The following is a 57,671-nucleotide window of genomic DNA, read 5'->3' as shown; positions in this document are numbered from 1 at the left end:
TGTATTGACAGTAGTAATTGTGACACCGAGAAATTCGCACTTGTCATGAATGAAGATGATTGGTGTGGTTACAATGATTGGCGATTGCCTACTCGTTTAGAGCTGCAAAGTATTATTAATTATTCGCAAGCATTACCTGCCATCGAAATGACATATTTTCCTTATACCCAAAATGAATATTACTGGACAGCTGATATTGATAGCGATGACTTAGGATCTGCTTGGATGATTAATTTTTTATATGGCAATATTCAAGGCAATCTGACCAGTATACCAAGAGCGCTGCGTTTAGTTCGAAGTAGTGAATAATGTTCGTTATTTTGTATTTGTAACATGACGATAAAGTGTTCATAAAAAAGGAATTAATGATGGTTTTTATTGTAATTCGACCTCTTTTTTACATAGCGAGCGTTATGTTATTACTTATTGTACCGATGAAAGTAAGTGGACTTGAGCAACGTTGTAACGATAAGGCCGAAACTTCGACACCAACGGAACGCTTCATTAAAAATAATGATGGTTTATTATTTGATAAGGCGACAAGATTAGAATGGCAAACTTGTGTTAGTGGACGGACCGGAATCCGATGCCAGTACGGTACTGTTCGCTACTTTACATGGTGGGAAGCTATGATGGAACCCTCCGAATTTAATACTAAAAATGATGGGTACTCGGATTGGAGACTACCTGACATTAAAGAACTTTATAGTATTATTGAAACAGCCTGTGAAGAACCGAGCTTAAACCAAACGATCTTTCCAAATCACCCTTTGTTACCAGCGGTCTCTAAGTCTTGGTCGAGTACGCCAAGCCGTAGTAATATGGGGCGAGCTTGGCAGATCGAGTTCCAGAATGGATTATTATATAGTCTTGGTAATAATGAGCGTTTAACTGTGCGTTTAGTCCGAACTTGTGATGATATATGCCAGCAGGCGTATGATTAATCAGTGCTCATTCATCCCTGGTTTTGTTTGACCGTATTAAAGGCGGCAGTAATGATCAAACCGTTTATCTGCAATAGCACTTTTAGTCTCCGTTAATCTACAGGCTTAGCTTTGTGGCTAAGACTGCTCACTGGTCGACTTATTATGTTTATGGGCAGCGGCTAAATTGCTCACTGTATTTTTATCTTCGTTGCTATGTGCTTGGGTTGACCAAGCATCATTGAGATTATCGTAATAAGTTAATGCATCTAACCCCAATAATTTTTTCAATATACGTCGTTCTGTCAGACTACGGTTAACAAACTCTGGTTCGTGTTCATGCATCTGCCTTGCCTCTTTATGTAATACCGCTTCGTCATGACGTCGGAAGACCTGGCCCGCACGATGAGCTTGATTGGCGCGCATTCCCAAGGCTTTTAATGTTTCAACACCCAGGCTGATACCAGAGTCAAGAGATTCTCTAAACACATGATCGGCGCCGAGGCGTATTAATTGCTGCGCATGGTTACGATCTGTGGCGCGTACTAATACGGTTAAGTGAGGAAAGTGTTTTTTTACTTTGATTAAAATACGCTTTGTTCGGCTCGCACTTTCGACTGCAATAATAAATAATTTCGCATTATCTGCACCGGCAGCATGTAATAAATTAAGCTGTTCGGCATCACCATAAAATACCTTGTATTTGAATTGCTGTAATAGCTCTATCTGACTTACATCGTTTTCTAAGATAGTGGTATTGATATGATAACCATGCAGTAATCGTCCAACAACCTGCCCGAAACCACCAAAACCCGCGATAATGACAGAACTGTCGGTATCTTCAGGGATTTGATGCTCTGGTGTGGCTTTATTGTCGGCATGCGGTACTTTTCGCTTGAATGTGGGTGCAATGATTTTATCGTTAATAATTAATAGTAGTGGTGTGAATACCATAGATAAGGTAACCACTAAAACCAGTAAACTGGCTATTTCGTTATCAAACACTTGACGTTGTAGTGCAAACGAGGTCAGTACAAAGGCAAATTCACCCCCTTGTGCAAGGGCACAAGAAAATAGCCAATTTTGACTTCGCTGGATCTTAAAGACGATGCCGGTGATAAATAACACCACAAATTTAATCACAATGAGCCCGGTGACGAGAAAGGCGATGAGTGCGGGTTGTTCGAATAATAAATTAAAGTCGATACTGGCGCCGACAGAGATAAAGAAAATACCTAATAATAAGCTTTTGAACGGTTCAATATCACTCTCAAGTTCGTGGCGGTATTCACTGTCTGCCAATACAACGCCGGCTAAGAACGTGCCCAGTGCGGCAGATAAGCCGACTGCTTCCATCGCTAACGCGATACCAACAACCAGTGCCAGTGCGGTGGCGATGAAAATTTCACGCGAGCGTGATCTGGCAATAATGCGTAACAGGGGGACCACGAGAAAGTGACCACCGATGATAATTCCGGCAATGACACCGGCAATCATTAATGCACTCTGCCAACTTGGTATTGTTGATTCGACAATGGCAGTGTCTTGTATTACCAATAGCGGTAGTAAAGAGAGAATTGGAATAACGGCAATATCTTGGAAAAGTAAAACGGCAAAGGCATTCTTACCTGCTTCAGTTTTCATTAACTCCCGTTCTTGTAGATTTTGCAATACAATTGCGGTCGATGACAGCGCTACGATTAAACCGATGGCGAGTGCTGTTTGCCAAGCAAGTCCACAGGCAAGTAGCAGTAAGAAGATGCACAAGGTTGTCGCACAAAGTTGCAAGCCACCTGTGCCTAAAATAGGCATTCTTAACTGCCATAACAAGGCCGGTTTTAATTCTAAGCCGACTAAAAAAAGCATCATGACTACGCCAAACTCGGCCACGTGCATAACATCTTCTTGATTGGAAATTAAGCTTAACGCATAAGGTCCAACAATTGCGCCAGCAATCAAATAACCCAGTACTGAACCGAGCCCTAGGCGCTTTGCGATAGGCACCGCCACGACACCCGCGGCAAGATAGATGAAAATATTAAATAATACGCCATGTTCCATGATTAACTGTTCTCCTGTGTTACAGCTACAGCGTCACTATGCTGTTGTAACGTTAATAATAGTTGGCGGTATTCTTTGGCTTTACGTGCAATTCGGGCTGGGTTGTGACGTTTATGAATGTCATGAACAACAAATGGAGTGAGGTATTCTAAATTACACAGTTTGCTCATTTGGCTAAATGGTAATAAAAATTGGCTAATATCATGTTCATTGTAGCCTGCGGTAGCGTAAGAATTCATACTCCCGCCAGTGGAGATGGCCAGCATTATTTTTTTGCCAACCAGTTTATCGCCATGTTCACCATAAGCAAAACCATGTTCGAGTACCAGGTCTTGCCACTCTTTTAATATTGCTGGGCATGAATACCAGTAAAGTGGAAATTGAAAGACGATGATGTCGTGATTAAGTAATAACGTTTGTTCGTGCTTTATATCGATAAACGAATCTGGGTAGGTATCGTAGAGGTCGTGACAAGTAATGCCTTCAATGTTTTGAATTTCATTGAATAATGATTTATGTGCAATTGATTTTTGTAATGCAGGATGGGCAAATAAAACGAGAATTTTGAGCATGTTTTTCAATCATCCTTTATTGAAATAGAACTTTATACTGGCATTCAATAGCTTAGTGCCTAAAGTCGGTATTACCTGAATTGTTATAATGTAAGCTTATAATATAAAACAAATTATTTCAGTGTTTTTTTAGTTGTACTGACTAAATTTAGTGATATATATATTATTTTAAAATCATTGAAGGGTCACTGATTGAAACCTTATTAACGCATTTTATCTTAGCACCATTGTGTTATTATCCCGTCAATAAATTGATGCTTATCAAGATTTAACGCTATTTTTGATGATGACTTAACCGTTGGAGTTACTTTCTATATGATTTCGAAAAATCATCGCTTACTTTCATTACCTTTATTATTCGCTAGCAGCTTGCTTGGTTTGGGTAGTGTAGCAATAGCAAAACCTCTGGCAAAGAGCCCTGGATTTTCTGGTACGATCGGTATTAATGCGGGGGGCAGCGATACGCAAAGTCAATTTAATATTGATGACGATAATGAACAGACCCAAAATGTAAATAACGCAGGAGAGGAAATTACAACTGCTGTGTTGTTTCCTTTTTTTCGTCTGGCTTATACAACAGATGATTTACAGACTCAGTATTTTCTTGGTCAAAGTCCTGAAAATATCTTAAATAGTGCCATACAGTACGAACTGGGTGTTACACATAAATTTGATAAGCGTCAGAGTATTACTTTTGCCTATATCCCTCACGTGCCATTTCTAAAAGAAACCTGGTCTGATCCGTTTTTAACCAATGCGCCAAGAGAGCAAACGGATATCGATTCGAGTGCCATGCGTGTGGCTTATAAATTTGCCCCTGTTCAGGTTGAATATGCTTACGCATCTTACTCGCTAGAAGATGAACAAAGCGGAAGTCAAAACGCTGTGTGTCATAACGTGGCTTGTACCGCAGAGCAGCAAGCGTTGCTTAAGCGCGACAGTGACTACCATCGACTTAGCTTGGAAAGCACGTTGCCTGTGTGGTTGGGTACATATGCTAAAGTGAATGTGTTTTATGGTAAACAAAATGCGGATGGTAAGAGCCAAAGCTTTGATGAATTTCATTATAGTCTCAGTATTATGACTAAATATGAACGGCATTTTATTTCAGTTCAAGCCGCGTTTAGTGATCGCGAGTACGATGCTGAGAATCCAATATTCGGTCAAGTGCAAGAGGACGATGTTGCCCGTTATTCATTCCTTTACTCTTATACGGAACCGTTCGATATAAAAGGCAGTAACCTTAATATCATTTATCAAAACAAAGAGACTGATGCTAATATTGAATTCTATGATAGCTCGACGAATTTTGTCTCCGTTGGTATGAGTTATAGCTTTTAATTAGAATTAGCAAGCACGTGAAGGGGGCGATACAGTGAGTATCGCCCCCTTTTCATTTATGAGTGAAGAAGATTAATAACGTAAGTTAATAACCTAAGCTAAGTGCACCTGGTCGGCGTGGGTCCGATGCCCCATAAACGCCTGCCTCTGTTAGCATTATGGTTTGGGTACTGCCCATAGCCGCTTTCACTTCAACCTCATGTCCCTTACTTTCTAATAAGTTAATCGTATCGACATTTAGCCCTTTCTCGATGCGGATCACGTCTGGTAACCACTGGTGGTGGAACCGTGGCGCGGCGCTGGCTTCGGCAATATTCATATTATGGTCAATGACATTCATGATCACTTGCAGCGTGGTGGTAATGATACGTGAACCGCCAGGACTACCTGTGACTAAATAAGGTTTGTTATCTTTTAATACGATGGTTGGCGTCATCGAGCTTAATGGCCGTTTTTGCGCGGCGACTGCATTGGCTTTGCCACCAATGAGGCCGTAAGCATTGGGGGTACCGGGCTTAGCCGAAAAATCATCCATTTCATTATTTAATAATACCCCGGTGCCATCAGCAACCAGTCCTGAACCATAACTGAAGTTGAGGGTATAAGTATTACTCACCGCATTACCAAACTTATCCACCACACTGTAATGGGTGGTTTGGTTACTTTCGTAAGGTAATAATGTACCAGGGGAAACTTCACTGCTTGGTGTTGCTTTGTTAAGGTTTATTTGACTCACTAATTGTTTTGCGTACTGTTTGTTGGTTAACTCCGCAACTGGCACGTTAACAAAATCAGGATCACCTAAGTATAAGCTACGATCGGCATAAGCCCGGCGCATTGATTCTGCCATTACATGAATGGTGGCAGCGCTATTATGACCCATTTTATCAATGGGGAACTCAGCGAGCATATTCAACATTTGCACTATATGTACGCCACCAGAAGACGGCGGTGGCATTGATATCACTTGGTAACCACGATAATCACCAGTGATAGGTTGGCGCTCTATGGCTTTATAACTGGCTAAATCTTGCATTGTCATTATGCCGCCAGCGTCACGTACCGAATCGCTAATCTGTTTGGCAATCGGGCCTTGGTAGAATGCAGGGCTGCCTTTTTTAGCAATGGCCAATAGCGTATTAGCCAGATCGGTTTGTTTTAATATTTCACCGGGTTGGTAGTTACTGCCATCGGCTTTATAGAAAATAGATTGGGTACTTGGCCATTGGCTTAAGTGCTTTTTCGTTGCTCTGAGTGAATTGGCTAAGTCAGGCGTCACCATAATACCGTCACGCGCTAATTTGATCGCGGGTGCCATGACTTGTGCTAATGACATACTGCCGTATTTATTTAATGCGAGTTCAAATCCTAATACTGTCCCTGGTACGCCGACGGCTAGACCATGAAAGCGAGACAGCAGACTGTCAGCATTGCCAGCATCATCTAAAAACATATCAGGGTAAGCTGCCTGTGGTGCAACTTCACGGTAATCAATTGCAATAGCGCGTTGTTCTTCGGCTAAATAAACCAGCATGAATCCACCGCCACCGAGATTACCAGCGCGGGGTAGGGTAACAGCTAATGCATAACCCACGGCGACAGCAGCATCAATAGCGTTACCACCTTGCTGCATGATATCGACACCGATTTGTGTGGCGAGCGCTTCTTGACTCGCCACCATGCCATTGGCAGCCCAAACGGGATGGTGGATCGCCATTTGACTATAAATAGCACTCGTGGATGGTTTAATGTTAGCGACTATGTCACTGCTGGTGATCTTGGCAAACGCTGTTGGTAACGTCAAGCTAATGCAGCCGATGAATCCAAAGGTAAGTGCTTTAGTAACGTGTGTCGTTGGCATGACTTTTCCCTATTCGATAGCGCGTGATGCTAAGCCGCGTTGTCTATTGGTTCGCTGGTGGTGAAGTTACGCTTGGCAATACCAAGATCTTTCCAGATTTGCATGTGCTCTGGTAATTGCTGTGGGCGTTGTTCAACAGGGATATAGGTCATTACTTTTTCAGGTGAAATGACTTTGCCTTTTTGTAAAAAAACCGCTTTTACTAAGCTGTAGTTACATAACTTACCATCGGCGACGCATTTCTGCTCGAGATAAAAATATTTATCATCCCAACCTAAGTAGGTGGTTTCGACATCGAATTTTTTAAATAAACGTATTTCACGAATATAGCCTACCTCAACACCTGCCACGATGAAGTTTAATTTATTCTTCAATAATGTATTAAATGTATTGGTCTGAATTGCATGGTCCCAACGCGATTTTTCCAGAAACATCAGGTATTTTGCATTGTTAATATGTAGGTTCAGATCGATATGACGAAAGCCGACTCGAAAAGAGCGGGTGATGGTATCGAAAAACCCTTTGGTATTAGTTTGCTTATTACGTAGATAAAAACAACGGATCAATTCACTGATCATAACGCCTCAATATTGTTTATAGATAAATAGAACAAAGATTCTACTCAGTTCCGCATGCTTGTCACGGTAATTGTAATGAAAATGTTAATCGTGGTGTGGGTCGCGTTTAAGAAGCGGACGCTGGTCAGGCAGTGTAGTTATCAGTAGATACTTAATAAGCGCTATTTTTACGATATTTCGCATTGTAAATTAAGTTAAATGAGCTTGATAAGTATATTACTCTGGTTTTAATGCTGATTATGTTTTTAAGCTGGTGTTTAACTCTGTTGGTGGTGCCCTTGTTTGAGTCTGAAGTCGTTAACTTGCTCACATTTTTCGTGACATGTATAAAAGTATATGGTGATTGGTTTTATTTGTTAATCACTTTGGTTCTTTAGTTGTAGTTTTTTCGGTGTTTTATTAATGCACTGATACTTAAGCTAAAAACAATATCTTCGAAAAGTTATAAATGTTAAATTGTTCACTTAGTGTTAATTTTTGATTTCACCTTAATTATCAGGGTAAAGTAAGTTGTGATTCAGGTCTATGAAACGATCCAACAGCATTATCGACTGCCTATAAGGTGTTATATTTGTTTCATCTTCTGACTACGACTGAGTCAGTGAAGCTGTTCACTTTAATTAGCAATTAAACATGATTTAAATTGCTTAGCTATAATCGAGGCTATAATGAAAAAACTTGCATTAACTCTTCTTTGCGCATCAATCGCGGCACCAGCATTCGCTGCTGGTTCATCTTACGTAACAGGTAATGTACAACTACATGACCGCACCGATTTCAACGGTTCTGATGTGACATCAACTCTTGAAGCAGGCCATACGTTTACAACTGGCACTACAGTTTTAGTGGAGTTTGATGGTATTCAACTTGGTAACACTGACTACGGCACAAATGGTGAGCAAGGTAGTTCAGCAGCTTCTGCTTACACTACGTTAGGTGTTGAACAATCATTCAGCATTAACGAGAAACTATGGGTAGCAGTTGGTTACCATCACTTATTACACGATGGTGAAGCGATTCAATACCGTCCATTAGTTAAAGTTGGTTACAACTTCGATAACGGTATTTCTATCTCTAACCGCACTCGTATGCAAATTCAAGCTAATGATGCTATTAATGCTGGTACTGGCGTAGATGAAACAAACGATCAAGTTCGTTTTGATAACAACATTGCTTATCAATTCCAAGATATGCCAGTGAATGTTAAATACAACAATGTTTATTACGTAAATGATGGTGTTACTAAGGATAACTCTATGGAACATGAATTACGTGCAACTTGGACACGTGCTGGTGTTCAGCCATATGTTGAGTACCGTAACCAAGAGTCTTCAAGCAAAATTAATCCTGGTCACAACAATAATGTGTTTGTAGTTGGTGCTTCTTACGGTTTTTAAGCCTTGAGCATATAGAACAATATTAAATCCTTTAGGTAAAATCCCACTTATTTGCAGTAAGCGGGATTTTTTATCGGTCACGTTTTTACGAAAAAAGATTATCTCGATGCTATGATGACATCGATATTTTTGGCTTCAATGGCACAGCGTTGCTCATCCGTAATATCAGCATCGGTAATGAGGGTGTGGATATTATCCCATGCAAGTTCGAGGTTAGGCATTTTACGACTGATCTTGTCTGACTCTACCATGACAACAACTTCTCTGGATACTTCTGCCATGACGCGACTCAGGCCAATTAACTCATTAAACGTTGTGCTGCCACGTTCTAAATCAATACCGTCGGCACCGATAAACAGCTGATCAAAGTCGTATGAGCGCAGTACTTGTTCGGCTATTTGACCTTGGAATGATTCAGAGTGCGGGTCCCAAGTGCCACCTGTCATTAATAACGTCGGTTCATTCTCTAAACCATTTAACGCATTAGCCACTTGTAGTGAATTGGTCATGGTGATCAAGCCTTTTTTATTGGCGAGCTGCTCGATTAAACTAGCCGTGGTGGTACCACTGTCGATAATAATCCGGTTGTGATCACGAATGCGTAATGCGGCCGCAATGGCAATTTCGATTTTGCACTGAGAGACTTTATCGGTTTCAACTTCAGGTAGAAATTCTTTCGGGATAGGTATTGCGCCACCATAACGACGTAATAATAATCCGTTTTGTTCTAACGCGGTGAGATCTTTACGGATGGTGACTTCTGATGTTTCAAAACGTTGGGCTAGTTCATCAACGCTGAGTGTACCCTGTTCTTCAAGTAACTTAATGATGGTATGACGACGTTGTTGAGTGTTGCGTTTTGACATAGTGTATGTGATTCATTTATTAAAGATAAGAGTGTAACAATATCATAGATTAACAGCAGCTGTTATCTATGATATTTGACAGTTCCTTAGTACTAGCTGGGGTAGTATAAATTGCTGCGCTGGACTAAATTAAACTTTTCGAGATGTTCAGGGGGGATATTATTATTGCTGATAGCTTTAGTTATCACGATATTTTCATCACCGCAATGACGTAAAAGTGGTTGTTTCTTTATCGGCTCAAGCTCATTAAAATCGACAATCAGCGGTTGTCGAAGACTATCTATAATATTCATCTGTACTAGGGCTTGGCTGTTATTATAACTCACGATAGTACCAACCGGGTATATGCCCATCATTTTAATAAATTGTTCGAGATAGGCTTTGTTGTAATGCTTATTGGCGACTTTAAACAGCAAGCCAATGGCTAGATGTGGTGAATAGCGGTGTTGAGGTAAGTTGGCGTTGCACATTTCATTATAGCGGGTGGTGATGGCCACTAATTGTGCGTACTTTGACATTTTATCTTGCTTGAAACCGCGTGGGTAACCGCTACCATCGAATTTTTCATTGATCTGTAAAATACTTTGAACGACAATATCAGGTAGTGCATCTATATCTTGTAATCTTTGCGCTGCATAAGCTGGATGTTGTTTGAGGTAATTAACTTCTGGTTTTGTAAGTTCAGATCTTTTATTACGAATTGAAGCGGGCACCCATAACATACCAAACTGACTGAGTAAGGCTGTCTGAGCCACGATTGCCACATCTTGTGCGTTAAAGGCTAGCTGCTGTGCTAAGCGTGTACTGAGTACGGCCACATTCATCGCGTTTTGATAAAGCGTATCACTTGATATCTCCTCATTGCATAACACGAAGCTAAAGTTATGCTGTTGTTCAGCTGCAATGGTTAATTCACCTGACAGTAATTCTAATCGTTCCATCGCTTTTTCAGGTTGCAAGCTAAATGTGCTGTAAATATCTTTGAGGGACGCGATCTTATTTTGATATTTTGAGCGAGTATGACGGATTTGTTTCCACCAGGCCTGCTGCTGTGTTAATTGTGTTTGCTGTTCTGTTTTTTCTTTGAGTACCGTTGGTTGGGCTATTGTCTCAGTATTTGTGAGTGGGTGCTCTGCCAATTGTTCAGCTAAAACCTGGCCATTTGCAACGGGTGTTGTTGATTGCTCTGCTTCTGATGCTTGCGTGATTTTACTGCGAGAGATATCGACAGAAATCGTGGCTAACCCCAAGTGTTGTACAATTTGTAATTGTCTTTCGTCCTTAATAATAAATGAGTTAAGAATGAAAGGGTGGGATGTCCAACCAATGGGAAGATTAATAAAATGACCCACTTTAAGGTCTTTAATCGTTAATGAGACATTTGCCATTACTTACCTGCCACTTATTTAAATCCATTTTGACTTCAGTGTTAGTGCTATCCTTATTAAATACAGCTATTTAGTCATTGAATAGAGTATTAAAAACACAGTCAAATAATTATAGGGGATAAGTTTAGGGTTATCAAAACTAAATATGGGAGATGTGGGCTAGTTATCTTTTCAACGATTTTATTTAAAATTGTGGCATAGTCGAAGGTATAAACAGGTATATTATTAATTATTCAATACATAATAAAAGGGTGTGAAATATGGATTAAAAAATCCACATTCCCCACCCTTTGTAGGTAACTGCTATCCGCTTATTGGACGATAGCAATAACCAATACTATTTAACCACCGCTACTTTTTTAGTCGGTTGTTTTTCTAGTTCATAGCTTTCTTTGTAATCAGTACCGTAGTAAGAAGCAAGTAATAGTGCTTTTAGCTCGCTAATTAGTGGGTAACGAGGGTTAGCACCAGTACATTGGTCATCGAATGCTTCAATCGCTAGTTGATCAACTTTAGCAAGGAAATCAGCTTCGTTTACGCCAGCTGCTTGAATTGATTTAGGAATATCTAAATCAGTTTTAAGTTCGTCTAACCAGTTTAGTAGTGCGTTAATTTTGTCAGCTGTTTTACCTTCACGGAAGCCTAAGTGCTCAGCAACTTCAGCATAACGAGCACGTGCTTTCGGACGGTCGTATTGTGAAAATGCAGCTTGTTTGGTTGGCATATCAGTGGCGTTATAACGAATAACGTTAGTGATAAGTAGTGCATTTGCTAAGCCGTGTGGAATATGGAATTCAGCACCTAGTTTGTGTGCCATTGAGTGACACACACCCAAGAAAGCATTGGCAAAGGCGATACCCGCAATAGTGGCACCGTTGTGTACTTTCTCACGTGCGACTGGGTCTTTAGCACCATTTTTGTAAGAACTTGGTAAATACTCTTTTAATAGTTTAAGCGCCTGTAGTGCTTGACCATCTGAGTATTCATTTTGTAAGACAGACACATAAGCTTCTAGCGCATGTGTTACCGCATCATAACCACCAAATCCAGTTAATGATTTTGGCATGTTCATCACCAAGTCAGCATCGATAACCGCCATATTTGGCGTTAGTTGGTAGTCAGCGATTGGGTATTTTTGACCCGTTACTTCATCTGTCACTACCGCAAATGGAGTTACTTCAGAACCAGTGCCTGATGTTGTCGTTACCGCAACCATCATGGCTTTTATGCCCATTTTAGGGAACTTGTAAATACGTTTACGGATATCCATAAAACGCATTGCAAGATCTTCGAAGTGTACATCTGGATGTTCGTACATTACCCACATAATCTTCGCTGCATCCATTGGTGAACCGCCACCAAAGGCAATGATCACATCCGGTTGGAAGCTGTTCATCACTGCAACACCTTTCTTCACGATTGCAAGTGTTGGATCTGCTTCTACGTCGTAGAATACTTCAGTATCGATGCCTTTTCTTTTTAGAATTGAAACTAAGTCATCAACATAACCGTTGTTGAATAGGAACTTATCAGTAACGATACAAGCACGTTTTTTGCCAACAAGGTCATCCATCGCAATGGGTAATGAACCACGGCGGAAGTAAATTGATTCAGGTAGTTTATGCCACAACATATTTTCAGCTCGCTTTGCAACAATTTTTTTATTGATAAGGTGCTTAGGACCCACGTTTTCTGAGATAGAGTTACCACCCCAAGAACCACAACCTAGCGTTAGAGATGGTGCTAAACCGAAGTTATATAAATCACCGATACCACCTTGTGAACTTGGTTGGTTAATCAGGATACGTGCCGTTTTCATTTTATCGCCGAAGTCTTTGATACGATCTTCGTTGGCATCTTGGTCTGTATAGAGTCCAGATGTATGACCTATACCGCCAATCTCAACCATAGTGATAGCTTGCTCTACAGCGTGATTGTAATCACGTGCGCGGAACATACCTAATGTTGGCGATAGTTTTTCGTGAGCGAATGCATCATCAATGTGTACTTCTGGACCTTCACCAATCAATACTTTTGTGAAAGGAGGCACTGTAACCCCCGCCATTTCTGCAATCTTAATTGCAGACTGACCAACAATCGCAGGATTCATGTTGCCATTGATTAGTACGATTTCACGTACTTTATCGGCTTCTTTCTTCGTTAAGATGTAACCGCCGTGCGTAATGAAACGTGCTTTTACCGCGTCATATACTTCGTCAACAACAATAACCGCTTGTTCCGAGGCACATACCACACCGTTATCGAATGTTTTTGACATTAAGATTGAAGACACGGCACGTTTAATGTCTGCTGTTTCATCAATCACAATCGGGGTATTACCTGCGCCAACACCAATGGCTGGTTTACCTGAAGAGTAAGCGGCTTTAACCATGCCCGGACCACCAGTGGCTAGAATAAGGTTAATGTCATTGTGATGCATCAATGAATGTGATAATTCAACCGATGGTTCATCAATCCAACCGATGATATGTTTTGGCGCTCCTGCTGCAACCGCGGCATCTAATACAATTTTAGCGGCTGTGTTGGTTGCATTTTTTGCACGTGGATGTGGCGAGAAGATAATACCATTACGTGTTTTAAGTGAAATTAACGCTTTAAAAATAGCCGTTGAAGTTGGGTTTGTTGTTGGTACGATACCGCAGATGATACCAACCGGCTCGGCAATGGTAATGGTGCCAAATTCGTTATCTTCTTCAATAATGCCGCACGTGAGGGAATCTTTATATTTGTTGTAGATGTATTCAGATGCAAAGTGGTTTTTAGTTACTTTATCTTCCAATACACCCATGCCTGATTCTTCAACAGCCATTTGTGCTAATGGGATACGTGCTGTAGATGCTGCAAGGGCTGCGGCGCGGAAAATCTTATCAACTTGTTGTTGATTGAAGGTGGCGAATTCTTGTTGCGCGGTTTTGACTTTTGCAACCATGGCATTGAGTGTTTCAATATTTTTGACCGTCATAATCTATCCTTAAAACTAATTTAAAATCTAAAAATTATTTACTAAGGGATACCTCTTAGTGAATAGCTTTGATTTGAAGTATAGATAATCTTAAGGATTAAAAATTGATCTAAATCAATTGTAGTAATATTACGTATTATATTTTCATAATAGTGTTAAGTCGGTCGTAAATCTGTGAAAATCACTTTATTTGTAATTTTATTTCAATGCGATCAAGACTCATTTATAGGGTCGTAACACGCTGAATTTAAAAAAAAAGACGTAAAATTAACAAAGTTATTGTTAATTTTAGAGGCATTAAGGTAGCATTGCCTGAACTGTTTACTATAGGACATTATACTATGCCAAAATTATCTAAGGTTATGGCGACAGCGCTTAACCAACAAATGACAAAAGAGTTTACTGCATCTCATCTTTACCGCAGCATGGCATCTTTTTGCTATGCATCAGATTTTATTGGCGCGGGTGATTTCTTTTATAAGCACGCAGCTGAAGAACAGGTACATGCTCAGTTATTATTCCGTTATATGATCGACCGCGGTATCCAGCCATTAATGGAAATGATTCCTGCGGCAGAATCTAAATTTGATGATTTATTAGATGTATTTCTTAAAGCGCTTGATCACGAAGTGATGATCACTGAATCTATTTCTGAAATTCTAGGTTTAGCACATGAACTAAGAGATTTCCAATCTGTGGCTCATCTAAATACCTTGATGGAAGAGCAAACAGAAGAAGAAGCATTATTTAATGGTATCGTGAGCCAAATCCGCCGTGTTGGTGTTGATAATGGTCACGGTCTATTCATTATGGATCAAGAATTAAAAGCAATGAGCAAAGCGCCAGCAGCACCGTCAATTGTGATTTAATCTACTTTAGCTAACAAATTTATATACGACTAAACAAGTCGATTATTTTAATATAAAAACCGCTTATGCCTTGGTGTAAGCGGTTTTTTATTTTTACAACTTATACTTTAGTGGTACTATTGTGGATGTTAATCGTGAATTTTAATCAATAGGTAGAATAATTATGTCGAATGATAACAATACTGATATTAAAGATTGCTGTGGTGCGTTTGCTGAAATTGGCAGCATTATTCACCCTGATGATACCGAACTCTCTTTCCCTATTCGCTTTGACTCGCAACTTGCAGTCGATGCAAAACGCAGTGAGCTTGAGGCTTATGTTGATGAACAATTCGATGAAGCAGTAACGATTAATTTTACCGCGCAAGATGAACATGCTTATCTAGTAACATTGAGCTTTACTTGTACTGCAGAAAAAATGATTTTTGAAATGAATTTACGCCATTTATTGGCTTAAATGATTTCTGTTTTTGAATAGTTCAATAGTTTTAAAGGCATACAAGATGAATCTGTATGCCTTTATATTTATGCTTTTATTTGTCTCACTTCTACAATATATTTAGCCGAAGTGTTGTTTACAATAAGCAAGACGCTGGTCTAGATCCATACTATCGGTATTCGCCGCTTCAATTTGTTGTAACCTTGGTAGCAACCCCATGCCATTGGCGATTTGAATAGCCAGCCCTGGACGTGCGTTAAGCTCTAATAGCATCGGACCATGATCGCGATCTAATACCACATCGGCACCTAAATAACCTAAGCCTGAAATATCATAACATTGCGCAGCTAATCGAATAACTTCTTCCCAATGCGGTACTTTTAACAGGGCTAATTCTGTTTGTGTATCTGGATGGTGGGTGACAACTTCATCATATTGCACGGCGTTGAGCGCTTCGCCTGTGGTGATGTTAATGCCGACCCCAACAGCGCCTTGGTGTAAATTAGCTTTACCATCCGACATGGATGTTGATAACCGCATCATGGCCATCATCGGGATACCTTTAAATACAATCACACGTACATCTGGCACCCCTTCAAAGCTATAACCCTCAAAGCTATCATCAAATATGATGAGCGCTTCGACAACTGCCACATCGATACCACCACCAAGTGAGAACAGGCCCGCTAAAATATTCGAGCAATGACGTTCGATATCATCGAGTGAACATTCACTGCCGCTGGGTTTATAATAGCGACCATCCTCTACTTTGGTGATCACTAGGATACCCTTACCACCAGAGCCTTTTGCCGGTTTGATCACAAAGCCATTAAGACCTGCGATGATCTTATCAACCGATTTAACGGCGTGCTGATTATCAACCACGCCAATAAGTTCGGGGGTGCTGAGATTGGCCTCTTCGGCAATCTCTTTGGTTTTTAATTTGTTATCCACTAACGGAAATAGCTTTCTGGGATTGTAGCGCGATATGTACATATTATTGCGCTGATTCATCCCCAGAATACCTTGTTGTTTTAACTTACTCGGCATTGCGAATTCTTTAAAAAACGAAAATGTCATGATTAGTCACCCTGCATATCTTTAAAGCGGCGTAGTTCGAGTAGCCGGTAGCCGGTATAAGTACCTAACATTAAGATGATTGCCATAATGATAAGTTGCAGACCAAGGAAGTTGAATGCCCAGTAGCGTAGTAGTTCATTACTAATGGTGAGGTACACTAGTACCGCCACAAACAAACTGCCACCACCTTGTACCAATACTTCTTTCGGGCCTTCTTCTTCCCATAGAATTGACATACGTTCAATGGTCCACGATAGAATGATCATCGGGAAGAAGGTGATTTTTAATCCTTCCGTAAGCCCTATTTTGTATGATAAAACGGAGAACAACGAAATAATGGCGATTACAGTAATGATCACCACGGATATTCGCGATACTAATAGTAGATTTAATCGAGACAGGTAAGAGCGGATCACAAGCCCAATACCGACAATCAAGGTAAAACCAATTAGTCCGGTGGCTAAACTGGTTTGTACAAATGCCATTGCAATCAAGACTGGCATGAAAGTACCAGACGTACGTAACCCAATCAGAATACGCATTAGCACCACAATCATCACCCCTAATGGAATGAGTAAGATGCCTTTGAATAACGCTTGTTCTTCGAGTGGTAGGCTGTAGATACTAAAATTGGACAGGTTAGTATCATTGGATTTCTCTTTTAGTACCTGCATAACAGGTTGGGTTTGTTGAATAATAGAGAAACTAACCCGAGAATTTGTACCCCCGATGAGATCTAAAGTTGGCTCGCCATTTTGTTCCCAAAGCAGCAGGTTTTTCGCGTCTGCGATCTGGCCTAATTTGACGTCAATTAAACGGGTATCATTTTCGCCAAATACCAGTACAAATGATTGCAGTTGCTGTTGACGACGGCCGTCTTCAAGATACAGACCTTTAACCAGTAAGGCGGGGATATTAGCGTCATTGAGCAATGCGACAAATAATGCTGATTTGCTATTTTCTTGCAGCATTAATTTCGCATTTTGGCCTAAATCATCTCCAGACAGTAACTTGAGTAATTCACGGCTATATGAAAAAGCATCAGCGCTTGTTGCCATCGCACTGTTAACAAGTTGTTCTGCAGCGATATCATAGGGTGGTAACCAGGTGGTTTTATTAATTGTAATGTCTTGCTCATTAATCACATCTAATGGGATATCATTCGCCAGTACGTTAACTTTATAGTATAGATCTTGCTTGCCCTGTGCGCTACGAATAGTCCATTGTGCGCGATTATCGATAAAAGATAAGCCATAACCAGGCGATGCCGCAGTTTGGTTTAACACGGTGAAGTTAGACTGTGTCGACGGTGTGGCGAAGGATGCATTAACTGCGTCACCTTGTGCAGTAAACTCAACTTTCGCTTCAATCATCCAGGTTGAATAGGTGTCACCGGGAAACCAAGGGATCTCTCCACTGTAATGGCGTTGTGCAATACTGCCAACACCGAGCAGGAAAAGTAACGCAACAAAGATGCGAAATTGGATCTTAGACGGCATGATTAGTTAGCCCCTTTTTTAGCTGATGTAGGTTGTTTTTTATTAGCTGTCGCTTGTTTTTTAGGTTGCGTGTATTCTTGTGCGACATCGACAATGGCAATATCTTTTAAGAAAGTACGGCCTAATAGTATAGGGAAGATCATACGACTACGATCGGCCAAGGTAAACTCGGTTTCAGTGTTAATATCGCCAAGTTCGATAGGTAAGTTCACGACATAACGTCGTAATGCGTCGGTCGCGTTAGTTTGACGGATCTTAATGGTGCGCACAACAGGTGCTTCCATAGGGAATACTGCGCTTCCATCTTTGTGTGATAAATTAAATTTGACCCAGTCCTTGCCATCGCGTTCAAATTTAACGATCTCTGTTGCATTTAAAGACGATGTCGTTGCGCCTGTATCAACACGTGACTTAAAATTGGTTTGCAATTCTTCAAACCATACCCACTCTTCTTGGCCAAGAAGTACTTTGTTTGTGTAGTCATTGTTGGTTTTAGTTGTTACCGGTACCACTATGGGTGCTGTCTTTTTAACCTGTGTTGCTGTACTCAAATCGTCAAGTTGTGCTGTTAATTTTTCGATCGCTTTATCTTGCTCGCTAAACTTATCTGGTTGTGATTGCAATGTGGTTAATATTTGTTGTTGCTGCTGCAAGATGGTTTCTATTTGTGCTTGCTGCTGTACCACAATGGCAGTATTGGCTTTGTTTTGTGTCATGGCACAGCCATTTAAAAATACAAGGCTAAGTACACTCGCAATAGCTATCTTTGATGTTTGTAATATGTTTGTATTTTTCATTAGGTATTGGGCCTTGTAAACAGATGAAAAGAGGGTTAGTTCACTAAAGTTGGTAAATAGTTCCGTCATCTCTCTATATATAAAATATAAATCATATATTTATTTAAAGTAATACTGGTTTTTATTTTAAAAGCATTAATATCCATCTCAAAAACAATGTTATTGCATAGATTATAATTGTTTTTAAGATGCTAGTCATAAGATAATGACATTATTACTTATTAGATGTGCGAAATATATCTAATACAATAGTTAGATATCAGTTATTTATACGGAAATACTTTATAAGTAGCAATTTATCACTGGGCATTATTTGTTTCTACACGAGATGCAGGGCGGGGTGTCGTATTGAGTTAATGGTATAGAGTGCGAGCTTAACCTCGCACTTAATGTACATTACTGGGTGATGGATTCGGTTACTGTGTAAGTGCGAGCAACATCAACCACGGCGATGTCTTTTAAGAATGTTCGGCCAAGTAATACTGGGAATGTCATGTGGCTACGGTCGGCGAGGGTAAACTCGGTGAGCGTTTTGATATCGCCAAGCTGTACTGGTAATTCGATAATAGGCCGACGCGTTGGTTTACTGTTATTGGCTTGACGGATTAAAATAGTACGAGCCACTTTAGCCTCAATAATGTGACTATTATTGAGTGCTTTGCTAAAGTCAAAACGCACCCATTTTTTACCATCGCGCTCAAACTCAACAATATTTGTTGCATTTAATGATGATGTTGTTGCACCAGTATCGATACGCGCTTTATATTGTTGTTTTAGATTATCGAGAAACACGAGTTCTTCAGAGCCGATAACTGTTTTTTCAAGTTGAGCTGTTGCTTCAGTCGACTGGGCAAGGGCAAAATGCTGGTTATTATAGCTGGCTTTCGCTTGTTGTTCAGCTTGGCAGGTCGTAATGTTTTTACTATTGCCGGCCACCTGTTGGCGTAACTGCACATAATTTTCGAGTTTGGTATTGAGCTGAGCGATATTTTGTTTTTGTTGGGAAAATAATTCAGGCTGCTGGCGTAACGCAGCCAAAATGGTATTTTGCAGCTCAACCAATAATGTTATTTGCTCGCTCTGTTGTTTTATTTGTGATGTCAGTTGCGCAGCTATCTCACCCTGATTGAGAAATTGTTCCACATTCGCACAGCCTGAAAGTAGGGTGCTAAGAATGATAGCTGTAATTAATTGACGGGGAATTTTCAACATATCCATTTTTAATTCTAATTTTTAATTTAAATCATGGGTAAGTGCATAACTTAATACGTTTATTTAAAGCTAAGCGCCACATTTGGCGCTTAGCCATCACGTTATTCGTCTAACTGTTCAGCATAGGGTTTGGTGGCAATTAATACCGCACGTTTTGGTGCCGGATAGCCTTCAACCGTTTTACTGTGGTCGTTAGGATCAAGAAAATCAACTAATGATTCGTTTCGCATCCACTCTGTTGCACGTTGTTCTTCAATGCTGGTATCAGACACATCGACGATACGGACATTGTCAAAACCCAGTTTTTCAACCCAGAGTTTTAATGCCGCGCAGCTTGGTAAGAACCAAACATTACGCATTTGAGCATAACGATCGCCAGGCACGAGTACCGCTTGTTCGTCACCATCAACGACTAATGTTTCTAGTACTAATTCACCGCCATCACGCAGTTGGTTTTTAAGCTGTTCAATGTGATCAATCGGCGATTTTCGATGGTACAGGACACCCATAGAGAAAACCGTGTCGAATGCACGTAATTTAGGTAATTCTTGAATACCAAGTGGTAATAAATGCACGCGTTGGTCATTGTTAGCAAAATGACGTATCGCTTCAAATTGCACTAAGAATAATTGGCTTGGGTCGATACCAACGACAAACTCGGCACCATCACCGAGCATACGCCACATGTGGTAGCCGCTGCCGCAACCCACATCAAGCACATAACGGTATTTTAACGGTGAGATAAATTCACGTAGACGTTCCCATTTCCAATCACTGCGCCATTCGGTATCAATATGAATACCATGAATGTTGAATGGACCTTTACGCCAAGGGTGAAATTTTTGTAACAGGTTCTCTGTTTTACGCAGATCGCTTTCGCTTAATTCACCCGGCAACCCGACTTCAAATTTATCGGTGATGTTGATGTGTTTGGTTTCGACTTTTGGTAATTTTTTTAGTACTTTTTCCCAGCGCGGTAAAAAACCATGCTTGTGCTCGCGCTCCCACTCGTGCATTTGTGCCGGTAGCGTATAAAGCCAATGGTGTAACTTGTTTTTCGCAATTATCTGGTAAAAATTTGAAAAGTCGATCATGGGTAACCTATATTACTTTCAATTAATGTTACTGTTTTAAATTAATGCAACTGCTTATTTAATGGCAACCATAGAGCCAAAGTTAAAACATTGGAACCAAGAATTTGCGCTACTAAAGCCAATCTCTTTAAAACGGTTCAAATGGGTTTCAATGCTGTCTGGACGCATCACATCTTCAATCGCGCTACGTTTCTGACTAATTTCTAATTCGCTATAGCCATTCGCACGTTTAAAATCTTCGTGTAAATTGATAAGTAGATCATTGATCTTATCATCACTAAAACAAAACTTTTCTGACAAGATCAGAATACCACCTGGGACTAGCCCATCATAAATTTTGGTCAATAGGGCTTGGCGTTCAGCTGGTGGAATAAATTGCAGGGTAAAGTTCAATACCACAATTGAGGCGTTGTTAATCTCGACCGCACAGATATCATCACACAGCACTTGCACTGGGGTATTACTTTTATAAGCAGATAGGTGGCGTTCGCAACGCTCTAACATTGCTTGTGAATTATCAATCGCCACAATATTGCAATTGCTTGCTTGCACGTTACGACGCATGGCAATGGTTGCAGCACCAAGTGAACAACCTAAATCATACAGCTGGGTATTATCTTGGGCATAACGTGCGGTCATCATGCCAATCGCAGAAATGATATTAGAGTAACCAGGTACAGAACGTTTAATCATATCTGGAAAGACTTCCGCGACACGTTCGTCAAAGGTGAAATCACCAATTTGATCTAACGGGGCTGAGAAAATCTGATCGCGTTGTTGCATTGTTATGACCTGCAATAAAAATTAGCAAAATAAGGCGACATATTTTAGTTAAAATGACCGGCTTTGTCTCTAGCTAAACCACATATAGACGGAATAATTTACTTGTTTCGGTGTCGTGTTGGTTTTTTCATCGCTAAAAATGACTTTTTTGTTAACAAAATAACGGTTATTTAACCAGCAAGGGACAATTGGAGGGAGTGTGAGCAAGAGGTTCTTACGTCGTTTGGCGATAACGGTAAGTAGTTTCGGGATAACTTGAAGTTGTTTTAGTATAACTATTGGTTGCGGTGCTAATTTCTATTACAATAACGGTAATTTTTTGAGGGTAGCTAAGAGTAGTTACCCGATCCATCGATTTAGTAGGATTATACAGATGCGCACAGTGTATTGCGGACAAGTAAATGAAACACATATCGGCCAGCAGGTTGTATTGTGTGGTTGGGTTAATCGTCGTCGTGATTTAGGCGGTGTTATTTTTATCGATTTACGTGATCGTGAAGGTATTGTGCAAGTTGTTTATGATCCAGATCTAGCCGATGTTTTCGAACGTGCTAGCCAACTACGTCAAGAGTTTTGTGTGAAGATCACCGGTAAGGTGCGTGCGCGTGACGAACGCCAAGTAAACAAAGACATGGCAACGGGCGGGGTTGAAATCTCAGGTTTAGAACTTGAAGTGTTCAATAAAGCAGACATCCTGCCACTTGATTTCAACCAAACCAATACTGAAGAACAACGTCTAAAATACCGTTTCCTCGATTTACGTCGTCCTGAAATGAGCAACCGTCTTAAGACGCGTGCTAAAGTAAGTAGTTTTGTACGTCGTTTCATGGATGACCATGGTTTCCTTGATATTGAAACGCCAGTACTAACAAAAGCAACGCCAGAAGGTGCACGTGATTACCTAGTACCAAGCCGTACTCACAAAGGTCAGTTTTTTGCATTGCCACAATCTCCACAGTTATTTAAACAATTGTTGATGATGTCTGGTTTTGATCGTTACTACCAAATCGTTAAATGTTTCCGAGATGAAGATTTACGTGCTGACCGTCAGCCTGAATTCACTCAAATTGATATCGAAACATCATTCATGAGTGCAGCACAAGTGCGTGAAGTGACTGAAAGCTTAGTTACCAATATGTGGAAAGAGATCTTAGACGTTGAATTACCAGCGTTCCCAAGCATGACTTATGCTGAAGCAATGCGTCGTTTTGGTTCAGATAAACCTGATCTACGTAACCCGTTAGAGCTTGTTGATGTTGCTGACTTACTAAAAGACGTTGAATTTAAAGTATTCGCAGAACCTGCAAACAACCCGAAAGGGCGTGTAGCGGTATTATGTGTTACTGGCGGCGCTAAACTGTCTCGTAAGCAAATTGACGAATACACTAAGTTTGTTGGCATCTATGGCGCGAAAGGCATGGCATGGATGAAAGTGAAAGACGTTGCAGCTGGCGCTGAAGGCGTACAATCACCAGTCGCTAAGTTCTTAAGCGCTGACGTGATCACTGCGTTACTTGAGCGTACTAACGCGAAAGATGGCGACATTATCTTCTTTGGTGCAGATACAAATAAAGTTGTAACTGAAGCACTTGGCGCACTACGTCTGAAAGTAGGTGTTGATTTAGAGCTTACTTCAAACGAGTGGAAACCACTTTGGGTTGTTGACTTCCCAATGTTCGAAGAAGATGAAGAAGGTAACCTACACGCGGTTCACCACCCATTCACAGCACCAATGGACGTTAACGCAGCAGAGCTACTAGCAAACCCTGCTAACGCTATTTCTGATGCTTACGACATGGTTATCAATGGTTATGAAGTTGGTGGTGGTTCGGTACGTATTCATAAAGGTGAAATGCAAAAAGCTGTATTTGAAATCTTAGGTATCGAAGATAAAGAGCAACAAGACAAGTTTGGTTTCTTACTTGAAGCGCTTAAATACGGTACGCCGCCACATGCTGGTTTAGCATTCGGTTTAGACCGTCTAACTATGCTACTAACAGGTACTGATAACATCCGTGATGTTATCGCATTCCCTAAAACAACTACTGCTGCGTGTTTATTAACATCGGCACCAAGCGAAGCAAACCCAGCTTCTCTTGAAGAGCTAAGCATTGCTGTTGTTAAAAAAGAAAAGAAACAAGACGCTGAGTAATCACTAATTCATGTTTGAGTTTAATGACAGTATTTTAAACTCGATCTTGTTTTAAATTGAATAGCGTAATAAAAGCGGATTTACTCCTTTGAGTAAATCCGCTTTTTTGCACCTCAAACCAAATCTCTAGCTATAACCGCATTTAGAAAATGATAGTATTTTCTAAGGGGTATAGATCACTTCCAGTTTTGGATGAAATGATGGGTTTGAATTATCTGCTGAATAAAAACCAGCAAGATCAGTCTGCCTATCATCATCAGAATTTAATTCGAAGCTTATGCGAAACTGTGTGCGTCCAGAGCGGTTGATATAAGGAAATGCTGTCTCTAACAGATCTACTTGGTAGGTACTTTTGTTACCGCCCTGATCAGTGAATTGTACTATTGCATCTGCATCAGCTTCCGCCTGAAAATCATCTGATTCTAGAGAGGGATTACCACCAAAGCCTCCACTTTTAATGTCTACAACAGCATTACCATGTGTAGTAAAGGGAGCTGTACCACTGTTTTTCCCCCTGGTCAGTATTAATTTTACTGACTGTAGTGTTGCCGCAGTTGGAATTGATGAGCTATCAAAAGAGACAATAAATTTAAACTGGCGATTGCGCCTGTCATCTCCAATACGCAAGGATTTTGCACCTGCATTAGCACTTTTAATGAGACCGCCAATACTGCTTCCAGATGAACTTTCTCGTATGAAACCATCTTCGGCGGCAACAGAAGTAAAACTGGCCTCTATTGGATCCGTCACAGAGCAAAAAGCATCAGCCTCGTCAACGAAACTATCACAGTTATTATCAATGCCATCACTGCAATGCTCTAGTGCTCCAGGGAATATAGCAGGTATGGCGTCATTACAGTCGCCTTGACATTGAGCATATCCATCATTATCAGCATCTATTTCTTCAGGTGGAATGATGCCATCACAATCATTATCCTTACCATCACAAATTTCTTGATGACCGGGATGGACTGAGGCGTCGCTGTCGTTGCAATCAATAGCGCCGCATTCACCACCAACACTTGAGAAGCCGTCATTATCTAAATCTATGCACTGTGTATTTATGGATGAGCTTTGTAAGATCACATTGTGGTTTGTTAACGAAGTAAACCTTAATGTTAAATCCTTTCCATCCTGCTGAACAATATCTGCACCTAATACTTCCAAATCATTAACTAGGCTATCGTGTAAGTGGATCAATATTTCACCTTTACCAAAAAAGCTAAAATTAAGCTTTTGACCATCCCCTGACATAGTGAGTAATCTTGAACGCATCGGTAACGCGGTGATATGTGTGACATCTACAATCGTACTGGATAGGTGAATGGTATACCCGCCGCCATTCAGGGGCAGAAAAACTTGTTTGTCATCATAGGCATACCAGTTATCGACTTTTGATATAATATCGCTACTTTTTATCCGTAATGAAAACAGGCTTGCATCATTGCTGGCGACATTTGCGGTAATTGGATTGACCCCTGATACTTGTAATTCGCTAGCTATAAATCTGTTAATGCGATTATGTACTTCTACCGCCGTTACGAATTCAGAATCATGTTGATATGCCCAATCAATGGTATTTTCAATCATCTCCGGTTTATAGGCGGGATCATTGGTTGCAGCATAATCATGCCACAGCCAATGCAAAATCGGTTGCGAAGCATGATTGGTCTGTTGAGCATATTCATCCTGCCAAATCTGCATGGCTTCAGCGGGTGTATAATTTAACCATCCAACCAAGGTGAAATCTGGCGACATACTTAGACTTAAATAGACCATTGAATGATCAGGTGTAAGAAAGCCATAAGCACCGGGATAACCCCAGCCTATAATACTGGCACGGCCTGAAACATAACTAAGATAGTTATTTAACTGGTTATTAACCGCTATAGTCTCAGGATTGCCTGGTATAGCAGCCCCGACTGTGACATAACCAAGCTGCTGGGTGATTTCAGCATTGGACTGTTGAAATTCATACTGCAATTGCTCATGACTTAAAGTTGCAGTGTCATCTGGGTGCGTCCAGGAATGGCTGGCGACTTCATTGCCCAGAGCGATATAATCTTGATATAAAGGTGCTGACATACTCCAGTCGGTATACTCACCCTGCCCGGGTTTGTTGCCGATATTAATGTAATAGGATCCGACAAAATTGTACTTGTTTTTCCACAAGCCTAATAAATCATAAAGAGGAAAGGCCGTTTCTTGCAATTCATCGGCAAACATGGACTGATCCATATCGGTACGCGAAACAAAAATATTGTTTTGCCGAGTCAACTTTAACCCGACTGGCGTTGCATCACCAAAAACAACCCACTGAATGGCAGACCAAAGAAGATTAGCATCTGCCATAATTTGATCACTGGAAAAGTGTACATTCCTGCCCCCTGTAATTGTGGCAAACACAGCAGGGTAAGAGGCGGTATCAGTATCCAACCTAACAATATCTGTCACATTACCACCTTCAACCGCCTGATAAATGAAGGTCCAAATGGCATTCCATGAAAGCAATATTTCATCTGCTGAGTAATCACGTGTTACAGGATGTGTTATTGAGTTGGCCCTCATTGTGGTTTGAACTCCCCAAGTTCCTCCTCCCGTACTTCGTACTCCTAGCAGGTGCTCCATTCGCTGATTGATGTTTGCTAGAGGTACATTGTTTTCGGAATGGGTCATAAAATGTCCCGATGTAATAATGCCAATGCCGAAATTCTGAACCGCCTGAGTCAGGGCATTTTCAATCGCATCAACCTTTGACGAGGAAACATACTGCATAGAAGGTATAATTAGAGCATTATATCCGGATAAGTTATTGATATCCATAAGATCGTTTTCATCAAGAAGATCGAATGGGATACCTGCCATCATCGCCTGATGCTGTGCAGCCATAAACAGTTGAGAATATATAAATGGATCAAATGAATTAGCCGCCGATGGGGCTGAATAAATAATTGCCACACGCTTGCTTTCATTGCTTAGAGCGGAATGTGTGAATACACAGAAGAGCAGTAAGCAATAAATAATAATGTTTTTTGTTTTAGAAGAATTTGAAATTTTTCTTTGTCGGTGTCCGTCCCTTGATAAAGTATGTTGATAGTTAGACATAACATCCTCCCAACTAAAATTTATTAGGATCTGAAAGTATAGCTCTGAACCTGTAGATATCTACGTCAGGCAGGTAACTTCTTATATAGGAGATTGGATTTATATGCATATACGCTAATAAAAACGGTTGATTAAGATGCTTTTATAACACAGTTTCGACCATTATCTTTTGCTAGATAAAGTGCTTTATCGGTATGTGCGATAAATTCCTTAGCATTAAATGAATCGTACTCATGCCATTCTGCCAGTCCAACGCTCACGGTTAGGCGAATATTATCTTGACCATAAGGCACCTGCTGTTCACTCACATTATGGCGGAGTCGTTCGGCAATGATTTGTGCTTGTGCGCTGTTCGTTTCGGGCATTAAAATAGCAAATTCTTCACCACCAATACGAGCGACGATATCGGATGATTTAACACTATTAAAGCAAGTGTCATAGAAGTCACGTAGGACTTGATCGCCGCCACCATGACCATACGCGTCATTGATCTTCTTAAAGTGATCAATGTCGAGAAGTAATAATGACAATGTCTGTTTATCGTGTTTGGCAAAACCAATTTCTTGTTTCAGGATAAGGTTAAATTTACGTCTATTTAATGCGCCAGTGAGTGCATCTCTTGACGCTAGTTCGCGGTATTTATCCCGTTCTTTACGTCGGTCGAGTAACGATTGTTGCTGACGTTTAATAATATTTTTTGACATGTCCGCCTGCAAAAGTTTTCTACGTAATGTTTCATAAGCATCATTCATCGCACCAATTTCATCATTGGAGGTGTATTCATGCATTTGCTGGGTATAACGGCCTAATGTAACTTGCTTCAAAGCATACGTAATATGACGAATAGGGGTGATGACACTGTGATAGAGGACAGTGAAAAGTAACGTATTAAAGATGACGATGGTGCTAATAATAATGAGTACTAGGTAAAATCGTTGCTCTAATTTAACTAATTTTTGTTGTGTTTTAACGTCGAGGTCTTTGATTATTTTATCTGTGACTATTTTTATGTCATCAATACGGTTTGTTAGCTGAATAAACCAAAATTGACTGTTTTGATGCGCTTCTGGTTGCAGCATGAAATCGGTCACTGTGTTATTAATAAATTCTTTTTGGGCTGCAATATTACACAAGCTACCACAAGCATGTTGCTGTGCTGGTGTCGCTGAATAATTAAACACAAAGATAGCATTGAGCTGCATGCCAAGTCGTATGTATAGCTGTTTGTAGCGCTCACTATGAATTAAATCATGTACCGATAGTTTACTATCGATGAGCCGTGTACCTATCTCTCGTTGTCGCCCAAGAATTTCTTTCAATCCGAGGATAGCATTGATCGCGGTAATATTATGGGCAAATTGGGCATCCATCTTGATCTGTGATAAACGATTTACCCGTGACAATAACCGGGCAATAATGTCATTGTAACCTTCTAACATTTGCTCACTGGTTATGCTGGTATTTTTTAAACCACTTCGAAATATATTTAATTCAGCAATATCAATTTTGGTCGAGTTAATAAACTCGATTAACAAGGGTTCTGTTAATAACGCCTTGCGTGAATTCAGTAGCGTTGAAAATGTATCTATTTCATTATTACTTTTGCGTTGTTGTGCGGTGAGGGCCTGAGAAAAACGCTGGTAGTCTGAACTTATGTAGCTCGAGAGTAACCCTCGTTCAACTTGTAAGTTATGTGTTAGTGAATTTACTTGTTGCACGATCTGGGTGAGGCTTTCTAATAGCAGCATATTTTTGTATTGTTGGTAATTGTCTTTGATCGCAATAAAGCTGAGCAATAGCATACCAATAATTGGTAATAGCGAGGTAATAAGTACGCGAGTAGAAATGTTGATGCGATAGCTTAGCCATTCAGACGTACGCCGAAATATGGCGGTTAATGATATCGAATGTGTTTTTTCATTATGAAAAGCCTGCACATAATCCATATCGGATATAAGAATGTGTTCAATAACCCAATCATATAAAAATTGACTGACTTGTTCTGCCACTTCTACATTATTCGAATTTAACAGTTTATGTTTTAATTCGGGGAGCTGATTTAAAAAAGTTTGATGGTCCTTTTGGTGTTCAATAAAATTGTTGAACGCCAATGTCTGCATTAAGGCTTCTTCTTGTTTAAAATGAGCGGTAGTACAAGCAGTAAGATTGGCAAAATGTTTCTCGATGGTTGCAGCGTTACAGTTAGTATCGATCGCTTCGATAATAGATGAAATAATAGAGAGGATCTTTTTATGGTCAGTATCAATCTCATCGATACCGACACTCATCTCTTCATTCCATTCTAGGCTAATCATTAGAGCGACTACTTACCGTTGACTAAAGAAGCTGCAGTATAAAATTCCATTGATTTAAGTCAACTTATTTAGCTAATGTTTTACCACTAAATGAGTGGTCATTCATGTTTATGGTCATTAGCTGAGAATACCTTGATATTCAAGGTCAGTTATTTATTATGCTGGAATCAGTTTATGTATTTGAGGCCGCGCTGTTATGGTCTTTTCTCAGATTGGTTAATCGGTTTTGGGTAATGCCAAACACCGAATTGTGTGCGTATTCACCTTCATTATTCATTGAACCCGCGATGATGTTAGTGAGTAACTGAATAGCGTCAGTGACATGGTCAATTGCCCAGATATGGAATAAACCTTGCTCAATGGCCTCAATAACATCGTTTCGCAGCATGAGATTATGTACATTAGCGCGCGGAATTATTACCCCTTGTGTTGATAGTGGTGTAATCGATGAACAAACATCAAAAAAACCTTCAACCTTTTCATTTACCCCGCCGATGGGTTGGGCATGACCAAATTGGTCCATTGACCCGGTGATGGCGATATCTTGACGTAACGGTACTTGCGAAAATGCAGAAATAATAGCACAGCATTCGGCAAGCGAAGCGCTGTCACCATCAACTTGACCGTAAGATTGTTCGAACGTCAAACGTGTCGTAAGTGGGATCGTGGCAGTTTGGCCAAATACCGATGCAATATAAGCGGATAAGATCATCACGCCTTTGGAATGGAGGTTACCACCAAGCTTCACTTTACGCTCAATATCAAAAATTTCCCCTTCGCCAAAGGAGGCTGTTGCGGTGATACGCCCTGGGATACCAAATTCGCTGTCAGATGTTGCAATAACGGAAAGTGCATTAATTTGTCCTATCACGTTACCCTTAATATCAATGAGAGTGGAACCATTGATAAAGTTTTGCAGTAGATAGTCTTGTAATCTACCTGCTCGTTGTTGTTTGTTTGTCAGCGCTTGTTCAACATGGTGATGACGTATAAGTGTGGCATTTGCAAGACGTGCACAATAATTACTTTCACGTAATAAGTTGGCGATATCAAGTGAATGCAAAGAAAGCTTATCCTGATCTTCAGCTTGGCGTGAGCTGTACTCGATTATCCGACTCATGGCTTTACGATCGCAATGCAGCATATTGTTATCGTGTACGATACTCGAAATGAATTGTGCGTAGTGCGCTTCTGCAATGTCTGTTCTGGGCATGACATCTTCAAAATCAGCGGTAACCCGAAATAATTCTCTGAACTCAGGATCATATTGTTGTAGCAGTTGATAAGTCTGATAATCCCCAAAGAGAATGATCTTAACTGAGAGTGGTATTGGTTCTGGGTCTAACGAAATGGTACCGGATAAACTGACTTCGCGTTCTAATGAACTTAAGTTTAATTTGTTGGCGCGCAAGGCGCGTTTCAAGCCATCCCAAACATAAGGTCGCTCTAGTACTTTGACCGCATCAATCATTAACACCCCGCCATTAGCACGGTGTAAGCTACCAGCTCGGATCAAGGCGGCATCGGTAAACACGGTACCTTTGAAGGTTGCACTTTCGATATAACCAAAAATAGTATGGTAATTAGGGCTGTCCTCGACCACGATAGGGAAGGAGTTGGTTTCTTGACAAACGAGCACGTTAATTTGATAGCGGCGGGGCATTTTTTTATCTAATGCGGCATAAGCCAAAGAGATATCATCCTCGCTGCCTTCAACAAAGATCTCAAGATTGTCTAATATGTCTTTATTCATCGCAATGAGATGCGATTTTACCTCGGCTAAATGATTGTACTTTTCTTTCAATGGCGTGGTGCAATGGACCAATACATCCTGTGCGATTTGTTCGTCAAGCTTTTGGATCTTATCGGAAAACTCTTCTTCCCAAATGGTTAATTGACGGATAATGTCACGTAGTTTTATTTCTAATTCTGCAATTTTAGTTTCAAATCGTTTCTTTTTACTGTCACTTAATGCTTCAAAATCGTTTTCAGAGTAGGCTTCATTTTTATCGTTCATGGCGATAAGCTGGTAATCGCCTTGCGCCGTTAATGTTAAGCTAATACTGTGCTGTTGGGCTGACTGGGTCAGATCTTGTAAAATAGCTTCTTGTTTGCTTTCTAATTGATTTTTTAGTTTCTCAGAGCGAGCGAAGTAGATCTCGTTATCAAAGGCCATCGGTAAAGCTTTGACTAAACGATGGATAAGGTTTTCGATATCTTTTTTAAATTGATGGGCGGAACCTGCGGGTAGTTTCAATACTTTTGGGTGACGAGCCTCATCAAAATTAACCGTATAACACCAGTCAAAAATAGTATGATTATTACTGCTAGGATCGTGTCGGTTAAGATAGCGTAATATCATCGTACGCTTGCCCAGACCGTTGTGACCGAGCGCGTAGATGTTATAGCCTTTTTCTTTTATCGACATGGCAAATTCGACCGCTTGTTGTGCCCGGTCTTGGCCGATGATTTGATCGAGTGGCTGTAGGTGTTTGGTTGATTTACAGTCGGCAGCAAGCATGCTCAGTGTTGAGGTTCGATACAACTGGCTACAACTTAGAGGTTTTATCGACATACAGTTCCCTCTTATAAAACAGCTATACCCCTAGTGTAGACATAGATCGCTTGTGTGAGCATACTGTTTTATACTTCACGACACATCACATAGGTTATCACGAGAGAGAAAGTTGGAATGATAGTGAACGCTGACACCCTTATAATATTGGATTTCGAGACAACTGGGTTATCTCCCGATATGGGCGATCGTGCGATTGAGATCGGTGCGGTAAAAATTGAAGATGGTGAGATCACAGGGCGCTTTCAAGAACTTATGTATCCAGGTCGTCGGGTGAGCAGTTTTATTGCCGATTACACGGGTATCACTAATGATATGTTAGTCGACGCCGCACCTTGTGAAGAGGTGATGCATCGCTTTGCCGATTTTATCCAAGGTTATAATTTAGTTGCGCATAATGCCTCATTTGATAAGCGTTTTTTAGATGCTGAATTGATGCGTATTGGTCGCGGCTATGACGGTGAGTTTAGCTGTTCACTGTTGGTGGCAAGACGTATTTTTCAAGATGCACCGAGCCATAAATTGGGTGAGTTGATTAAATATGCAAATATCCCGTCGGATGGTGGTTTTCACCGCGCGTTATTTGATTCGGAAATGACGACTAAACTTTGGTTAGTGATGTTAGATGAAATAAAATCACGTTATAGCTTAGCCACCATTTCTTTTCAGTTGGTACAAAAATTAGCTAAAACGCCGAAAAAATCAGTGGATAATTTTTTACAACGTTATGCTAACTAGCACGCTATAACCAATTGATTTTTTGATGCTTAGAACGTAGAGTAGCAAGGTATTAGAAAGCCAGAACGCGATGTGTAAATCAGTACTCGCAAAACGTCATGGCGTGATTTTATTAGAGTCGGTAGGCAGATAGGTGACCATTTATGTCAATGATTAAACCATGGAAGTTAATAAGTCTGTTATTTATTTTACAGTTATTAGCTGGCTGTGAATCAAAACTTGAACAAACGCAAACGACAATTAACCAGCAAGTTGTGAGTACTGCACAGTCGCTTGCTCGACTTGGGTCGGCAATTGAAACGGGTGCAGTGCGTAATGCAAGATTGTTATCTGAATATGCGCAAGTTTTAAAACAACAAAAACCAGAACTCACTCGTATCGCCAATTTGATTGCTGAAGATGCCACGCGAGAGGGGCCGTTATATCAAAATCTGGCGATGCGATTAAATGATGTTAAAGCGGAAACGGTGACGTTAGACAATGCGGTCTTATTGCTTGATGAATTGACGCGTATTAAAGAAGCGTCTAAACAAAGTTTATTTAATGATGCATTAACCGATCCGATTAATGTGTTGGCGGATATGTCCGATGGGCAACTTGCTCGTGTTGGTGCTATTAGTCAGCAGGCAGAACAAAATGGTGGAGGTGCTGATTACGGTGCAGGTAGTCAGATGGTCGGTAACCCGAATTACGGTAACTGGCAAAGCGGCAGTAGCGGTACCAGTTTCTGGCAGTGGTACGGTATGTATCGCATGTTGGGTGATTTAACGGGTCGTGTTGGTTATTCAAATTGGAGCCAAAATCGTCGTTATAGTTACTACAATGACTATGGGCGTTCACGTTATACCAGCCCTAAGCAAAGTGTAAAGCAAGCAGCCGTTGAAACTAAAACGCGTAAATCATTTCAGCGTAAAGGTCAGTCATTTAGCTCGCCTTATGCTAAAAAACGTTCAGGCGCGGCAGGCTTGAGTCGTTCTAGTTATACCCCAACAAAGACGGTGAGTAGCTACTCTAAACCGAAAAAGTCATTCACTAGCCGTAAATCGACCAGTAATACCGGGTCATTTCGCAATAGTGGTAGCCGTACTTCACGTGGTGTTAGTCGCGGTAAATAGACAGCCTTGAACAAATAGACAGAATAAAGTTATGGAGATTGAGTATGTACGAGTTTGATGGATTGACGATGTGGACGACACAAGCACTGATTATTGATTTTATTATCATCATTGCGTTATTTGTTAGTTTAAAAATGATCAAAGGCTGGGTTTCAAATTTACATGCCAATGATGAAATTGCCAAGCGCGATAATTTTGCTTTTGGTATTAGTTTTGCCGCGGGGTTAGCAGGTCTTGCAATTGTATTAACTGGCGTAACCAGTGGCGATTTTGCAGATTCATTATTTGAAGAAGCAATGCAAATGCTTGGTTATGGTTTTTTAGCTATCGCGCTAATTAAAGCTGGTCATTTTTTCCAAGATAAAGTGACGTTACAAAAAGTAAGCCTACATGATGAGATCGTAAAAGGTAATGTAACCGCCGCATTTGTTGAGTTTGGTCATATTGTCACGGTTGCGATTGTGGTGCGTTCAGCGTTGATCTGGGTGTTAACTGAAGGTTGGCATGGCTTACCTGTGGTCATTGCCGCGTTTGTTGTGGCCAATATCATCATGCTACTGGTGAGTAAGTATCGCGTACATTTATTTAAACGCACAGGTGACTGCTTACAACAACTTATCTTGGACGATAACTTGGCTGTTGGTATCCGTTATGCTGGTTTCTTAATTGGTTCGGGTTTGGCTATTACTGCGGCAACTGGTCTTGCACCGTATGCTGCTGATAATATCACCCAGAGTCTGATGTACTGGGCATTCTCAGCCGTTGTCAGTGTGGCTATTTTTGCTGTTTTACAATTGATCACCATTAAAGTTATTTTATCCGGTGTTGATATTGCTGATGAAGTCATTCGTCAGAAGAACATTGGTGTTGCGGTTATTTCGGCAACGGTATCGTTTTCAATTGGTTTAACAATGGCGACGTTACTCGGTAGCTAAATCGCTATTGCGGCGATAATTTTTTAACCATAGTTATTTAAGCACCGTCATTTTAGAATAGTGATAGCTCAGACTCGATATTGATTGGCAGTAATAACAATGCTGACGTGTTATTGGGTTTGGGCTTTTTCATTCCTGAACATTCTATCTCAATACAGTAAGGCTTCGTGTGGAACACTCAGTTGTAAATAGTGATAATGAAGTAAAACAAGCACTGCAGCGTAAACGGTCATTATGGTTTCACGATGCGTTATTAATCTCGGTCATGATCATACTTGCTGGTTGTGGTTTGATCTATGAGTACTTGCTGTCGCATTATGCAGGCAGAGTGTTAGGCTCGGTCGAAAGTGCGATTTATGCCATGATCGGTACCATGATTGTGGCAATGGGTATCGGCGCGTTTATGGCGCGTTGGTTTAAAGATGCGTTTACCGCATTCGCTTGGTTAGAAGCCTTGATCGCCTTAATTGGTATGAGCTGTATTTTGATTATTTCAGCGATAATTGCCGTGAGTTATAGTTTGCCTCAGTTATTATCGGCGACGTTTAACTTACCCAGTAATGTTGTGCTCGATGGTTATTTACCGCAACAGTTAGAAAAAATCGCTAAATTTATGCCCTATGTGTTCGGGTTAATTCTCGGTATCTTTATTGGTATGGAGATCCCACTGATCGCAAGGGTTCGCCAGCAAGTATATGGTCGTTTTTTAGAAAACAATGCCGGGACTATCTATGGTGCAGACTATATTGGCGCTGGTATTGGTGCCGCGATTTGGGTTTCTATCATGCTGTCGTTGCCCATTATGGAAGCGGCGGCCTGGACGGCATTATTCAATGTTATCGCGGGTCTGGCATTTTTATGGCGTTATCAAGATAAGATCCGTTGGGCGAAATTATTATTCCTTTGTCACTTGTTATTAATTGTATTGTTCTCGGTTATTTTAACCTTAGGTACAGGCTGGTTAGTGCAATTAAGCAGTGTATTATATAAAGATAAAGTGATCTATTCACAATCGACAAAATATCAGCACGTGGTGGTGACTGAGCGTTATTTGAAAAATAAAGCCGAACCAGTAACAGACTTGTTTATTAATGGTCATTTGCAATTTTCCAGTGTCGATGAGCAGCTATATCACGACTTATTAGTGTATCCGGCAATGCTGGCGTCTAATCGTCATGATAAGGTGTTGATCATTGGTGGTGGTGATGGATTAGCACTGCGTAATGTACTGCGCTGGCCAGTAAAAACGGTGACTTTAGTTGATCTCGATGCTGAACTATTGGCTCTGTTTGGTGCCAATACAGTGAACTACGCTGCGCCAGAAGCGATCAAACAACGCATGTTAGGTTTAAATGAACGTTCATTACAAGATCCGCGTTTAACCCTATATGTGACGGATGCATTTTTACAAGTAGAAAAATTACTGGATGAAGGGGCTAAATTTGATACCATTATTATTGATTTACCCGATCCGAATCACCCCGATTTGAATAAACTCTACAGTGATTATTTTTATAATCAGGTGCGTCAATTATTAGCCGCAGACGGGGCATTAGCCATACAATCAACCTCACCTTATCATGCCCAACAAGCATTTTTGAGTATTGGTAAAACGGTGAAAGAAGCGGGGTTTTTACACGTTGAACAGTATCAACGAAATATTCCGTCATTTGGTCAATGGGGCTGGACGATAGCGACCACGCGTGGTAAATCGGCAAGCCGACGTATAAAGGATGTCGATACTTTACCTATACCGTCGAGCTGGTTAAATAAAGAGTTTTTATTAGCGTCGTTTGTTTTTCCTAGTAATTTTTATGACCAAATGGACACGATTGAGATTAATCGACTCGGCTCTGGGGTATTGTACGATTATAACCGTGAAGCGTGGCAAACTGAGTCTGAATTGTATAAAAATTAGTTGCGGACATAGTCATTAAAGCTCTGTAACTGTGTTGTTTTATTGTAATGTTGATAAGTGAAAATAACGATGGAAGCAAAAATCTATAATCAACGCTGGTGGTTAAGTAGTTGTGATAGCGAATCTCTTAAACGCGTAATTTCAGCTGATCTAAACCGTGCGGGTTTTACGGTATTGAACTTTGTTGAGCATTATTTTCAACCTCAGGGTTATACCGCGTTGTGGCTGTTAGCTGAAAGCCATGCTGCGGTACATACGTTTCCTGAAGAGGGAAAATCGTATGTTGAGTTATCCAGTTGTGCGGCCTCTTTATTAGATAACTTTGACTGTTACTTGCAAGATGCAGCGGCTCAACAGCAGTGGCAAGTAACGACGTCGTAATTTGTATATACATGCGTAAAAACGCTTATGAATAGAGCAATTTCAAACTCATTGCGATGGACATGGTGACCATTAGTGGTTTAATGATCTTAACGCCTTTTGATAATACTAAACGTGAGCCAAGTGTTGCCCCTAGCGCTTGGCCAACTAACATAATGCCCCCTAATGCCCATAATACCTTGCCGCCGAGTGCAAAGAATATCAACGACGCGATATTCGTCGCGAAGTTTAGCACTTTGGCGTGTGCAGTCGCTTTAGCTAATCCAAACCCTGCCAGTGATACAAACGCCATGGCAAAAAAACTACCAGTGCCTGGACCAAAGAACCCATCATACAAACCAATACCGAAAGCCGCTGTTACTGCAAATAGCGTTGGAGTAAGTACCTGATGTTTGTCTTCATCGCTAATTTGTTTCGAGAATAAAAAATAACCACCGATAGCAAGAATAAGAAAAGGTAAGATCACTTCCAGTATACTTGGGTCAATGGATTGGATCGCAATACTACCGAGTGCTGAGCCGACGAAAGTACAGGCGATGGCCAATTTCATTTTCTTCACATCGACCAGGCCTTTACGAATAAAATAAAAACTGGCAAAGAAGCTACCGCCACAGGCTTGCAGTTTGTTGGTTGCCAGGGCTGTTGCAGGAGGAAGACCCACCCATAATAATGCTGGAATCGTCAGTAGCCCACCACCGCCAGCGATAGAATCAATAAAACCAGCGACGACAGCCACTAAAAATAACAGTCCAACAATTTCTGCTGATAATTGTAACGACATATCCAAAACCATGATGCTGTACTCCGGGGTGATTTTAATTGCAATATCTTGAAATAACCAGGGTATATAATCTTATTTGCACGATCAACGCAAAGGAGTTATCTTCTTTGTAGTGTGAGATAAACTCACGCAGCTTGTGTCCGTTATTTTTGATGAGTATTGTTATGTACCCTAATTTACCACCATTAAATGCCATGCGTGCTTTTGAATCAGCCGCAAGAAATGTGAGCTTTACGCTAGCAGCCAAAGAATTGTTTGTGACGCATGGCGCTGTGAGTAAACAGGTGAAGATATTGGAGCAATACCTTGGTGTAAGCCTATTCATTCGCCAACATCGAAAGTTAGTCCTTACTGAAGAAGCGAAGCCTTATTTGCTCAAAGTGCAGAATGCGTTGCAAACAATTAATAGTGCCACGCAAGAGCTCATATCCCAGCCACAATTGGCACAACGTATCGCCATTAATGTATTACCGAGTTTAACGATTAGTTGGTTAATCCCGAGCCTGGAAAGCTTCAAGCTCAGTAATCCTAACTTATTCGTTGATTTATCAATTGGTGATTTTGCGATTGATTTTACTCAGCATCAGTATGATATTGCGATACGCAGTGCGACGACACGGCCGCACGGTTGTAATGTGATTAAGCTGATGGATGAGGACTTGTGCCTTGTGTGCTCGCCGCAATTAGCGCAGCAGATGACATCTCTGCATGATATCAACAAGATGACTTTGCTTGAGCATACGTCGAGACCAGGTTTATGGCGTTATTGGGCAGATGATATAGGCATGGAGTTAACCACGGATAATAAGTTTGGGATGGAGCATTTCTATATGCTCAGTCAGGCAGCCGTAAGCAGTATGGGGGTGGCACTGATCCCGCGATTTTTTGTGAGTCAGCAACTTGCAGATGGCAGTTTAGTGGTGCCATTTTCCGCTGGATTTGTCAGTCCATATAGTTATTATTTACTAACCCCAACGGCCAGCCCATTGCCGTTGAAAGTACAAACGTTCGTTGACTGGCTATTACCTTTATTTGCACCGTATAGATAACTGTATTGGTTATTGCTTGGCTTGTATTAACGACGGATTATTTTTCGAGACACGACTTCAACACCCGGTTGATTGCGGCCATTCACGGCCTTTAACGCCATTTTAAGTGCGTGTTCGGCAATTAATTGAAATTGCTGGGGTAATGATTGAATTTTGCTGGGTAAGAAATCCAATAAACGGTTATCACCAAAAGTAGCTAGTTTGGTTGTTGCCATTAAACTTGGGTTGCGTATCAAGCAATCCAGTACGCCTTCAAACAGCGTATACGAGGTGGCTAAGATGGCATCAGGAACAGTATCGTTATCTATCCATTGTTGCACTTGGGCTTGACCTTGTTCTTGACTAAAGTGATCGCCATAAGCGGTTAACTTTTTAACTGGGTTACCATGCTGCTCAATCGCTGCTAGGAACCCTTGCTCACGCTCTTTCGATATACACAGATCTGGTACTGCGCCAACTAAGCCGATAGAACAAATATCTTGTTGTAATAAGGCTTGGGTTAACTCATAAGCCCCGTCTAAGTCTTCGCTGATCACGCATGCAAAAATTTCATCATCCATGGCGCGATCTAATCCGATAACCGGTACACCATTGGCTTGAACTGTGCGGTAATAGCTGTGATCAGCAGGCAGGGCACTCGCCACTAATAACGCATCAATACGACGACTTAATAAGGTATCTGCTACTTTCATCTCGGTATCCGCATCATCATCAGAGCAAGAAATAATGAGCTGGTATCCGGCTTTACGCGCATCACGTTCAAGTAATTTGGCTAATTTTGCATAACTGCTGTTTTCTAAATCAGGAATGATTAAGCCAAGCGAACGATTACTGCCACCGCGTAATGATTGTGCGGCATGATCGGGGCGGTAATTATGCTCATTAACGACAGCCATTACTTTATTTTGGGTTTTTTCACTAATACGGTACTTACTGGCTTTACCATTGATCACATAACTGGCTGTGGTACGTGATACGCCGGCTAGTTTGGCTATTTCATCTAATGTCATGGTTATTTCATTCCTAATCTGTGCGCTCGCTCATAGTTTCTGGCATGATCTGTTATTGAATAATTGTAATCAGCCCAGAAACACTTCAATATATTAGCTGAAAGGTTTCAGCAATGCCATTTATAATCATTTTGTCATCACTGAAGCCTTTTTAACGGCCTACTTGCTGAAACGATTCAGCTATCGTTTTGACGCACAGAGTAAGTAAAGAGTAAGCAAATATTTAAACAAAGAGTAGTCGCATTATTACCTGCGGTATTATTTACAGAAGTATGGAGAAAAGTTATGTTGTCACTGTCTTCGAATGACATTCAGTTAAATCAATCGGCGCCGAGTAAACAGCACGCCATTAAAGCCCTTGCGCAAAGCTTGGCGAGCAAAACATACGTTGAAGCAAGTTATGTCGACGGTATGTTAGCGCGTGAAGCGCAGCACTCTACGTACTTAGGTAATGGTATCGCCATCCCGCATGGCACCGTTGATACACGTGACTTAGTCAATAAAACCGGAGTGCAGTTACATCATTATCCACAAGGTGTTGATTGGGGTGAGGGGAAAATTGTTTACCTCGCTATTGCGATTGCGGCTAAGTCAGATGAACATCTTGCTATTTTAAAGCAACTGACACATGTACTCAGTGCTGACGGCATCGAACAGCAACTACAGCAATGTGACAGTGCTGAATCGGTTATTACCTTGCTCGAAGGTAATAATCAGCAATCAGCCACACTATTAACCACTGACCTAGTGCAACTTGCTTTCCCTGCGCAAGACCTATCGCAACTTATCGCCGTGGCTGCGGGGTTACTCAAGCATCACCACTGTATTGATAATACCGGTGTCGCAGATGCGATCACATCACCTGCAACTCATCTTGGTCAGGGGTTATGGTTAGCGAAAACAACGAAGTCAGTAACCACGACTGCGATATCATTTGTGACACCAGCACAGAAACTACAGCAAGGAAGTTTAGCTGTTGAAGGTATCATCATGCTAGCGAGTGCTAACCACTTACATCTAGATAATATGCAATGCGTGATCGATTTGATTTATAAACAACAAGTCAGTCAATTATTTGATGCGGATGCCGAGACCATTATCCGTTTATTAACCGAAGTAAAACGGAGCGGCATCACTGCCACATTCACTATTCATAACAGCCATGGCTTACATGCAAGACCAAGTGCAATACTGGTGAGCATCGCCAAGCAGTTTCAGGCCGATATTCAAGTCACCAATGCGGCAGGTAAATCAACCAATGCGAAAAGCTTAATGAAATTAATGTCTTTAGGCGTGCGTTGTGATGAAGCATTAACATTTACGGCGAATGGTGGTGATGCGGAGCTTGCACTAAAAGCCATAGCTGAAGGTATTGAAGCTGGATTAGGTGAAAGTAAATAATGACCATGCAATTAGCAAAATTAAAAGTAGTCACGATAACGTTAAACCCCGCATTAGATTTAACCGGGCATTTATACACACTGACGAAAGGCGCGGTAAACCAAGTCCAGCACTGCGTATTAGCGCCTGCAGGTAAAGGTGTAAATGTGGCTAAAGTATTGGCGGAACTTGGTGCAGAGGTGACTGCTACTGGTTTTTTAGGCATTGAGAATGAAGCTACTTTTTGTCAGCTTTTTGAGCGTTCCAAAATTACGGATAAATTTATCCGCGTACAAGGTGCCACGCGCATCAACGTTAAATTAGTCGAAGCCAGCCGTCAGGTCAGTGATATTAATTTTCCGGGTGTAAGCGTAACAGCGGCAGCGATTGCGGAATTTGAAACCATGCTATTTAATCTATCCCTCGATCACGATGTATTTGTCATTGCGGGTAGTTTGCCTATTGGCGTGACACCTGAGCAATGTGCGTATTGGATCGCACAGTTACAGCAGGCAGGTAAGAAAGTATTTTTTGATAGTAGTAATGCCGCGCTGAGTGCGGGTATTGCGGTTCAGCCTTGGTTAATCAAACCGAACGATGAAGAATTGCTGCATTGGGCGAAAGGTGGATCACTGGCAGATCAGTCTTTGGCAGAAATTGCTGAGCAGTTATCAAGTACAGGTATTGCCAACGTGGTGGTATCACTGGGTGCTGAAGGAGTGATGTGGTTAAACAAAGAAGGATGGTTACAGGCAAAACCACCAACAATGGATGTTGTCAGTACTGTCGGAGCGGGTGATACCTTAGTCGCTGGTATGTGCTGGGGGTATCTTAATCACTGGAATAAAAAACAAACATTAAGTTTTGCGACTGCGTTATCTGCATTAGCAGTAACACAAGTTGGTGTTGGCGTTAAAGATGTAAATGAAGTGATCACCTTGAGTGAACGCATCACTATTTGCGAATAAGGGATATTAATAATGAAAATTGCAATCGTAACGGCATGCCCAAGTGGCATCGCAAGCAGCCTCATCGCTGCAGGTTTATTAGAAAAAGCAGTAGCAGAATTAAATTGGCAAGCAGATATTGAGTGTCATTCATCTGTGGCGCCAGTGACGTCTTTAACACAGCAACAGATCGCAGCGGCTGAGTGTATTGTTATTGCCGCTAATGCCAATGTCAATGACGGTCGTTTTATTGGTAAAAAAGTCTATCACTCAGCAGTTGATGCGGTATTTACTGATGCCAAAGCTTATTTAGAGCAAGCGATTGAAAATGCGGTTGAGCTTGTTAGCAGTAATGAATCAACAGTTGTGAGTGCAGATACAGTCGCAAGCAGTAAAACGATTGTGGCGATCACGGCTTGTCCAACAGGCGTTGCACATACCTTTATGGCTGCGGAAGCGTTAGAGCAAGAAGGTAAACGCTTAGGGCATACCATTAAAGTCGAAACTCGAGGTTCTGTTGGCGCTAAAAATCAATTGAGTAGTGCTGAAATTGCCGCTGCGGATATTGTTATTATTGCTGCAGATATTGATATCGATTTAGCCCGTTTTGATGGTAAGAAAGTATATAAAACCAGTACCGGTTTAGCATTGAAGAAAACCACACAGACAATGGATAATGCCTTTAATGACGCGCAAGTTTATCGTCACGGTAAAACGTCGACAAGTGAACAAGCAGGATCAGAAAAAACCGGCGCTTATAAACACTTGATGACAGGTGTTTCACACATGCTGCCATTAGTTGTCGCGGGTGGTTTGGCTATCGCATTGTCATTTGTATTTGGTATCGAAGCGTTTAAAGAAGAAGGTACATTAGCCGCCGCGTTAATGACGATTGGTGGTGGTTCGGCCTTTGCGTTAATGATCCCGGTACTGGCGGGCTTTATTGCTTTCTCGATTGCGGATCGCCCAGGCCTAGCGCCAGGTTTGATTGGCGGTATGTTAGCAAGTTCGACTGGTGCAGGTTTCTTAGGGGGTATTGTGGCGGGTTTCCTGGCTGGTTACACCGCTAAGTTAATTGTCGAAAAAGTCCAGTTGCCACAGTCGATGGAAGCATTGAAACCGATCTTAATTATTCCACTTTTAGCCTCATTGATCACTGGTCTAGTGATGATTTATGTGGTCGGTGGTCCGGTTTCTGCGGCAATGAATGCATTAACTGAGTTCTTGAATAATATGGGGTCGGCTAACGCAGTATTGCTGGGCATCATTCTTGGCGGCATGATGTGTTTCGACCTTGGTGGCCCAGTGAACAAAACCGCATATACCTTTGGTGTCGGTCTGTTAGCATCGCAAACTTATGCGCCAATGGCCGCTGTCATGGCGGCGGGTATGGTACCTGCGTTAGGTATGGGGCTGGCGACCGTCCTTGCGAAACGTAAATTCAACAATAGCGAACAAGAAGCGGGTAAAGCGTCATTTGTATTAGGTTTATGCTTTATCTCGGAAGGTGCAATTCCGTTTGCAGCGCGCGATCCAATGCGTGTGATCCCGAGCTGTATTGTTGGTGGCGCATTAACGGGGGCGCTATCTATGTTGTTCGGTGCTGAATTAATGGCACCACATGGCGGTCTATTTGTACTGTTAATTCCCAATGCTATCACCCCTGTATGGATGTATTTAGTCGCGATTGTTGCGGGTACACTGGTGACGGGTATCAGCTATGCAGTACTTAAGAAGTCAGATAACACTGAGGCGGTGACCGCTTAATTAATTTGCCTTGGTGTTAATTCAAAGCCAGTTGAAGTTAATGCTTCATCTGGCTTTTTGCATAAACGATAGAGACATATGATTTATCGGTAATAGCGGGTATATTAGTGACTACTGTTTACATTCAGTATGAGCGCATTTGGACACGGAGCAAGTATGCCATCACATTTACCCAAAAAGTTTAGTCACGTTTTCTTAAAAATATTTAGCTATATAGAAGCTGTGTTGCTTGTTTTAATTACTATTGCAACAATTTACGCGATGGCAAATGACTTTTTTCATGTTTATGAAGAACGAACGGTAAAGTTAACGGATATCTTGTTAATGTTTATCTATCTAGAAGTACTCGCCATGATCCAGCAATTTGTTGTTAATGGTAAGATCCCAGTTCGTTATCCTATCTATATCGCAATCATGGCAATTGCCCGATATGTTACTTTAGGTATGAAAGAGTTACAGAGTGTGGATGTCGTTTGGTTATCGGTTGCGGCATTAGTACTAGCAATATCGACCGTTATTATCCGTGCAGGTCATTTCTATTGGCCTTATAAACCATTAGGTGACGAATAATAACAGCCTTAGTCGGGGACTTTAATTTCTTACAACATTTAATCTCTTACACAAATAGTCGATATTTGTAGCGGTTGTTGTATCGCCGCTATTACTTTTTCAGGTGACCGAGTAAAGGTTTTACTGAGAGACTTACTATTTAGCATGGACTCTAAATAATGTACATAGTCGTTTACTTTATGCTGCGCATAAGCTGTAGGGTAACGGATCTTACATGATTGATACCACCGCACATAATTATCAAAGAACTGACTGGCATGATCCGCGGGCATTGCCGACATTAAGTTGGCCATATTACGGCTGACTTGAAAGTGCTGGTAATCAATCGGTGTATTCCAAAAACCACCCCAATATAAAAAGCCATTATCAGCAAAGGTGGCAACGACATCTTCGGCAAAGCCTTGGCGTTGGTCTTTACCATATCTAAATTGTATTCTGTTCGCGTATTTCGCCCCATCTTCAGGCTTGAAGCTTGCACTACCGTGTTCATCAAACTCAACGAACGGATTCTGTTTTGGATTAATATCAATGGCTAAACCATAAGCATGAATCGATAGTGAACGCTTACCTTTGATCGGTCTATAGTTAAATGCCGAGGTATTATTTTCCGCCATTGATAGGCCATCATCACCTTCGTAATGGCGTATTGGCTGTGCTTTATTGATTGGGAACTTCAAGGTATATAAACGATCAAAAATAGCCGTAATGTAAGGTGATACTGCATCCATGACGATAATTGAACCGTTATTGTGCTGCCGACCCTGAAAATCGATATAGTCGAATCGTACTTGTCTTAAACGATCACATTGCACAGGTGCCGCTGCGGATATGACGCCCGCATTTGTCATTGCGCGACAGTCTTTGCCTGACAATTCAGTTATATTTTCAGCCGAAACAGGTAATAGAGAATTACAGATTATAGCTGGGATTAATATCTTAAACCAATGCGTTGACATATTATTCCGTTCATTTGACCATGTTTTTATCATCTTAACGTGCAGCTGATAAATGTAAATACGTAATTATTTATTCACAAAAAATTATTTTTATGCGTGTGCTCTGTCGCGGTTTATCTTAATTTTGTCAGCTATAATTGATGAGGGAATATTGATTTAAACGCTGAGTATTGGCGTATGTATTTATCAACATAAGGAAATTTGATGCATAAAATAATAGTAATCGCATTGTTTGCAGGTCTATTAACGGGCTGTGAAACGTCATCTCAGGCTTATAATATGGCGCAAAAAGGCACTGATGCTTTTTCGTGTACCGAAATCAGTAAAGCATTTTTAGCTTATGAAGTGGATCGGCAGTCTGCATCGGCGCTAACGGTACTTGCTCCGCTTATTTCTGCAGATATTGGCTCTATGACCCAAAGTGCAGCGACAACGACGGATACTTATTATGCCCAAGCTAAATCAAGTGCGAATATGGCGCTACTGCTGAAAGGTTGTACGCCTATTATGTAATGGATATATTTGGGATGTGAGAAATAAGCTGAGGCAGTACCGTCAGCTTATTTCTCTATATTAGATAAGACGTAAATATCGGTTAGCGTTACTAGCCTGATGGCATGGCTAGAATTTCGGCAACGTTAATACTGGTAGTATATTGCACTAACTTAGGTTCTTGTTGGCTGCGTGCTAATACCGCCATACGATCTGATAGCTCATTGCCTTCAATATTCGCATGACCTTTTACGTGATTAATAATTAAATTGGATTTTAATTGCTCATACAAACTAAAACATTGTTGAATAATGGCCAGATTTTTTATTTCTTCATTCTTACCACGTTTCCAACCTTTATTTTTCCAACCTTTTGCCCACTTAGTGATGCAATCAATAGAGTATCTAGAATCAGAAAGCACTTGTACGGTTTTACCTTGTGCTATATGTGATGCTGCAAAGCGGAAGGCGACTAATAAACCATTTAATTCTGCTGAGTTGTTGGTCCCGTTCGCTTCGTATAAACCGTACCATAATTGTGCCAGTTTATCTTTTTCATAAACGGCCATGCCTGTACCCGATTTACCCGGATTAGGGGAACAAGCACCATCACAATAAATGTTGAGATCTGCAACTTGTGGTGGTGTCGATAGAATTGATTTAGATGCCCCGGCAGGACGTGTTGCTTTTGGTTTAACACCTGAACCAGTCGGACCTTCTTTTGCTAATGAGCGTTTCATTAATGCGCGAGTATAGGTTGAGGCGAATGCTTGGTCAGCTTCTTGTTTTGATGGGAAACCCATATATTGCGCATCACTGCGGCCATCAATTTGTGCTTTAGTTTCAGACCAGTTATCAAATACCCCAGTCTTCACACCTTTCCATACGACGTAATGTTTTTTACTCATAACTCAATTCAATACTCTTAAAGTTTAATGATTAAATAATAAATGTCTTACCTACAAAACACCAATGATAACCATAGTCTTGTACATAAATCAGACGCTATACTGTTATATCGCGGTAAACAGTCGTTATAGCTTTTCGCTTTCGATAAAGGTTTTAATTAAACGGACAACCATCTCGGGTTGTTCATTTGTGACGCCATGGCCTGTGTTTGGAATGACGACAAGAGGCGCTTGTATTTTTTTACTGAGATAAATACCGTGTTCAACGGGGAAAATACGATCTTGTTCACCCCAAATTAGGAGGGTTGGCGTGGTTGCGATCGGCGCTGTTAATAGAGTGTCGCGGTCTGCGGATAACGATTGGATCATGGCTATTTTTTGTTTATGCCAAGCAGCAAAGTAAGTTTGATAAATTTGGTCAGCCACAAAATCTGGCATCATTTTCGGTTCGACGAAAATGCCCTCAAATAAACGGCGTAATTCATCGCTGTTCTTTGGTATAAAGAAGTCCTCTGGATTATCGACTGCAAAGCGTTTGGTTAACGCGGTTAGATCATTATCACTGAAGTAGGGACCGGGACTGGCAATAATAATGGCTTTATTAATACGGTCATTTTGGTTAGCGTTGTGGAGTATATTGAAAGTGACAAATCCACCATATGAGATACCGGCGATGTTGATATTATTAAGTTTTAATTCATCAATAAGTTGGAAAATGGTATTTGTTTCTGTGGTTAGGTTGGCTTCGCCAGCACTAAAAGAATCACCGAACCAAGCAAGATCCGGTGCAATAACATCATAATTTGCGCTTAAGGCAAGCATTTCATCTTTCCACGTGGTGACGGCACTGCCACCAAAACCATGAATTAATAATAGCGGTTGGCCTTGACCACCACGCCAATAACTCAGAGTACCACCTTCATCTAAGCTAATATCGAGTTGTGTAAAGCCCACGGCTTTAAGGCTGCCTTCATCACTGTCTGTTTTCCATCTAACCAGTGAGCAACCGCTTAATAATGATAAACATATGCAGACAATAAATAATTTTAGCTTGTTTGAAATCATATCGTTAGGCCAATTGCACAGGAAAGGGAAACCATACATGAGATTGAAGATAAATAAAATAGCATTTCGTTAACTTAGTGATGTTGGTAGCACTAGTTTTTTAGAAATTGGTATGAGGAGCTAAGTGGCGGGACGGGAAGTAAAGGTGAAAATAAAAAGCCTGCCGCTATCATCTGATAACAGGCAGGTTTAGAACTGTTATTTGGTGATTAGCGCTTCTTTTTCGCTTGTTTCTGCAGTGCCATATCAAATTCGTCAGGGAACATGATAAGCCCTTCATCATCAAGATTAGGGAAGACAACGATAGCTAAGTCATCATCCATTAAACCTGATGTCCAACGGCTTTGCCATTTAGCTAATGAAATAGATTCTGTTTTACAGTGTTCCCATTCGCCAGTCGCCCAAGATTGTGCAAACTCTGCGTTAGGCCATACTGGCACACAATCTTCGTCATCGTTATTTAGCATGACACAACCGTGTTCATCCGTTAGGATCCAGATTTTGCGTTCGTTTGTTACTTCTTTTAATAAATAGCTAAGGCGCTTCTCTTCATCGTAAGCTTGAATTGTTGCTATTTGGTTCTCGTCGAGCGTGTTTGACATGTAATCTGTTCCTAATTTTTACTAATATGACGGCAATACTCATTACCGACATGGTATTATGTATTAACCGAAGACTTCATTGATTAACCAAAGATGAGCTGCCAAATGCTAGGCTTACTTTTCTTATGGTATTCTTTTCTTAAGCTATCAACGTCTTCTAATTTAGCTTGCGCAACGGCAAGATTTTCGTCGGTGATATCGGCTTGTTGAATGCTGTTCAATATTGATTCTACTTTATCTAAACCTTGATTTGACATCTCTGCACGTTCAGGTGAAAAGTTATAGCTTTGTGCTACGGCAAGCATTTTACTCATTTTATCAATGCGAGTCGAAAATTCATCCGCTGATGTTGCTTTCATTGCTTGAGTGTACGCTAATCGCATCTCTTTCATGGTGACTTTAAGATCGATACTGTCGATGTCTGCGCTGTTTACCAAGGTAGAAAACAGTAAACTGATGATAAGTCCTAGCTGAGCAATACGATTATTCATGATTTATATCCATAGGTAATGATTAAATGCTGCTGTTAATAACATCGAGAGTATAATAACAGTCAGGTCTGTACGCGAGTTTAACCGCGATACATATTTTCGAATGATTTAATTGAGAAACCACGCAGTACTTGGTCACCAATTTTAAGGGTCGGTACCCCTCGGCCACCTATCGCGGCTAATTCTTTACTGCCGCGTGGTTCATTCACACTGCATAAACGGTAAGGTATTTTCTTTTCATCTAAGTAGCGCTTTGCCGAATCGCAATTTGGACACTTTTTCTGCGTATATAATACGACTCTTTTCATTTTAGCCCCACAAGGTTGATTATAAAAACGCGCATTATAGCAAGCTAACGTTTATTCACAATGTATCAATATGAGCAAATGATTTGAAATACACTTCTTTACACCATGGTGGAATAATCAGGTCAAGGCGTGCGGTTTTAACTGTTTAATTTATACGCGTTATTTTAATGGAATATGGATTAGGTACTGGGTTTAGGTTTCAAGCTTAGGTGCAGGTATACTGTAATTATAAACATGACAATTGAAGATAATAAACTATGAGTATTATTCTTGGTATTGATCCCGGTTCGCGGATCACTGGATATGGCGTGATCCAGCATATACACGGTAAATTTCAATATTTGGGCAGCGGTTGTATTCGTACCTCGGGCGATACGTTACCCGAGCGTTTAAAGCAAATCCATGCCGGGGTATGTGAAATTATAATCCAATTCCAACCAGATAAATTTGCCATTGAAGATGTATTTATGGGTAAGAACGCAGCATCAGCATTAAAACTGGGTCAAGCTCGTGGTGCCGCGATTGTTGCGGCGGTATCTAATGATCTTGAGGTCGGAGAATATACCGCTCGTCAGATCAAGCAAGCCGTCGTTGGTCACGGTGGTGCAGATAAAGAACAAGTCCAGCAAATGGTGGTGAATTTACTTAAGTTGCCAGGAACGCCGCAAGCTGATGCTGCCGATGGACTCGCCGTAGCGTTATGTCATGCGCAGAGTTTACGTACCTTGATTAATATGGCAGGTAAAGTTAAAGGCACTGCACGCGGACGTTACAATTAACCGAAAAAAGAAATTGATCTGGATATTTAACCAGTATTTTATTATGCTACTCAGCATTATATTCGTATTTAAAAATGTTGGAAAATAATTGTGATTGGACGTTTACGTGGCACTTTATTAGAAAAGCAACCGCCCGAAATTTTACTTGACGTGAATGGTGTCGGTTATGAAATTAAACTGCCGATGAGCTGCTTCTATGAGCTTGGCGATGTGGATAAAGAAGTGATCGTTTACACCCACTTTGTGGTTCGAGAAGATGCACAATTACTTTACGGCTTTAATAATAAAATGGAACGTTTAATGTTCCGAGAATTGATTAAAGTGAATGGTGTTGGCCCTAAACTGGGATTAGCAATTCTATCTGGTATGACCGCAAACCAGTTTGCACACTGTGTTGAACACGATGATATCAACAGCTTAATTAAGTTACCGGGTGTGGGTAAAAAGACCGCCGAACGTTTATTAGTGGAAATGCGTGACCGCCTGAAAAACTGGGTGACTCAAGATTTATTTACCCCTGAAGCAGATAAAGCCCAATTACAAGGTTATGGTAATACGGCATCGAATGCGATTGAAGAAGCGGAAGAAGCCTTGGTTGGTTTAGGGTATAAACCTGCGCAAGTCGCGAAGATGATCAAGCAAGTTGCACAGCCAAGTATGAGTTGTGAAGAGATTATTCGTCTGTCATTACGTGCCACCTTACAGAACTAATTAGGAAGTTACTTTAGTGATTGAAGCTGATCGATTAATTTCTAGCGGTACCGTCCGCGAAGAAGAAGTCATAGACCGTGCTATTCGACCAAAAATGCTGTCTGATTATCAAGGGCAGGACCACGTACGTGGTCAAATGGAAATTTTTATTGAAGCCAGTAGGCGACGTGATGATGCACTGGATCATTTATTGATTTTTGGTCCTCCTGGATTAGGTAAAACCACATTAGCGAATATTGTCGCTAATGAAATGGGCGTAAGCATTAAAACCACATCGGGACCGGTATTAGAGAAGGCAGGGGATCTTGCCGCGCTACTGACTAACCTTGAACCGAATGACGTATTATTTATTGACGAAATACATCGCTTGAACCCGTCAATTGAAGAAATTTTATATCCAGCAATGGAAGATTACCAATTAGATATTATGATTGGTGAAGGTCCGTCTGCACGTTCGATTAAACTTGATCTACCGCCTTTTACTCTCATCGGTGCAACGACGCGTGCGGGTTCGTTAACATCGCCATTACGCGACCGTTTTGGTATTGTCCAGCGCCTAGAATTTTATAAAGTTGAAGATTTACAAGATATCGTATTACGCTCGGCGACGTGTTTAGGTTTGAATATGGATCGTGCCGGAGCGTTAGAAATAGCCAGACGTGCGCGCGGTACCCCACGTATTGCTAATCGCTTATTACGTCGTGTACGTGATTATGCCGAAGTAAAACACAATGGCGATATAGATGCCGAGATCTCGTCAGCGGCGTTAAGTATGCTTGATGTGGATACTTGTGGGTTTGATTACATGGACCGTAAATTGTTAATCGCCATTATTGATACTTTTTCAGGTGGTCCCGTTGGATTAGATAACGTTGCTGCGGCAATCGGTGAAGAACGTGAAACCATTGAAGATGTGCTTGAACCGTATCTCATTCAGCAAGGTTTCTTACAGCGTACACCGCGTGGGCGTATCGCGACAGCACGTGCTTATCTGCATTTGGGCTTTGATTACCCAGAAAAATAGCCATAGAAACGTAATCTTCATATTAAATCAATTTCATATCTTATTTTTGTCAGGTATATTAATAAGCTTATAACGTTAAATTATTTGATTATTGCGGTATAAATTCGAGTTGTAGCGTGAGAGATGTAGGCTTTAAAATAATGCAAAATGAAATAATACAAAGTGAGTTTATGGCTCGCGTTTATTTTGAAGATACCGATGCTGGTGGCGTGGTATACCACAGTAATTATTTGAACTACGCAGAGCGCGCAAGAACGGAAATGTTACGTGATAAAGGCTTTTCACAAGCATTATTACTGCAACAAGATCTTGCATTTGTGGTGCGAAAAATAGACATCGATTACCGTTATCCGGCATATCTGGATGATTTATTAATTATAAAATCACATATTAAGGAACTTAAACGCGCATCTCTGGTCTTTTCTCAGAGTATTTATCATGAAAGTGGTAAATTATTGTCAGAATTAACAGTTAAAGTGGCGTGCATTCAATTGTCTCATAAGAAACCCTGTGCGATGCCGACAGAAATTATAAGGAAACTAACCAGTGGAAGCTGCTGATATTTCATTTTTTGAACTTTTTTGGGAAGCTAGCATATTAGTTAAAGCAGTGATGTTAATACTGCTTTCCATGTCCGTAGCATCATGGGCAATGATTTTTCACCGCTCAAAAGCGTTGACGCAAGCCAATGAAGCGTCGAAACGATTTGAAGATAGATTTTGGTCTGGTATCGATTTATCTAAATTGTATAAAGAAAGCGAAGCGCGAAAAAATAATATTCAGGGTATGGAGTTAATTTTCCACGCTGGTTTTAAAGAATATGTGCGTATCCATAATGCCGATCAAGATAATACCGATGCGATCATGGATGGCAGTTACCGTACGATGCGGGTTGCTTTATCCCGTGAAGTTGATGACCTTGAAGTTCACTTAAATAATCTTGCTACAATCGGCTCAATTAGTCCTTATATCGGTCTGTTTGGTACGGTATGGGGCATCATGAGCTCATTTATTGCGTTAGGTGCTGTCCAGCAAGCCACTTTAGCTATGGTTGCACCGGGTATTGCCGAAGCCTTGATTGCCACCGCTATGGGTCTATTTGCCGCGATTCCAGCCGTTATTGCTTATAACCGATTTTCGGATCAAGTGATGAGAATTGAAAATAATTACGCTAATTTCATGGAAGAATTTTCCAGTATTTTACATCGCCAGACCTTGGCTAAAAAAACACAGGATTAAGCGATGCAGCCTTATCGACGTAAGCGCAGACGACCTGTAGCAGAAATTAACGTAGTACCGTATATTGATGTGATGTTGGTGCTACTTATTATTTTTATGGTGACAGCCCCATTAGTCACTCAAGGTGTACTTGTGGATCTACCACAAGCTCAAGCCGAAGCGTTATCACAAGACAGTAAACCACCCATTGTCGCTTCTGTTGATAAAGACGGTTTATATTATCTTGATGTGGGTGACGGTGATAAGTCGCCTATGTCGCCCGATGATTTAGCGACGTTAGTTGCAGCCCATTTAAGACTACAACCTGATACACCCGTTATCGTAAAGGGGGATGGCTCTGTGGCGTATGCACAAGTGATCCGTTTAATGGTTGTTCTACAACAGGCTGGTGCACCTTCTGTTGGTTTAATGACAGATCCAGTAGAGTAGTTACATTAAAAGTAGTTAAGAGTCATTAAGAGTTGTTAAGAGTAGGGTAGGGTATAAATAAAGATGAAGGATAATCAGTCTAAGTACTCAGTCGCTATTATTATTTCGGTTGGATTACATGTCGTTCTACTCGTGCTACTTGGTTTAAGTGCCACATCGGCACCATTAAAACCACAGCCAAAGATGAAAACGATCCAAGCAGTGGTTGTGAGTGAACAAGCTGTAAAGCAGCATGCTGATCGGATCAAACGGACGGAACAAGAAAAACGCCGAAAAGAACAGCAACGTTTACAACAAGCTGAAGATCGTATTAACAAGCTGAATGAAGAACGCAGGCAGAAAGAAGCTGCCATTGTAAAAGCAAAAAATGATCAGCGAAAAGCAGAACAAGCGGCAAAACGTGCTGAAACGAAGCGTGCAGAAAAAGAAGTTGAACGTAAACTTGCCGAAGCCGCTGCGCTTAAAGCTGAGCAGCACCGCTTGAAGAAGGTTGAAGAACGGAAAAAAGCCGAAGCAGCGACCAAGAAAGCCGAACAAGCCGCTGCCGCTGCGGATAAAAAACGTAAAGCAGCAGAAGAAAAAGAGCGTAAGCGTCAAGCTGCCGTTGTTGCCGAAAATAAGCGTAAAAAGGCAGACGAAGCGAAGCAAGAACGTAAGCGTCAGGAAACTGAAAAGAAACGTGTTGCTGAGAAAAAACGTAAAGCCGCCGAAAAAGAACGCCGACGTTTAGCTAAAATTGAACGTGACAGGGAGGAACGCTTGATGCAAGAACAAATTGAAGCCGAGTTTGCATCTGAACTTGAAAGTGAGATCCAGCAACTTGATGCAGTACGTCAGCAGGAAGTACTAAGTGAAGTTGATAAGTACCAAGCCCGAATTCAAAGCTCTATTCAACGCAATATGTTAACCAGTGATGCGATGAAAGGTAAGTCATGTGCGCTTAATATTCGTTTGTCCGATTCCGGTCTGGTATTAAGTGTAACCAGTGGCAAAGGTGATAACATCGTTTGTCGAGCTGGCGTTAACGCCGTGAATAAGGTCGGTAGCTTGCCGATGTCGACAGATCCTGAAGTTGCCAGAAAACTTAAAAATATTAATTTGATTTTTAGACCAGAGATTTAATATGAGTATAACTAAACGATTTTTATCTTTCTTTATTGTGTGTCTCATGCAGATACAAATCGCGCATGCGGCATTAGAAATTGTCATTACAGAAGGCACCAACAGTGCCAGACCTGTCGCAGTGGTGCCGTTTAAATGGTTAGGTGTGCAGCCTAAACCAAAAGACATGACGGATTTCGCCCGTGTTATCGCAGACGATTTACGTAACAGTGGTCGTTTTTCACCATTAGAACGCAGATTGATGCCACAAACGCCAGCAACAGAAACTGCCGTTGATTATGCAGCATGGAAAGAAACCGGTGTCGAAGCGATTGTAATTGGTACCATAAAACCACTACAAGATGGCCGTTTGCAGATCCATTTTCAACTCATTAATGTGTTATCTGGTTTTAAAAATCAAACACCACAAAAAATTGATGAACAGTTAGTTCTAAATAATGATCATATTAAACTGAATTTGAAAGGTAATTTTTCGACCCGCCGCCCTCGCCATATTTCACATCGATTAAGCGACTATATTTTTGAGAACTTAACGGGTACTCGGGGTGCATTTTTAACGCGGATTGCTTATGTTGCGATTAATTATGATGACAAATACCCATTTAAGTTATTAATCTCTGATTATGATGGTATGAATCAACATATATTATTCCGTTCCACGGAGCCAGTGATGTCACCGTCATGGGATCCGACGGGTAAAAAGCTTGCTTACATGAGTATGGAAGACAAAAAACATGAGATCTGGATTTATGATCTGGTTACACAAAAACGTGAGCTAATCGAACCGTATAAAGGCAGTAATATTTTACCGGTATTTTCACCGGATGGCTCGAAGTTGTCGATGATACTGTCTAAATCAGGTCAAGCAGATGTATATGTTTACGATTTGAAGACCAAAAAACTCGACCGCTTAACTAAAAATCGTGGTATTGATACCGAAGCAACTTGGGCTCCTGATGGTAAGTCGATTGTATTTGCCTCTGAACGCGGTGGTCGTCCGCAGATCTATCAGATTAATTTAGAAAGTAAGAAAATTAAACGACTTACCTTTGAGGGTAATGCAAACTTGAACCCTTCAATTAGTCCAGATGGTAAGAATTTAGTTATGGTCAGTTTGCAAAAAGGCAAGTATAGTGTAACCAAGCAGGATTTGTCTGATGGATATGTTCAAAAACTGACTAACGGTCGTCTTGATAAATCACCAAGCATTGCGCCAAATGGCAGTATGGTGATTTATAGCACGGTTGTTAAGGGAAAACAGGTATTGTCGCTAGTCTCAATGGATGGACGTTTTAAAGCGGTGTTGCCGGCAAGTGATGGAGAAGTAAAAGCACCAGCTTGGTCACCTTTCTTGACATCTAAAAAGAATTAATTATTGATAGGAAAAAGAAATGCAACTAAATAAAATCTTAAAAAGTTTAGTAATTGCGTTACCAATGCTGACATTGGCTGCATGTAGCTCAACAACAGATTCAACTACAAATGATGGCGTTGAAAGTTCTGCACAACAAACAGTAAGTGATACAACGACTAATGGTAATACTGGTTCGGGTTCGAATGTTATTGTTGGTAGTGATACTGATGTAAGCATTGATTCAGTTGAAAATTTAACAGTAGAAGAAGTTAAAAAACAGGTGATGGATGAACTACGTAAACGCCATGTTGTTTACTTTGGTTTTGATCAACAAGCAGTTACTGCAGAATATGGTGAATTATTACAAGATCACGCTAACTTCTTAATTGATAACCCTGCGGTTAAAGTTTTAATTGAAGGTCATGCTGATGAACGTGGTACACCAGGTTATAACATCGCACTAGGCGAACGTCGTGCTAACGCTGTTGTTAAATATCTAAACAATCTAGGTGTTTCTTCAAGCCAGATCTCAACAGTTAGTTATGGTGAAGAGAAACCTGTAGATACTTCTCATACGAATGCTGCATTCACTCAAAATCGACGTGCAGTGCTAGTTTACTAAAGGATTAGTCACCTTGATTCGAATTAATACTAAAACGGCCATTATTATGGCCGTTCTTTATAGTGGTTTGGGGCATGCGGCACCCGCTACGGTACTTGATGCAACAGCAAGTGCTCAGATGGTAACGAACAAAGCAACGCGTTCCGTTGAACAACGCCTTACCCGTATAGAGAATATCCTCCAAGCTCGCACCCGATCGCAATTAGACACTCAGCAAAGACTTGATCAATTATCGATTGAATTAATGAACTTGCAGGGTGCTATCGAAGAAAGCAATCTAGAACAGAGCAAAATCACACAACGACAACGTGATATTCTCAATGATATTGAGCGTATACGTACTACGCTTGTCGCGAAACCGGTAACGCCAGTTGCAACTAATGCTAGTATTCTGAATGCTACAAATCAGCCTGTAAATTTAACCGGTAAAGATTCTTATAATTACGCTATAAAATTGATCAAAAATGAGCGTAAGTATGATGAAGCTATTCCTGCGCTACAAAGTTTTATTTCAACGTATCCAGAATCTGAGCTAGCCGCGAATGCACATTATTGGTTAGGGCTATTGTTACGTAAAAATAACAAGAATGATGAAGCGAAAATTGAATTTGAAAAGATCGTTACTCAGTATCCCGCATCTAATAAACGTGCCGACTCATTACAGAAACTTGGCCAGCTTGCTAAGTTAACCGGTTCGAATAGTGAAGCGAAACGTTATTTTAAATTGGTGATTAAAGATTACCCTAATGATTCGGTCGCTAAGCTTGCGAAGCAAGAGCTGGCAGCACTAAAGTAATGTTTTAGATAGAGCAACATTAACGCGCTATTGGTTTGTGTTATTTGTCATCTCATTGGCGTTAAACTGAACGGAATTCAGAGTTTTATCATTGAATTGTGATTCTGAGCAGATTTTACTTGCAGAGTTTTCGGAAAAAAGTATTATAGCCGCCATCGAGACAGGGGTTAGCGGAAACAACGTAAGTCGTTTAGTTAATTGAAATCTTGATTATAGAATTGTCGCGGGATGGAGCAGTCTGGTAGCTCGTCGGGCTCATAACCCGAAGGTCGTAGGTTCAAATCCTGCTCCCG

The 57,671-nt window shown here is 40.9% G+C and carries 52 protein-coding genes (1 of these 52 running past the window's edge); 28 read left to right on the top strand and 24 right to left on the bottom strand.

Features of this window, described 5'->3' with window-relative positions; genetic code table 11:
- Positions 1-309 carry the end of a DUF1566 domain-containing protein gene (locus HRT96_RS18815; protein WP_293159733.1) on the top strand. It extends 405 nt beyond the left edge of the window, so 309 of the gene's 714 nt are visible here — the last part of the coding sequence; its start codon lies off the left edge, out of view; its stop codon occupies positions 307-309.
- Between the two features lie 104 nt (positions 310-413).
- The gene (locus HRT96_RS18810; protein ID WP_293159731.1) at positions 414-944 is read left to right on the top strand and encodes a DUF1566 domain-containing protein; all 531 of its coding nucleotides are present in this window, start codon (positions 414-416) and stop codon (positions 942-944) included.
- A 117-nt stretch (positions 945-1,061) separates the two neighbouring features.
- Here the strand turns inward: HRT96_RS18810 and HRT96_RS18805 are convergent, their stop codons facing one another.
- Both HRT96_RS18805 and HRT96_RS18800 read right to left on the bottom strand, forming a co-directional pair.
- A complete protein-coding gene (locus tag HRT96_RS18805; protein WP_293159729.1) occupies positions 1,062-2,984 on the bottom strand; it encodes a monovalent cation:proton antiporter-2 (CPA2) family protein in 1,923 nt (640 codons plus the stop codon).
- Between the two features lie 2 nt (positions 2,985-2,986).
- The gene (locus tag HRT96_RS18800) at positions 2,987-3,556 is read right to left on the bottom strand and encodes an NAD(P)H-dependent oxidoreductase (protein WP_293159727.1); all 570 of its coding nucleotides are present in this window, start codon (positions 3,554-3,556) and stop codon (positions 2,987-2,989) included.
- A gap of 315 nt (positions 3,557-3,871) precedes the next feature.
- Between HRT96_RS18800 and HRT96_RS18795 the strand changes: the two genes are divergently transcribed.
- Entirely contained in the window at positions 3,872-4,897 is a 1,026-nt protein-coding gene (locus tag HRT96_RS18795; protein ID WP_293159725.1) for a DUF2860 family protein, read from the top strand.
- An 85-nt stretch (positions 4,898-4,982) separates the two neighbouring features.
- Here the strand turns inward: HRT96_RS18795 and ggt are convergent, their stop codons facing one another.
- Both ggt and HRT96_RS18785 read right to left on the bottom strand, forming a co-directional pair.
- Positions 4,983-6,758, bottom strand: coding sequence for a gamma-glutamyltransferase (gene ggt / locus HRT96_RS18790; protein WP_293159723.1), 1,776 nt, complete (start codon positions 6,756-6,758; stop codon positions 4,983-4,985).
- A 29-nt stretch (positions 6,759-6,787) separates the two neighbouring features.
- Positions 6,788-7,336: a thioesterase family protein gene (locus tag HRT96_RS18785; protein WP_293159721.1), complete on the bottom strand. Its 549-nt coding sequence runs from the start codon at positions 7,334-7,336 to the stop codon at positions 6,788-6,790.
- Between the two features lie 668 nt (positions 7,337-8,004).
- Between HRT96_RS18785 and HRT96_RS18780 the strand changes: the two genes are divergently transcribed.
- Positions 8,005-8,733, top strand: a complete 729-nt coding sequence (locus HRT96_RS18780) for an oligogalacturonate-specific porin KdgM family protein (RefSeq protein ID WP_293159719.1) — start codon at positions 8,005-8,007, stop codon at positions 8,731-8,733.
- Between the two features lie 98 nt (positions 8,734-8,831).
- Here the strand turns inward: HRT96_RS18780 and HRT96_RS18775 are convergent, their stop codons facing one another.
- From HRT96_RS18775 to adhE, 3 genes are all read right to left on the bottom strand, one after another.
- On the bottom strand, positions 8,832-9,599 hold the full coding sequence (locus tag HRT96_RS18775; RefSeq protein WP_293159717.1) for a DeoR/GlpR family DNA-binding transcription regulator: 768 nt from the start codon (positions 9,597-9,599) through the stop codon (positions 8,832-8,834).
- A gap of 92 nt (positions 9,600-9,691) precedes the next feature.
- Positions 9,692-10,987, bottom strand: coding sequence for an HD-GYP domain-containing protein (locus tag HRT96_RS18770; protein WP_293159715.1), 1,296 nt, complete (start codon positions 10,985-10,987; stop codon positions 9,692-9,694).
- Between the two features lie 337 nt (positions 10,988-11,324).
- Positions 11,325-13,970: a bifunctional acetaldehyde-CoA/alcohol dehydrogenase gene (gene adhE, locus HRT96_RS18765; protein ID WP_293159713.1), complete on the bottom strand. Its 2,646-nt coding sequence runs from the start codon at positions 13,968-13,970 to the stop codon at positions 11,325-11,327.
- A 341-nt stretch (positions 13,971-14,311) separates the two neighbouring features.
- Here adhE and HRT96_RS18760 point away from each other — a divergent pair, with 341 nt between their 5' ends.
- Entirely contained in the window at positions 14,312-14,839 is a 528-nt protein-coding gene (locus HRT96_RS18760; RefSeq protein ID WP_293159711.1) for a ferritin, read from the top strand.
- A 163-nt stretch (positions 14,840-15,002) separates the two neighbouring features.
- Positions 15,003-15,296, top strand: a complete 294-nt coding sequence (locus HRT96_RS18755) for a DUF406 family protein (RefSeq protein WP_293159709.1) — start codon at positions 15,003-15,005, stop codon at positions 15,294-15,296.
- Between the two features lie 102 nt (positions 15,297-15,398).
- On the opposite strand, the gene HRT96_RS18750 is transcribed toward HRT96_RS18755, so the two are convergent.
- From HRT96_RS18750 to cmoA, 6 genes are all read right to left on the bottom strand, one after another.
- Positions 15,399-16,358, bottom strand: coding sequence for an alpha-L-glutamate ligase-like protein (locus HRT96_RS18750; protein WP_293159707.1), 960 nt, complete (start codon positions 16,356-16,358; stop codon positions 15,399-15,401).
- 2 nt (positions 16,359-16,360) lie between these two features.
- Positions 16,361-17,857 carry an inactive transglutaminase family protein gene (locus HRT96_RS18745; RefSeq protein WP_293159705.1) on the bottom strand — a complete coding sequence of 499 codons (1,497 nt, stop codon included), beginning with the start codon at positions 17,855-17,857 and terminating at the stop codon, positions 16,361-16,363.
- Positions 17,858-17,859: 2 nt separating this feature from the next.
- Positions 17,860-18,654: an ATP-dependent zinc protease gene (locus HRT96_RS18740; RefSeq protein ID WP_293159703.1), complete on the bottom strand. Its 795-nt coding sequence runs from the start codon at positions 18,652-18,654 to the stop codon at positions 17,860-17,862.
- A 396-nt stretch (positions 18,655-19,050) separates the two neighbouring features.
- Positions 19,051-19,872 carry a RimK/LysX family protein gene (locus tag HRT96_RS18735; RefSeq protein WP_293159701.1) on the bottom strand — a complete coding sequence of 274 codons (822 nt, stop codon included), beginning with the start codon at positions 19,870-19,872 and terminating at the stop codon, positions 19,051-19,053.
- A 95-nt stretch (positions 19,873-19,967) separates the two neighbouring features.
- Positions 19,968-20,960, bottom strand: coding sequence for a tRNA 5-methoxyuridine(34)/uridine 5-oxyacetic acid(34) synthase CmoB (cmoB, locus tag HRT96_RS18730; RefSeq protein WP_293159699.1), 993 nt, complete (start codon positions 20,958-20,960; stop codon positions 19,968-19,970).
- 54 nt (positions 20,961-21,014) lie between these two features.
- Positions 21,015-21,743, bottom strand: a complete 729-nt coding sequence (gene cmoA, locus HRT96_RS18725; protein ID WP_293159697.1) for a carboxy-S-adenosyl-L-methionine synthase CmoA — start codon at positions 21,741-21,743, stop codon at positions 21,015-21,017.
- A gap of 373 nt (positions 21,744-22,116) precedes the next feature.
- On the opposite strand from cmoA, the gene aspS reads away from it, so the two are divergent.
- On the top strand, positions 22,117-23,895 hold the full coding sequence (gene aspS, locus HRT96_RS18720; protein WP_293159695.1) for an aspartate--tRNA ligase: 1,779 nt from the start codon (positions 22,117-22,119) through the stop codon (positions 23,893-23,895).
- Between the two features lie 162 nt (positions 23,896-24,057).
- Here the strand turns inward: aspS and HRT96_RS18715 are convergent, their stop codons facing one another.
- The 3 genes from HRT96_RS18715 to HRT96_RS18705 all read right to left on the bottom strand — a co-directional run bounded on the left by HRT96_RS18715 (position 24,058) and on the right by HRT96_RS18705 (position 31,890).
- Entirely contained in the window at positions 24,058-27,000 is a 2,943-nt protein-coding gene (locus HRT96_RS18715) for a MopE-related protein (protein WP_293159693.1), read from the bottom strand.
- Between the two features lie 131 nt (positions 27,001-27,131).
- The gene (locus HRT96_RS18710; RefSeq protein ID WP_293159691.1) at positions 27,132-29,315 is read right to left on the bottom strand and encodes a bacteriohemerythrin; all 2,184 of its coding nucleotides are present in this window, start codon (positions 29,313-29,315) and stop codon (positions 27,132-27,134) included.
- A 172-nt stretch (positions 29,316-29,487) separates the two neighbouring features.
- Positions 29,488-31,890 carry a Lon protease family protein gene (locus HRT96_RS18705; RefSeq protein ID WP_293159689.1) on the bottom strand — a complete coding sequence of 801 codons (2,403 nt, stop codon included), beginning with the start codon at positions 31,888-31,890 and terminating at the stop codon, positions 29,488-29,490.
- Between the two features lie 117 nt (positions 31,891-32,007).
- Between HRT96_RS18705 and HRT96_RS18700 the strand changes: the two genes are divergently transcribed.
- The 5 genes from HRT96_RS18700 to HRT96_RS18680 all read left to right on the top strand — a co-directional run bounded on the left by HRT96_RS18700 (position 32,008) and on the right by HRT96_RS18680 (position 36,977).
- Positions 32,008-32,628: a 3'-5' exonuclease gene (locus HRT96_RS18700; RefSeq protein ID WP_293159687.1), complete on the top strand. Its 621-nt coding sequence runs from the start codon at positions 32,008-32,010 to the stop codon at positions 32,626-32,628.
- Between the two features lie 143 nt (positions 32,629-32,771).
- Positions 32,772-33,743: a CHAD domain-containing protein gene (locus HRT96_RS18695; RefSeq protein WP_293159685.1), complete on the top strand. Its 972-nt coding sequence runs from the start codon at positions 32,772-32,774 to the stop codon at positions 33,741-33,743.
- A gap of 44 nt (positions 33,744-33,787) precedes the next feature.
- A complete protein-coding gene (locus HRT96_RS18690) occupies positions 33,788-34,678 on the top strand; it encodes a DUF350 domain-containing protein (RefSeq protein ID WP_293159683.1) in 891 nt (296 codons plus the stop codon).
- Positions 34,679-34,892: 214 nt separating this feature from the next.
- Positions 34,893-36,596 carry a polyamine aminopropyltransferase gene (locus tag HRT96_RS18685; RefSeq protein ID WP_293159749.1) on the top strand — a complete coding sequence of 568 codons (1,704 nt, stop codon included), beginning with the start codon at positions 34,893-34,895 and terminating at the stop codon, positions 36,594-36,596.
- 69 nt (positions 36,597-36,665) lie between these two features.
- Positions 36,666-36,977 carry an S-adenosylmethionine decarboxylase family protein gene (locus HRT96_RS18680; protein ID WP_293159681.1) on the top strand — a complete coding sequence of 104 codons (312 nt, stop codon included), beginning with the start codon at positions 36,666-36,668 and terminating at the stop codon, positions 36,975-36,977.
- Between the two features lie 25 nt (positions 36,978-37,002).
- Here HRT96_RS18680 and HRT96_RS18675 read toward each other — a convergent pair whose 3' ends face one another.
- On the bottom strand, positions 37,003-37,758 hold the full coding sequence (locus tag HRT96_RS18675) for a TSUP family transporter (RefSeq protein WP_293159680.1): 756 nt from the start codon (positions 37,756-37,758) through the stop codon (positions 37,003-37,005).
- A gap of 164 nt (positions 37,759-37,922) precedes the next feature.
- On the opposite strand from HRT96_RS18675, the gene HRT96_RS18670 reads away from it, so the two are divergent.
- Positions 37,923-38,807, top strand: coding sequence for a LysR substrate-binding domain-containing protein (locus tag HRT96_RS18670; protein WP_293159678.1), 885 nt, complete (start codon positions 37,923-37,925; stop codon positions 38,805-38,807).
- 26 nt (positions 38,808-38,833) lie between these two features.
- On the opposite strand, the gene cra is transcribed toward HRT96_RS18670, so the two are convergent.
- Positions 38,834-39,817, bottom strand: coding sequence for a catabolite repressor/activator (gene cra / locus HRT96_RS18665; protein ID WP_293159677.1), 984 nt, complete (start codon positions 39,815-39,817; stop codon positions 38,834-38,836).
- Between the two features lie 285 nt (positions 39,818-40,102).
- On the opposite strand from cra, the gene fruB reads away from it, so the two are divergent.
- From fruB to HRT96_RS18645, 4 genes are all read left to right on the top strand, one after another.
- Positions 40,103-41,218, top strand: coding sequence for a fused PTS fructose transporter subunit IIA/HPr protein (gene fruB, locus HRT96_RS18660; protein WP_293159675.1), 1,116 nt, complete (start codon positions 40,103-40,105; stop codon positions 41,216-41,218).
- Positions 41,218-42,165, top strand: a complete 948-nt coding sequence (gene pfkB, locus HRT96_RS18655; RefSeq protein ID WP_293159674.1) for a 1-phosphofructokinase — start codon at positions 41,218-41,220, stop codon at positions 42,163-42,165. Before fruB ends, pfkB begins: the two co-directional genes overlap by 1 nt.
- Positions 42,166-42,177: 12 nt before the next feature.
- On the top strand, positions 42,178-43,911 hold the full coding sequence (gene fruA / locus HRT96_RS18650) for a PTS fructose transporter subunit IIBC (protein WP_293159672.1): 1,734 nt from the start codon (positions 42,178-42,180) through the stop codon (positions 43,909-43,911).
- Positions 43,912-44,067: 156 nt separating this feature from the next.
- The gene (locus HRT96_RS18645) at positions 44,068-44,481 is read left to right on the top strand and encodes a phosphate-starvation-inducible PsiE family protein (RefSeq protein WP_293159670.1); all 414 of its coding nucleotides are present in this window, start codon (positions 44,068-44,070) and stop codon (positions 44,479-44,481) included.
- A gap of 38 nt (positions 44,482-44,519) precedes the next feature.
- Here HRT96_RS18645 and HRT96_RS18640 read toward each other — a convergent pair whose 3' ends face one another.
- Positions 44,520-45,437: a M15 family metallopeptidase gene (locus tag HRT96_RS18640; RefSeq protein WP_293159668.1), complete on the bottom strand. Its 918-nt coding sequence runs from the start codon at positions 45,435-45,437 to the stop codon at positions 44,520-44,522.
- A 204-nt stretch (positions 45,438-45,641) separates the two neighbouring features.
- On the opposite strand from HRT96_RS18640, the gene HRT96_RS18635 reads away from it, so the two are divergent.
- Positions 45,642-45,950 (top strand): hypothetical protein, encoded by a 309-nt coding sequence (locus tag HRT96_RS18635; protein ID WP_293159666.1) that lies wholly within the window; start codon positions 45,642-45,644, stop codon positions 45,948-45,950.
- 91 nt (positions 45,951-46,041) lie between these two features.
- Here HRT96_RS18635 and HRT96_RS18630 read toward each other — a convergent pair whose 3' ends face one another.
- The 5 genes from HRT96_RS18630 to HRT96_RS18610 all read right to left on the bottom strand — a co-directional run bounded on the left by HRT96_RS18630 (position 46,042) and on the right by HRT96_RS18610 (position 49,302).
- On the bottom strand, positions 46,042-46,836 hold the full coding sequence (locus HRT96_RS18630; RefSeq protein ID WP_293159665.1) for a ribonuclease H family protein: 795 nt from the start codon (positions 46,834-46,836) through the stop codon (positions 46,042-46,044).
- 126 nt (positions 46,837-46,962) lie between these two features.
- Positions 46,963-47,901: an alpha/beta hydrolase gene (locus HRT96_RS18625; RefSeq protein ID WP_293159663.1), complete on the bottom strand. Its 939-nt coding sequence runs from the start codon at positions 47,899-47,901 to the stop codon at positions 46,963-46,965.
- A 209-nt stretch (positions 47,902-48,110) separates the two neighbouring features.
- A complete protein-coding gene (locus tag HRT96_RS18620; protein ID WP_006032895.1) occupies positions 48,111-48,503 on the bottom strand; it encodes a DUF2750 domain-containing protein in 393 nt (130 codons plus the stop codon).
- An 83-nt stretch (positions 48,504-48,586) separates the two neighbouring features.
- A complete protein-coding gene (locus HRT96_RS18615; protein ID WP_293159661.1) occupies positions 48,587-48,994 on the bottom strand; it encodes a cytochrome b562 in 408 nt (135 codons plus the stop codon).
- Positions 48,995-49,074: 80 nt separating this feature from the next.
- On the bottom strand, positions 49,075-49,302 hold the full coding sequence (locus HRT96_RS18610; RefSeq protein WP_019443086.1) for a glutaredoxin family protein: 228 nt from the start codon (positions 49,300-49,302) through the stop codon (positions 49,075-49,077).
- A gap of 257 nt (positions 49,303-49,559) precedes the next feature.
- On the opposite strand from HRT96_RS18610, the gene ruvC reads away from it, so the two are divergent.
- The 10 genes from ruvC to ybgF all read left to right on the top strand — a co-directional run bounded on the left by ruvC (position 49,560) and on the right by ybgF (position 57,378).
- Positions 49,560-50,081: a crossover junction endodeoxyribonuclease RuvC gene (ruvC, locus tag HRT96_RS18605; RefSeq protein WP_293159659.1), complete on the top strand. Its 522-nt coding sequence runs from the start codon at positions 49,560-49,562 to the stop codon at positions 50,079-50,081.
- A gap of 90 nt (positions 50,082-50,171) precedes the next feature.
- On the top strand, positions 50,172-50,792 hold the full coding sequence (gene ruvA, locus HRT96_RS18600) for a Holliday junction branch migration protein RuvA (RefSeq protein WP_293159657.1): 621 nt from the start codon (positions 50,172-50,174) through the stop codon (positions 50,790-50,792).
- Between the two features lie 16 nt (positions 50,793-50,808).
- Positions 50,809-51,816 carry a Holliday junction branch migration DNA helicase RuvB gene (gene ruvB, locus HRT96_RS18595; RefSeq protein ID WP_293134103.1) on the top strand — a complete coding sequence of 336 codons (1,008 nt, stop codon included), beginning with the start codon at positions 50,809-50,811 and terminating at the stop codon, positions 51,814-51,816.
- Between the two features lie 140 nt (positions 51,817-51,956).
- Positions 51,957-52,376 carry a tol-pal system-associated acyl-CoA thioesterase gene (gene ybgC, locus HRT96_RS18590; protein ID WP_006032889.1) on the top strand — a complete coding sequence of 140 codons (420 nt, stop codon included), beginning with the start codon at positions 51,957-51,959 and terminating at the stop codon, positions 52,374-52,376.
- Entirely contained in the window at positions 52,363-53,055 is a 693-nt protein-coding gene (gene tolQ / locus HRT96_RS18585) for a protein TolQ (protein ID WP_293159655.1), read from the top strand. Before ybgC ends, tolQ begins: the two co-directional genes overlap by 14 nt.
- Before the next feature lie 3 nt (positions 53,056-53,058).
- Complete coding sequence (tolR, locus tag HRT96_RS18580) at positions 53,059-53,484, top strand: protein TolR (RefSeq protein ID WP_006032887.1); 426 nt, start codon at positions 53,059-53,061, stop codon at positions 53,482-53,484.
- A gap of 63 nt (positions 53,485-53,547) precedes the next feature.
- Positions 53,548-54,606, top strand: coding sequence for a cell envelope integrity protein TolA (gene tolA, locus HRT96_RS18575; protein ID WP_293159653.1), 1,059 nt, complete (start codon positions 53,548-53,550; stop codon positions 54,604-54,606).
- A 46-nt stretch (positions 54,607-54,652) separates the two neighbouring features.
- Positions 54,653-55,978, top strand: coding sequence for a Tol-Pal system beta propeller repeat protein TolB (gene tolB / locus HRT96_RS18570; protein WP_293159651.1), 1,326 nt, complete (start codon positions 54,653-54,655; stop codon positions 55,976-55,978).
- A 19-nt stretch (positions 55,979-55,997) separates the two neighbouring features.
- Entirely contained in the window at positions 55,998-56,582 is a 585-nt protein-coding gene (gene pal, locus HRT96_RS18565; protein ID WP_293159649.1) for a peptidoglycan-associated lipoprotein Pal, read from the top strand.
- A 13-nt stretch (positions 56,583-56,595) separates the two neighbouring features.
- Entirely contained in the window at positions 56,596-57,378 is a 783-nt protein-coding gene (ybgF, locus tag HRT96_RS18560) for a tol-pal system protein YbgF (protein WP_293159647.1), read from the top strand.
- The last annotated feature ends 293 nt before the right edge of the window (positions 57,379-57,671 follow it).

Source organism: Moritella sp., assembly GCF_013215705.1.
In the GTDB taxonomy this organism is placed as follows: Bacteria; Pseudomonadota; Gammaproteobacteria; order Enterobacterales; family Moritellaceae; genus Moritella.
This window is presented reverse-complemented; position numbering and strand designations above follow the sequence as displayed.

What these genes read in the sequence shown, in the direction of transcription:
- HRT96_RS18810 (WP_293159731.1), top strand. Translation starts at nt 414, where the DNA reads ATGTTATTACTTATTGTACCGATGAAAGTAAGTGGACTTGAGCAACGT.
- HRT96_RS18805 (WP_293159729.1), bottom strand. Translation starts at nt 2,984, where the DNA reads ATGGAACATGGCGTATTATTTAATATTTTCATCTATCTTGCCGCGGGT.
- HRT96_RS18800 (WP_293159727.1), bottom strand. Translation starts at nt 3,556, where the DNA reads ATGCTCAAAATTCTCGTTTTATTTGCCCATCCTGCATTACAAAAATCA.
- HRT96_RS18795 (WP_293159725.1), top strand. Translation starts at nt 3,872, where the DNA reads ATGATTTCGAAAAATCATCGCTTACTTTCATTACCTTTATTATTCGCT.
- ggt (WP_293159723.1), bottom strand. Translation starts at nt 6,758, where the DNA reads ATGCCAACGACACACGTTACTAAAGCACTTACCTTTGGATTCATCGGC.
- HRT96_RS18785 (WP_293159721.1), bottom strand. Translation starts at nt 7,336, where the DNA reads ATGATCAGTGAATTGATCCGTTGTTTTTATCTACGTAATAAGCAAACT.
- HRT96_RS18780 (WP_293159719.1), top strand. Translation starts at nt 8,005, where the DNA reads ATGAAAAAACTTGCATTAACTCTTCTTTGCGCATCAATCGCGGCACCA.
- HRT96_RS18775 (WP_293159717.1), bottom strand. Translation starts at nt 9,599, where the DNA reads ATGTCAAAACGCAACACTCAACAACGTCGTCATACCATCATTAAGTTA.
- HRT96_RS18770 (WP_293159715.1), bottom strand. Translation starts at nt 10,987, where the DNA reads ATGGCAAATGTCTCATTAACGATTAAAGACCTTAAAGTGGGTCATTTT.
- adhE (WP_293159713.1), bottom strand. Translation starts at nt 13,970, where the DNA reads ATGACGGTCAAAAATATTGAAACACTCAATGCCATGGTTGCAAAAGTC.
- HRT96_RS18760 (WP_293159711.1), top strand. Translation starts at nt 14,312, where the DNA reads ATGCCAAAATTATCTAAGGTTATGGCGACAGCGCTTAACCAACAAATG.
- HRT96_RS18755 (WP_293159709.1), top strand. Translation starts at nt 15,003, where the DNA reads ATGTCGAATGATAACAATACTGATATTAAAGATTGCTGTGGTGCGTTT.
- HRT96_RS18750 (WP_293159707.1), bottom strand. Translation starts at nt 16,358, where the DNA reads ATGACATTTTCGTTTTTTAAAGAATTCGCAATGCCGAGTAAGTTAAAA.
- HRT96_RS18745 (WP_293159705.1), bottom strand. Translation starts at nt 17,857, where the DNA reads ATGCCGTCTAAGATCCAATTTCGCATCTTTGTTGCGTTACTTTTCCTG.
- HRT96_RS18740 (WP_293159703.1), bottom strand. Translation starts at nt 18,654, where the DNA reads ATGAAAAATACAAACATATTACAAACATCAAAGATAGCTATTGCGAGT.
- HRT96_RS18735 (WP_293159701.1), bottom strand. Translation starts at nt 19,872, where the DNA reads ATGGATATGTTGAAAATTCCCCGTCAATTAATTACAGCTATCATTCTT.
- cmoB (WP_293159699.1), bottom strand. Translation starts at nt 20,960, where the DNA reads ATGATCGACTTTTCAAATTTTTACCAGATAATTGCGAAAAACAAGTTA.
- cmoA (WP_293159697.1), bottom strand. Translation starts at nt 21,743, where the DNA reads ATGCAACAACGCGATCAGATTTTCTCAGCCCCGTTAGATCAAATTGGT.
- aspS (WP_293159695.1), top strand. Translation starts at nt 22,117, where the DNA reads ATGCGCACAGTGTATTGCGGACAAGTAAATGAAACACATATCGGCCAG.
- HRT96_RS18715 (WP_293159693.1), bottom strand. Translation starts at nt 27,000, where the DNA reads ATGTCTAACTATCAACATACTTTATCAAGGGACGGACACCGACAAAGA.
- HRT96_RS18710 (WP_293159691.1), bottom strand. Translation starts at nt 29,315, where the DNA reads ATGATTAGCCTAGAATGGAATGAAGAGATGAGTGTCGGTATCGATGAG.
- HRT96_RS18705 (WP_293159689.1), bottom strand. Translation starts at nt 31,890, where the DNA reads ATGTCGATAAAACCTCTAAGTTGTAGCCAGTTGTATCGAACCTCAACA.
- HRT96_RS18700 (WP_293159687.1), top strand. Translation starts at nt 32,008, where the DNA reads ATGATAGTGAACGCTGACACCCTTATAATATTGGATTTCGAGACAACT.
- HRT96_RS18695 (WP_293159685.1), top strand. Translation starts at nt 32,772, where the DNA reads ATGTCAATGATTAAACCATGGAAGTTAATAAGTCTGTTATTTATTTTA.
- HRT96_RS18690 (WP_293159683.1), top strand. Translation starts at nt 33,788, where the DNA reads ATGTACGAGTTTGATGGATTGACGATGTGGACGACACAAGCACTGATT.
- HRT96_RS18680 (WP_293159681.1), top strand. Translation starts at nt 36,666, where the DNA reads ATGGAAGCAAAAATCTATAATCAACGCTGGTGGTTAAGTAGTTGTGAT.
- HRT96_RS18675 (WP_293159680.1), bottom strand. Translation starts at nt 37,758, where the DNA reads ATGTCGTTACAATTATCAGCAGAAATTGTTGGACTGTTATTTTTAGTG.
- HRT96_RS18670 (WP_293159678.1), top strand. Translation starts at nt 37,923, where the DNA reads ATGTACCCTAATTTACCACCATTAAATGCCATGCGTGCTTTTGAATCA.
- cra (WP_293159677.1), bottom strand. Translation starts at nt 39,817, where the DNA reads ATGACATTAGATGAAATAGCCAAACTAGCCGGCGTATCACGTACCACA.
- fruB (WP_293159675.1), top strand. Translation starts at nt 40,103, where the DNA reads ATGTTGTCACTGTCTTCGAATGACATTCAGTTAAATCAATCGGCGCCG.
- pfkB (WP_293159674.1), top strand. Translation starts at nt 41,218, where the DNA reads ATGACCATGCAATTAGCAAAATTAAAAGTAGTCACGATAACGTTAAAC.
- fruA (WP_293159672.1), top strand. Translation starts at nt 42,178, where the DNA reads ATGAAAATTGCAATCGTAACGGCATGCCCAAGTGGCATCGCAAGCAGC.
- HRT96_RS18645 (WP_293159670.1), top strand. Translation starts at nt 44,068, where the DNA reads ATGCCATCACATTTACCCAAAAAGTTTAGTCACGTTTTCTTAAAAATA.
- HRT96_RS18640 (WP_293159668.1), bottom strand. Translation starts at nt 45,437, where the DNA reads ATGTCAACGCATTGGTTTAAGATATTAATCCCAGCTATAATCTGTAAT.
- HRT96_RS18635 (WP_293159666.1), top strand. Translation starts at nt 45,642, where the DNA reads ATGCATAAAATAATAGTAATCGCATTGTTTGCAGGTCTATTAACGGGC.
- HRT96_RS18630 (WP_293159665.1), bottom strand. Translation starts at nt 46,836, where the DNA reads ATGAGTAAAAAACATTACGTCGTATGGAAAGGTGTGAAGACTGGGGTA.
- HRT96_RS18625 (WP_293159663.1), bottom strand. Translation starts at nt 47,901, where the DNA reads ATGATTTCAAACAAGCTAAAATTATTTATTGTCTGCATATGTTTATCA.
- HRT96_RS18620 (WP_006032895.1), bottom strand. Translation starts at nt 48,503, where the DNA reads ATGTCAAACACGCTCGACGAGAACCAAATAGCAACAATTCAAGCTTAC.
- HRT96_RS18615 (WP_293159661.1), bottom strand. Translation starts at nt 48,994, where the DNA reads ATGAATAATCGTATTGCTCAGCTAGGACTTATCATCAGTTTACTGTTT.
- HRT96_RS18610 (WP_019443086.1), bottom strand. Translation starts at nt 49,302, where the DNA reads ATGAAAAGAGTCGTATTATATACGCAGAAAAAGTGTCCAAATTGCGAT.
- ruvC (WP_293159659.1), top strand. Translation starts at nt 49,560, where the DNA reads ATGAGTATTATTCTTGGTATTGATCCCGGTTCGCGGATCACTGGATAT.
- ybgC (WP_006032889.1), top strand. Translation starts at nt 51,957, where the DNA reads ATGCAAAATGAAATAATACAAAGTGAGTTTATGGCTCGCGTTTATTTT.
- tolR (WP_006032887.1), top strand. Translation starts at nt 53,059, where the DNA reads ATGCAGCCTTATCGACGTAAGCGCAGACGACCTGTAGCAGAAATTAAC.
- tolA (WP_293159653.1), top strand. Translation starts at nt 53,548, where the DNA reads ATGAAGGATAATCAGTCTAAGTACTCAGTCGCTATTATTATTTCGGTT.
- tolB (WP_293159651.1), top strand. Translation starts at nt 54,653, where the DNA reads ATGCAGATACAAATCGCGCATGCGGCATTAGAAATTGTCATTACAGAA.
- pal (WP_293159649.1), top strand. Translation starts at nt 55,998, where the DNA reads ATGCAACTAAATAAAATCTTAAAAAGTTTAGTAATTGCGTTACCAATG.